The 57,310-nt window shown below is 50.2% G+C and carries 61 protein-coding genes and 1 other RNA gene (1 of these 62 cut by a window edge); 21 read left to right on the plus strand and 41 right to left on the minus strand.

Features of this window, described 5'->3' with window-relative positions:
* The 9 genes from MMIC_RS05565 to folB all read right to left on the minus strand — a co-directional run.
* Positions 1-127, minus strand: a 127-nt coding sequence (locus MMIC_RS05565; protein WP_227819388.1) for a GTP-binding protein, incomplete at its 3' end; no start/stop codon positions are given.
* A 10-nt stretch (positions 128-137) separates the two neighbouring features.
* Positions 138-2,219, minus strand: coding sequence for an elongation factor G (gene fusA / locus MMIC_RS05570; protein ID WP_072659480.1), 2,082 nt, complete (start codon positions 2,217-2,219; stop codon positions 138-140).
* Between the two features lie 123 nt (positions 2,220-2,342).
* Positions 2,343-2,813 carry a 30S ribosomal protein S7 gene (rpsG, locus tag MMIC_RS05575; RefSeq protein WP_072659481.1) on the minus strand — a complete coding sequence of 157 codons (471 nt, stop codon included), beginning with the start codon at positions 2,811-2,813 and terminating at the stop codon, positions 2,343-2,345.
* Between the two features lie 15 nt (positions 2,814-2,828).
* On the minus strand, positions 2,829-3,200 hold the full coding sequence (gene rpsL / locus MMIC_RS05580) for a 30S ribosomal protein S12 (RefSeq protein ID WP_072659482.1): 372 nt from the start codon (positions 3,198-3,200) through the stop codon (positions 2,829-2,831).
* A gap of 290 nt (positions 3,201-3,490) precedes the next feature.
* Positions 3,491-4,894, minus strand: coding sequence for an NAD(P)(+) transhydrogenase (Re/Si-specific) subunit beta (locus MMIC_RS05585; protein ID WP_072659483.1), 1,404 nt, complete (start codon positions 4,892-4,894; stop codon positions 3,491-3,493).
* Between the two features lie 10 nt (positions 4,895-4,904).
* Positions 4,905-5,237, minus strand: coding sequence for a proton-translocating transhydrogenase family protein (locus MMIC_RS05590; protein ID WP_072659484.1), 333 nt, complete (start codon positions 5,235-5,237; stop codon positions 4,905-4,907).
* Positions 5,234-6,370: a Re/Si-specific NAD(P)(+) transhydrogenase subunit alpha gene (locus tag MMIC_RS05595; protein WP_072659485.1), complete on the minus strand. Its 1,137-nt coding sequence runs from the start codon at positions 6,368-6,370 to the stop codon at positions 5,234-5,236. Before MMIC_RS05595 ends, MMIC_RS05590 begins: the two co-directional genes overlap by 4 nt.
* 89 nt (positions 6,371-6,459) lie before the next feature.
* Complete coding sequence (folK, locus tag MMIC_RS05600) at positions 6,460-6,882, minus strand: 2-amino-4-hydroxy-6-hydroxymethyldihydropteridine diphosphokinase (protein WP_072659486.1); 423 nt, start codon at positions 6,880-6,882, stop codon at positions 6,460-6,462.
* Positions 6,882-7,247, minus strand: coding sequence for a dihydroneopterin aldolase (folB, locus tag MMIC_RS05605; protein ID WP_072659487.1), 366 nt, complete (start codon positions 7,245-7,247; stop codon positions 6,882-6,884). Before folB ends, folK begins: the two co-directional genes overlap by 1 nt.
* Positions 7,248-7,347: 100 nt before the next feature.
* Between folB and MMIC_RS05610 the strand changes: the two genes are divergently transcribed.
* Complete coding sequence (locus tag MMIC_RS05610) at positions 7,348-7,530, plus strand: zinc-finger domain-containing protein (protein ID WP_072659488.1); 183 nt, start codon at positions 7,348-7,350, stop codon at positions 7,528-7,530.
* Positions 7,531-7,539: 9 nt separating this feature from the next.
* Here MMIC_RS05610 and rlmB read toward each other — a convergent pair whose 3' ends face one another.
* On the minus strand, positions 7,540-8,289 hold the full coding sequence (rlmB, locus tag MMIC_RS05615) for a 23S rRNA (guanosine(2251)-2'-O)-methyltransferase RlmB (protein ID WP_072659489.1): 750 nt from the start codon (positions 8,287-8,289) through the stop codon (positions 7,540-7,542).
* Entirely contained in the window at positions 8,279-9,238 is a 960-nt protein-coding gene (locus MMIC_RS05620; RefSeq protein WP_072659584.1) for an acetyltransferase, read from the minus strand. Before MMIC_RS05620 ends, rlmB begins: the two co-directional genes overlap by 11 nt.
* A 144-nt stretch (positions 9,239-9,382) precedes the next feature.
* Between MMIC_RS05620 and MMIC_RS05625 the strand changes: the two genes are divergently transcribed.
* Positions 9,383-10,651, plus strand: a complete 1,269-nt coding sequence (locus tag MMIC_RS05625) for an HD domain-containing phosphohydrolase (RefSeq protein ID WP_072659490.1) — start codon at positions 9,383-9,385, stop codon at positions 10,649-10,651.
* Here the strand turns inward: MMIC_RS05625 and radC are convergent.
* The gene (gene radC / locus MMIC_RS05630) at positions 10,648-11,325 is read right to left on the minus strand and encodes a RadC family protein (RefSeq protein WP_083530468.1); all 678 of its coding nucleotides are present in this window, start codon (positions 11,323-11,325) and stop codon (positions 10,648-10,650) included. The genes MMIC_RS05625 and radC overlap by 4 nt on opposite strands.
* Positions 11,326-11,431: 106 nt before the next feature.
* On the opposite strand from radC, the gene MMIC_RS05635 reads away from it, so the two are divergent.
* Positions 11,432-16,000, plus strand: a complete 4,569-nt coding sequence (locus MMIC_RS05635; RefSeq protein WP_072659492.1) for an NAD-glutamate dehydrogenase domain-containing protein — start codon at positions 11,432-11,434, stop codon at positions 15,998-16,000.
* 37 nt (positions 16,001-16,037) lie between these two features.
* Here the strand turns inward: MMIC_RS05635 and MMIC_RS05640 are convergent, their stop codons facing one another.
* The 8 genes from MMIC_RS05640 to MMIC_RS05675 all read right to left on the minus strand — a co-directional run bounded on the left by MMIC_RS05640 (position 16,038) and on the right by MMIC_RS05675 (position 23,524).
* The gene (locus MMIC_RS05640) at positions 16,038-18,059 is read right to left on the minus strand and encodes a PAS domain-containing hybrid sensor histidine kinase/response regulator (RefSeq protein WP_072659493.1); all 2,022 of its coding nucleotides are present in this window, start codon (positions 18,057-18,059) and stop codon (positions 16,038-16,040) included.
* Positions 18,060-18,159: 100 nt separating this feature from the next.
* The gene (locus MMIC_RS05645) at positions 18,160-18,702 is read right to left on the minus strand and encodes a DUF924 family protein (RefSeq protein WP_072659494.1); all 543 of its coding nucleotides are present in this window, start codon (positions 18,700-18,702) and stop codon (positions 18,160-18,162) included.
* On the minus strand, positions 18,699-19,571 hold the full coding sequence (locus MMIC_RS05650; protein WP_072659495.1) for a dihydroorotate dehydrogenase electron transfer subunit: 873 nt from the start codon (positions 19,569-19,571) through the stop codon (positions 18,699-18,701). Before MMIC_RS05650 ends, MMIC_RS05645 begins: the two co-directional genes overlap by 4 nt.
* The gene (locus tag MMIC_RS05655) at positions 19,564-20,853 is read right to left on the minus strand and encodes a dihydroorotase (RefSeq protein WP_072659496.1); all 1,290 of its coding nucleotides are present in this window, start codon (positions 20,851-20,853) and stop codon (positions 19,564-19,566) included. The genes MMIC_RS05650 and MMIC_RS05655 overlap by 8 nt, the downstream gene beginning before the upstream one ends.
* Entirely contained in the window at positions 20,850-21,848 is a 999-nt protein-coding gene (locus MMIC_RS05660) for an aspartate carbamoyltransferase catalytic subunit (protein WP_072659497.1), read from the minus strand. The genes MMIC_RS05655 and MMIC_RS05660 overlap by 4 nt, the downstream gene beginning before the upstream one ends.
* Entirely contained in the window at positions 21,848-22,357 is a 510-nt protein-coding gene (gene pyrR / locus MMIC_RS05665; protein WP_072659498.1) for a bifunctional pyr operon transcriptional regulator/uracil phosphoribosyltransferase PyrR, read from the minus strand. Before pyrR ends, MMIC_RS05660 begins: the two co-directional genes overlap by 1 nt.
* Positions 22,354-22,824, minus strand: coding sequence for a Holliday junction resolvase RuvX (gene ruvX / locus MMIC_RS05670; RefSeq protein WP_227819382.1), 471 nt, complete (start codon positions 22,822-22,824; stop codon positions 22,354-22,356). The genes pyrR and ruvX overlap by 4 nt, the downstream gene beginning before the upstream one ends.
* A 4-nt stretch (positions 22,825-22,828) precedes the next feature.
* Complete coding sequence (locus MMIC_RS05675) at positions 22,829-23,524, minus strand: ferredoxin reductase domain-containing protein (RefSeq protein WP_072659500.1); 696 nt, start codon at positions 23,522-23,524, stop codon at positions 22,829-22,831.
* Between the two features lie 88 nt (positions 23,525-23,612).
* Between MMIC_RS05675 and MMIC_RS05680 the strand changes: the two genes are divergently transcribed.
* The 7 genes from MMIC_RS05680 to MMIC_RS05710 all read left to right on the plus strand — a co-directional run bounded on the left by MMIC_RS05680 (position 23,613) and on the right by MMIC_RS05710 (position 28,298).
* Positions 23,613-24,464: a 50S ribosomal protein L11 methyltransferase gene (locus MMIC_RS05680; RefSeq protein WP_072659501.1), complete on the plus strand. Its 852-nt coding sequence runs from the start codon at positions 23,613-23,615 to the stop codon at positions 24,462-24,464.
* Positions 24,465-24,661: 197 nt separating this feature from the next.
* Positions 24,662-25,228, plus strand: coding sequence for a DUF2799 domain-containing protein (locus tag MMIC_RS05685; RefSeq protein ID WP_171966468.1), 567 nt, complete (start codon positions 24,662-24,664; stop codon positions 25,226-25,228).
* A gap of 164 nt (positions 25,229-25,392) precedes the next feature.
* Positions 25,393-25,770, plus strand: an RNA gene (gene rnpB / locus MMIC_RS05690) — RNase P RNA component class A.
* 57 nt (positions 25,771-25,827) lie between these two features.
* Positions 25,828-26,364 carry a ClpXP protease specificity-enhancing factor SspB gene (locus tag MMIC_RS05695; protein ID WP_072659503.1) on the plus strand — a complete coding sequence of 179 codons (537 nt, stop codon included), beginning with the start codon at positions 25,828-25,830 and terminating at the stop codon, positions 26,362-26,364.
* Positions 26,364-27,017, plus strand: a complete 654-nt coding sequence (locus tag MMIC_RS05700) for a hypothetical protein (RefSeq protein WP_072659504.1) — start codon at positions 26,364-26,366, stop codon at positions 27,015-27,017. The genes MMIC_RS05695 and MMIC_RS05700 overlap by 1 nt, the downstream gene beginning before the upstream one ends.
* 7 nt (positions 27,018-27,024) lie before the next feature.
* Positions 27,025-27,579: a CDP-alcohol phosphatidyltransferase family protein gene (locus MMIC_RS05705; RefSeq protein WP_072659505.1), complete on the plus strand. Its 555-nt coding sequence runs from the start codon at positions 27,025-27,027 to the stop codon at positions 27,577-27,579.
* On the plus strand, positions 27,579-28,298 hold the full coding sequence (locus MMIC_RS05710) for a hypothetical protein (RefSeq protein WP_072659506.1): 720 nt from the start codon (positions 27,579-27,581) through the stop codon (positions 28,296-28,298). The genes MMIC_RS05705 and MMIC_RS05710 overlap by 1 nt, the downstream gene beginning before the upstream one ends.
* Here MMIC_RS05710 and MMIC_RS05715 read toward each other — a convergent pair.
* From MMIC_RS05715 to MMIC_RS05740, 6 genes are all read right to left on the minus strand, one after another.
* A complete protein-coding gene (locus MMIC_RS05715; protein WP_072659507.1) occupies positions 28,278-29,096 on the minus strand; it encodes a hypothetical protein in 819 nt (272 codons plus the stop codon). The two genes, MMIC_RS05710 and MMIC_RS05715, sit on opposite strands and share 21 nt — an antisense overlap.
* Positions 29,081-30,430, minus strand: coding sequence for a methylenetetrahydrofolate--tRNA-(uracil(54)-C(5))-methyltransferase (FADH(2)-oxidizing) TrmFO (trmFO, locus tag MMIC_RS05720; RefSeq protein ID WP_072659508.1), 1,350 nt, complete (start codon positions 30,428-30,430; stop codon positions 29,081-29,083). The genes MMIC_RS05715 and trmFO overlap by 16 nt, the downstream gene beginning before the upstream one ends.
* Positions 30,431-30,440: 10 nt before the next feature.
* Positions 30,441-31,286, minus strand: a complete 846-nt coding sequence (gene nfo, locus MMIC_RS05725) for a deoxyribonuclease IV (protein ID WP_072659509.1) — start codon at positions 31,284-31,286, stop codon at positions 30,441-30,443.
* Between the two features lie 196 nt (positions 31,287-31,482).
* A complete protein-coding gene (locus tag MMIC_RS05730; protein ID WP_072659510.1) occupies positions 31,483-32,364 on the minus strand; it encodes a pyridoxal-phosphate dependent enzyme in 882 nt (293 codons plus the stop codon).
* Positions 32,365-32,862 carry a cupin domain-containing protein gene (locus MMIC_RS05735; RefSeq protein WP_072659511.1) on the minus strand — a complete coding sequence of 166 codons (498 nt, stop codon included), beginning with the start codon at positions 32,860-32,862 and terminating at the stop codon, positions 32,365-32,367.
* Complete coding sequence (locus MMIC_RS05740) at positions 32,862-33,245, minus strand: tautomerase family protein (protein ID WP_072659585.1); 384 nt, start codon at positions 33,243-33,245, stop codon at positions 32,862-32,864. Before MMIC_RS05740 ends, MMIC_RS05735 begins: the two co-directional genes overlap by 1 nt.
* Before the next feature lie 111 nt (positions 33,246-33,356).
* On the opposite strand from MMIC_RS05740, the gene MMIC_RS05745 reads away from it, so the two are divergent.
* Positions 33,357-34,070, plus strand: a complete 714-nt coding sequence (locus tag MMIC_RS05745) for an SIMPL domain-containing protein (RefSeq protein ID WP_072659512.1) — start codon at positions 33,357-33,359, stop codon at positions 34,068-34,070.
* Positions 34,071-34,146: 76 nt separating this feature from the next.
* Positions 34,147-35,490 carry a diguanylate cyclase gene (locus MMIC_RS05750; RefSeq protein WP_072659513.1) on the plus strand — a complete coding sequence of 448 codons (1,344 nt, stop codon included), beginning with the start codon at positions 34,147-34,149 and terminating at the stop codon, positions 35,488-35,490.
* A 98-nt stretch (positions 35,491-35,588) separates the two neighbouring features.
* On the opposite strand, the gene MMIC_RS05755 is transcribed toward MMIC_RS05750, so the two are convergent.
* Together MMIC_RS05755 and MMIC_RS05760 are read right to left on the minus strand one after the other, a co-directional pair.
* The gene (locus MMIC_RS05755; protein WP_072659514.1) at positions 35,589-35,867 is read right to left on the minus strand and encodes a peptidylprolyl isomerase; all 279 of its coding nucleotides are present in this window, start codon (positions 35,865-35,867) and stop codon (positions 35,589-35,591) included.
* Between the two features lie 37 nt (positions 35,868-35,904).
* A complete protein-coding gene (locus MMIC_RS05760; protein WP_072659515.1) occupies positions 35,905-36,333 on the minus strand; it encodes a methylated-DNA--[protein]-cysteine S-methyltransferase in 429 nt (142 codons plus the stop codon).
* Positions 36,334-36,451: 118 nt separating this feature from the next.
* Here MMIC_RS05760 and MMIC_RS05765 point away from each other — a divergent pair, with 118 nt between their 5' ends.
* On the plus strand, positions 36,452-36,862 hold the full coding sequence (locus tag MMIC_RS05765; RefSeq protein WP_072659516.1) for a YqaA family protein: 411 nt from the start codon (positions 36,452-36,454) through the stop codon (positions 36,860-36,862).
* 7 nt (positions 36,863-36,869) lie between these two features.
* Here MMIC_RS05765 and MMIC_RS05770 read toward each other — a convergent pair whose 3' ends face one another.
* From MMIC_RS05770 to MMIC_RS05785, 4 genes are all read right to left on the minus strand, one after another.
* Complete coding sequence (locus MMIC_RS05770; protein ID WP_072659517.1) at positions 36,870-37,310, minus strand: gamma-glutamylcyclotransferase family protein; 441 nt, start codon at positions 37,308-37,310, stop codon at positions 36,870-36,872.
* Between the two features lie 10 nt (positions 37,311-37,320).
* Positions 37,321-38,256, minus strand: coding sequence for an AEC family transporter (locus MMIC_RS05775; RefSeq protein WP_072659518.1), 936 nt, complete (start codon positions 38,254-38,256; stop codon positions 37,321-37,323).
* Positions 38,257-38,333: 77 nt separating this feature from the next.
* The gene (smpB, locus tag MMIC_RS05780) at positions 38,334-38,774 is read right to left on the minus strand and encodes an SsrA-binding protein SmpB (RefSeq protein ID WP_072659519.1); all 441 of its coding nucleotides are present in this window, start codon (positions 38,772-38,774) and stop codon (positions 38,334-38,336) included.
* Positions 38,775-38,859: 85 nt separating this feature from the next.
* Entirely contained in the window at positions 38,860-39,489 is a 630-nt protein-coding gene (locus MMIC_RS05785; RefSeq protein WP_072659520.1) for a TIGR04211 family SH3 domain-containing protein, read from the minus strand.
* Positions 39,490-39,699: 210 nt separating this feature from the next.
* Between MMIC_RS05785 and MMIC_RS05790 the strand changes: the two genes are divergently transcribed.
* From MMIC_RS05790 to MMIC_RS05805, 4 genes are all read left to right on the plus strand, one after another.
* A complete protein-coding gene (locus MMIC_RS05790) occupies positions 39,700-40,353 on the plus strand; it encodes an OmpA family protein (protein ID WP_072659586.1) in 654 nt (217 codons plus the stop codon).
* Positions 40,354-40,426: 73 nt separating this feature from the next.
* Positions 40,427-41,197, plus strand: a complete 771-nt coding sequence (locus MMIC_RS05795; protein ID WP_072659521.1) for a hypothetical protein — start codon at positions 40,427-40,429, stop codon at positions 41,195-41,197.
* A 76-nt stretch (positions 41,198-41,273) separates the two neighbouring features.
* Positions 41,274-41,690, plus strand: coding sequence for a CoA-binding protein (locus MMIC_RS05800; protein ID WP_072659522.1), 417 nt, complete (start codon positions 41,274-41,276; stop codon positions 41,688-41,690).
* 96 nt (positions 41,691-41,786) lie between these two features.
* Positions 41,787-42,515, plus strand: coding sequence for a rubrerythrin family protein (locus tag MMIC_RS05805; protein ID WP_072659523.1), 729 nt, complete (start codon positions 41,787-41,789; stop codon positions 42,513-42,515).
* 68 nt (positions 42,516-42,583) lie between these two features.
* On the opposite strand, the gene MMIC_RS05810 is transcribed toward MMIC_RS05805, so the two are convergent.
* From MMIC_RS05810 to pdhA, 5 genes are all read right to left on the minus strand, one after another.
* Positions 42,584-43,324, minus strand: coding sequence for a hypothetical protein (locus MMIC_RS05810; protein WP_072659524.1), 741 nt, complete (start codon positions 43,322-43,324; stop codon positions 42,584-42,586).
* 161 nt (positions 43,325-43,485) lie between these two features.
* Positions 43,486-45,327 carry a dihydrolipoyl dehydrogenase gene (gene lpdA / locus MMIC_RS05815; protein WP_072659525.1) on the minus strand — a complete coding sequence of 614 codons (1,842 nt, stop codon included), beginning with the start codon at positions 45,325-45,327 and terminating at the stop codon, positions 43,486-43,488.
* Positions 45,328-45,404: 77 nt separating this feature from the next.
* Positions 45,405-46,697: a pyruvate dehydrogenase complex dihydrolipoamide acetyltransferase gene (locus tag MMIC_RS05820; RefSeq protein ID WP_072659526.1), complete on the minus strand. Its 1,293-nt coding sequence runs from the start codon at positions 46,695-46,697 to the stop codon at positions 45,405-45,407.
* 9 nt (positions 46,698-46,706) lie between these two features.
* Positions 46,707-47,687 carry a pyruvate dehydrogenase complex E1 component subunit beta gene (locus MMIC_RS05825; RefSeq protein ID WP_072659527.1) on the minus strand — a complete coding sequence of 327 codons (981 nt, stop codon included), beginning with the start codon at positions 47,685-47,687 and terminating at the stop codon, positions 46,707-46,709.
* A gap of 1 nt (position 47,688) precedes the next feature.
* Positions 47,689-48,738 (minus strand): pyruvate dehydrogenase (acetyl-transferring) E1 component subunit alpha, encoded by a 1,050-nt coding sequence (gene pdhA, locus MMIC_RS05830; protein ID WP_072659528.1) that lies wholly within the window; start codon positions 48,736-48,738, stop codon positions 47,689-47,691.
* A 228-nt stretch (positions 48,739-48,966) separates the two neighbouring features.
* Here pdhA and MMIC_RS05835 point away from each other — a divergent pair, with 228 nt between their 5' ends.
* Entirely contained in the window at positions 48,967-49,338 is a 372-nt protein-coding gene (locus tag MMIC_RS05835; RefSeq protein ID WP_072659529.1) for a translation initiation factor, read from the plus strand.
* A gap of 194 nt (positions 49,339-49,532) precedes the next feature.
* On the opposite strand, the gene hemC is transcribed toward MMIC_RS05835, so the two are convergent.
* From hemC to MMIC_RS05855, 4 genes are all read right to left on the minus strand, one after another.
* Positions 49,533-50,456: a hydroxymethylbilane synthase gene (gene hemC, locus MMIC_RS05840; RefSeq protein ID WP_072659530.1), complete on the minus strand. Its 924-nt coding sequence runs from the start codon at positions 50,454-50,456 to the stop codon at positions 49,533-49,535.
* Between the two features lie 76 nt (positions 50,457-50,532).
* The gene (locus MMIC_RS05845; protein WP_072659531.1) at positions 50,533-51,078 is read right to left on the minus strand and encodes an RsmD family RNA methyltransferase; all 546 of its coding nucleotides are present in this window, start codon (positions 51,076-51,078) and stop codon (positions 50,533-50,535) included.
* Between the two features lie 15 nt (positions 51,079-51,093).
* Positions 51,094-52,401 carry a M16 family metallopeptidase gene (locus MMIC_RS05850; RefSeq protein WP_072659532.1) on the minus strand — a complete coding sequence of 436 codons (1,308 nt, stop codon included), beginning with the start codon at positions 52,399-52,401 and terminating at the stop codon, positions 51,094-51,096.
* Entirely contained in the window at positions 52,398-53,723 is a 1,326-nt protein-coding gene (locus tag MMIC_RS05855) for a M16 family metallopeptidase (RefSeq protein ID WP_072659533.1), read from the minus strand. The genes MMIC_RS05850 and MMIC_RS05855 overlap by 4 nt, the downstream gene beginning before the upstream one ends.
* Positions 53,724-54,726: 1,003 nt before the next feature.
* On the opposite strand from MMIC_RS05855, the gene purH reads away from it, so the two are divergent.
* The 3 genes from purH to dauA form a co-directional block, all read left to right on the plus strand.
* Positions 54,727-56,280: a bifunctional phosphoribosylaminoimidazolecarboxamide formyltransferase/IMP cyclohydrolase gene (gene purH / locus MMIC_RS05860; protein ID WP_072659534.1), complete on the plus strand. Its 1,554-nt coding sequence runs from the start codon at positions 54,727-54,729 to the stop codon at positions 56,278-56,280.
* A gap of 89 nt (positions 56,281-56,369) precedes the next feature.
* Entirely contained in the window at positions 56,370-56,912 is a 543-nt protein-coding gene (locus tag MMIC_RS05865) for a helix-turn-helix domain-containing protein (protein WP_072659535.1), read from the plus strand.
* Between the two features lie 30 nt (positions 56,913-56,942).
* A protein-coding gene (dauA, locus tag MMIC_RS05870) for a C4-dicarboxylic acid transporter DauA (RefSeq protein ID WP_072659536.1) crosses the window boundary here: on the plus strand, positions 56,943-57,310 show its beginning. The gene runs 1,321 nt beyond the window's last position; the window shows 368 of its 1,689 coding nt (coding positions 1-368); the start codon lies at positions 56,943-56,945; its stop codon lies beyond the right edge, outside the window.

Genomic DNA, 57,310 nt, shown 5'->3' on the forward strand with positions numbered 1-57,310 from the left:
CAGCACCACCTGTCTCAGACAGAACTTTGGTGATCGCAGCGGTCAACGTGGTTTTACCATGGTCAACGTGACCAATGGTACCAATGTTTACATGCGGCTTGGTACGTTCAAACTTTTCCTTTGCCATGATTTACTCCTTAACCCTTAACAGCGGCAATGATTTCTTGCGCGATGTTATTTGGAACTTCTTCATAATGTTTAAATGTCATTGTATATGTTGCGCGACCCTGAGACATGGAACGAACGTTGGTTGAGTAACCGAACATTTCAGACAATGGAACTTCAGCCTCAATAACCTTGCCGTTGCCGCGATCTGCCATACCCAATACACGGCCACGACGGCGATTCAGATCGCCTACGATATCACCCATGTAATCTTCAGGCGTTACCACTTCAACATCCATCATCGGCTCGAGGATGACAGGCTTGGCCTGCTCACAACCGTTTCGCATACCCATAGAACCGGCAACCTTGAACGCCATTTCATTCGAATCGACGTCATGGTAAGAACCATCAACAACGGTAACCTTGATATCCACCATCGGATAGCCAGCCAGAACACCATTATCCATAGCTTCTTCAGCACCCTTGCCAACAGCCGGAATATATTCACGCGGAATAGAACCACCCGAGATCTTGTCGATGAATTCAAAGCCAGCGCCGGGTTCATTCGGCTCGATTTCCAACCAGCAGTGACCATACTGACCACGACCACCGGACTGACGAACAAATTTACCTTCAGCCTTGGTAGAAGCACGAATGGTTTCACGGTAGGCCACCTGAGGCTTACCAACATTCGCATCAACACTGAACTCACGCTTCATACGGTCCACGAGAATTTCCAGATGCAGCTCACCCATGCCGGAGATGATGGTCTGGCCAGTCTCCTCATCGGTATGCACACGGAAAGACGGATCTTCTGCAGCCAGACGGCCCAGCGCGATACCCATTTTTTCCTGGTCAGCCTTGGTCTTCGGCTCAATGGCAACGGAGATCACCGGCTCAGGGAACTCCATACGCTCCAGAATGATTGGATCCTCTGCAGTACAAAGTGTATCACCAGTAGTTGTGGACTTCAGACCTACGGCAGCAGCGATATCGCCGGCACGCACTTCCTTGATTTCAGAACGCTCATTGGCATGCATCTGCAGAATACGACCCAGACGCTCTTTCTTCTTACCCTTGGTTGAGTTGATCACATAAGAACCAGCTTCTGCAACACCGGAGTAAACACGGAAGAAGGTTAATGAACCCACGAACGGGTCGGTCATTACTTTAAATGCCAGTGCTGCAAATGGCTCGTCATCAGATGAAGGACGCGTATCTTCAGCCTCGGTATCCGGATGCACACCATTAATCGCAGGCACATCGATAGGAGCAGGCATATACTCAACAACTGCATCCAGCAATGTCTGAACACCTTTATTCTTGAACGCTGTACCAGCCAGCACAGGAATCACAGAGATATCAAGAACAGACTTGCGGATACACTCTTTCAGAGCTTCTTCATCAATCGCTTCACCTTCAAGGTAAGCCATCATCAAATCTTCATCATTAACCAGAACGGCATCCAGCAGCATCTCGCGACGCTCTTCTGCCACTTCCAGCATATCTTCAGGAATATCCTGAACCTCGTACATTGCGCCCATAGCTTCGTTTTTCCAGACGATAGCTTTCATGCTTACCAGATCCACAACACCCTGGAAGTCTTCTTCAGCACCAATCGGGATATTCAGCGCAACAGCGTTATGACCCAGACGCTCACGGATTTCATCAACCACTTCAAAGTAGCGAGCACCGGTGCGATCCATCTTGTTTACAAATGCGATACGCGGAACCGCGTATTTATCGGCCTGACGCCAAACAGTTTCAGACTGCGGCTGAACGCCGCCCACTGCACAGAAAACACCAACAGCGCCATCAAGCACACGCAGAGAACGCTCCACTTCAATAGTGAAATCCACGTGCCCAGGGGTGTCAATAATATTAATCTGATGATCTTTCCACTCACAAGTTGTTGCAGCGGAGGTAATGGTGATGCCGCGCTCCTGCTCCTGCGCCATCCAGTCCATGGTAGCCGCGCCATCATGTACTTCACCAATCTTATGGCTTACGCCAGTATAGAAAAGAATACGTTCAGTCGCAGTTGTTTTGCCGGCGTCAATATGAGCCATGATGCCGATGTTGCGTACACGTTCCAGTGGGGTCTTACGAGCCACGTCGCCACTCCTTTATTACCATCAAATTAAAAGAACAATCGTTCAACTGACCCCGAAGGGCCTTCAATTAATACCTATGCATCCGGAGATGCTGCGGCAGATCAAGCTGCCGCCAACCCACTCTTACCAGCGGAAGTGTGAGAATGCCTTATTTGCTTCAGCCATACGATGCGTTTCATCACGCTTCTTGTATGCACCGCCGCGTTCAGCAACTGAATCAGCCATCTCATTACCCAGACGCTCAGCCATAGTATGCTCTGAACGATTACGGGAATACTCAACCAGCCAACGCACTGCCAGTGAATGCTGACGACGATCAGAAACTTCGATCGGCACCTGATACGTCGCGCCACCAACACGGCGGGACTTCACTTCAACTGCAGGCTTCACAGCTTCAATTGCATTCAGCAGGGAAGCCAGTGGATCGTTACCAGTCTTCTGGGAAGCAATGTCCATTGCTTCATAAACAATAGCTTCAGCGACAGTCTTCTTACCGTCCAGCATTACTTTGTTTACAACGTTGGATACTGTTGTATCGCCAAACTTCGCATCCGGTGTAACCGGGCGACGGGGGGCAGGTCCTTTACGTGGCATATCTCAATTCCTCTCTTACTTAGGACGCTTGGCGCCGTACTTCGAGCGAGCCTGTTTACGGCCTTCAACACCCGTTGTATCCAGTACACCACGCAGAACATGATAACGCACACCAGGCAAATCCTTCACACGGCCGCCGCGAATCAGAACAACTGAATGTTCCTGCAGCTTGTGGCCTTCACCCGGAATGTAAGCGGTAACTTCCATACCGTTGGTCAGACGAACACGTGCCACTTTACGCAAAGCCGAGTTTGGCTTCTTAGGGGTAGTAGTGTAAACACGAGTGCAAACACCACGACGCTGTGGACAAGCCTGCAGAGCAGGGACTTTATTGATCTTGCGTTTGTCTTTTCGCTGTTTGCGAATCAACTGATTAATCGTTGGCATTGTTACCTCTTCTTCAAACTTTCACCTATCCCGAAGCGTGCAATAAAGCACAGCCCCGGCGAAGGGTCGCGAACCATAGTGTCGGCCATAAGTACTGTCAACCGCTTTCGTCACTAAAAAAACATACTGGGCAGATTCAACTTGTATGCCCGGAAATTCAGCCGTCCAAACAACATCGACATTCCGATCAAGAGCATTTAACGGTGAGCTTTTTAATCAAACAATGTGGCCGGGGCCCCACTCGAGGCAGATCTGAAACCTTCAGTGGGCAGAGCGAAACAGATCAGTCATCAATCCAGCGACTGAACTATCGCCTCACACGCTTTTTTGGCGTCTGCAAACAGCATCATGGTCTGATCCATATAGAACAGATCATTATCAAGGCCTGCATAACCAGCAGCCAGCGAGCGCTTCACGACAATCACATGCTCAGCTCTGGCCGCCTCCAGAATCGGCATACCATAAATCGGACTGGCCGGATCGGTTTTCGCTGCCGGATTCACCACATCATTGGCACCAATAACCAGCGCCACATCAGTATCGGCAAATTCTGAATTAACCTCATCCATCTCAAAAACAATATCATACGGCACATCGGCTTCAGCCAGCAGCACATTCATATGCCCCGGCATACGGCCGGCAACCGGATGAATAGCAAACTTCACGTCCACACCTTTCGCCATCAGCACATCAACCATCTCTTTCAATGCATGCTGTGCACGCGCAACTGCCAGACCGTAACCCGGAATAATAACCACGGAACGCGCATTACCGATCATGAATGCCGCATCTTCTGCCGCCCCGCTCTTCACAGGACGTTCTGCAACCGCACCACCTGCCGAAGAAGCTGCGGGTGAATCACCGCCAAAACCACCAAGCAGCACATTAAACAACGAACGATTCATCGCCTTACACATAATATAAGATAGAATTGCACCCGATGAACCCACAAGCGCACCGGCGACAATCAACATATTATTGCCCAGCGTAAAACCGATACCGGCAGCAGCCCATCCGGAGTATGAGTTCAACATTGAAACGATCACCGGCATATCCGCGCCGCCAATCGGCACAATCAGCAATACACCCAACACGAGCGCTACAGCCAGCATAATCAGGAATGGCAGCCATGCCCCGCTGACACAGAACATAATACCTGCGCCAATCATAACAACGCCCAGGATCAGGTTGACCATGTGCTGCCCTGCAAACACCAGCGGCTTACCTGAAAGCAAACCCTGCAGCTTACCAAAAGCGATCAGTGAGGCAGTAAAGGTAATCGCACCAATAAATGTGCCGAGGAACAATTCAATGCGGCTGGCCAGATAAAGACCACCTTCATGATTAGCGATACCATAAGCCACCGGATCATAACAAGCCGACACAGCGATCAACACGGCCGCAAGCCCGACCAGTGAATGCATAAATGCCACAGTCTGCGGCATATGTGTCATTGGCACCTTACGCGCCACCACGCCACCAATCAGACCACCGAACCCGACAGCTGCAATAATCCATGCGTAGTTCTGCACTGCATCAACCTGCAGTGTGACCAGCGCGGCAATGCCCATACCCAACATACCGAAGGTGTTGCCCCGGCGAGCTGATGCAGGACTAGCCAGTCCTTTTAGCGCAAAAATAATCAGTACGGATGCGACGAGATACGCCAGCTCCACCATGTTTGCAGATAACATGTGAGTCCCCTTAGCCCCGCTTCTTGAACATGGCGAGCATACGCTGCGTCACCATGAATCCACCGAAGATATTCACTGAAGCAAGCCCCACCGCAATTAAACCGAGAACAGTCGCCAGATTCATTTCCATGGGACCGGCCGCAAGCAAGGCGCCGACAATGATAATACTGGAAATCGCATTGGTGACACTCATCAATGGCGTATGCAATGCAGGCGTCACATTCCACACCACATGATAACCGACAATAATTGCCAGAACAAAAACGGTGATCGAAAACACCACAGGGTCAGCAGCCGTATCCTGCGCCGCCTGCGCCGTATTCTGAACTACATCTACATTCACGACTTTTCTCCCTGATTCAGCAACTGAGGCTTGAGAAACTGACCGTCCTGACAAAGCAGTGACGATTCAATCACTTCATCTTCCATATTTATATTCAATCCACCACTCTCTTTATCAAGCATGGGGCTGATAAAATTCAACAGGTTTCGTGCATAAAGCGCACTGGCATCTGTCGCCATCAGAGAAGGTACATTGGCAACACCAACCAGTGTCACGCCATGTTTGACCACCACCTGATCAAGCTCCGATAGCGGGCAGTTTCCACCCATCTCAACAGCCAGATCCACAATCACCGAGCCGGGCTTCATGGCTTTCACCATATCTTCCGTAATCAGCACAGGCGCAGGCCTGCCCGGAATAAGTGCCGTGGTAATCACAATGTCGGATTTGGCAGCATGGTTTGCAATTAATTCAGCCTGACGGCGTTTATAATCATCATCCATCTCTTTGGCATAACCACCGGCATCTTCGGCGTCTTCATCTGCTTCCACCTCGACAAATCGAGCACCCAGACTCTCCACCTGCTCTTTCGCCGCAGCGCGCACATCAAACACTTCCACATTCGCACCCATGCGGCGCGCAGTGGCAATCGACTGCAAGCCTGCCACACCTGCACCCATCACCAGCACCTTGGCCGGCTGCACAGTGCCTGCAGCAGTCATCAGCATAGGGAAGAAACGCTGATAATGCTCCATAGCCAGCAACACAGCCTTATAACCGGCGATATTGGCCTGAGAAGAGAGCACATCCATACTCTGGGCGCGCGAAATACGCGGCACCATCTCCATGCAAAAATATGAGATGCCTGCATCAGCATACTGTTGAAGCAGCGGATTACCGAACGGGGCGGCCAGACTGGCGACGGTCGCACCTTGTTTAACGACGCCGATTTCGGCCTCATTCAACGGACGCACTTTCAACACCAGATCTGCATCGGCACAGGTGGCGGCAAAATCATCAGCAAACTTCGCGCCTTTGTCGCCATACATTTCATCCGGATAGCTGGCCGCAAGACCTGCTCCCCTTTCAATCACAACATCACAACCGGCAGTAATAAATTTACCTACCGTTTCAGGTGTCGCTGCAACACGTTTTTCAAGAAGCTGGGTTTCGGCTGGAACCGCGATTAACATTGTTTCTAATCCCCTGTGGCGAAGGCAAGAGGCCGCTCAAAGCGACATAAGCCTGTTAGAATGACGGACTCTAAAACTGGACGGCTCTTTTACAAGCGCAAAGACACTACGGTTACTAAACCCTCTGTGTCCTCGGGCAGGTTTATACTCACCAGTTCGGCTGCGGGAACAAATGCATGCGCATAGCGATACAACTCCTCATCCACGACATCATCATCGTACATCAGCACGTCCAGATCAACGGTGCGCGGCTTCCATGAACCTTCAGATCGATCTCTGCCCTGCAAATCTTCAAGCTGCTTCAGCTTTATTTTCACCTGAGGCAAAGTCAGCCCCGTTGAAATCATGCAGCAGGCATTGAGGAAGTCCCCCCCCTGCATACCGACTGCAGCCGAGCGGTAAACGCTGGAAAACACCACATCTTCAAAGGCCTGACCCAGAGCGACCGCAGCCTGCTGAAGATTTGATTCAGGATAAATATTTGATCCCAGACCAACCAGAACGCTAGCCATCAGTCCCGCAGCCCTCTCTCAATGAGTACAGCAACATTTTCACTGCCACGCACCGCACCGGGTTTAGACATCTTCAGCCGGACCCAGGGCACATTAAACTCATCAAGAACAATATTCGCACAATGTTCTGCCAGCGCCTCAATCAGACCGAAGGTGGACCCTTCAACAAATGAAATCAGACGTTTGGAAACAGATTTATAATCCAGTGTATCTTCAATGTTATCGGAAGCTGCAGCCCTGGACGTATCCCAGGACATCTCCAGATCAATGCGCACGGTTTGGCGAATCTCACGCTCCCAATCGTAAATTCCAATAACAGTACGAACCTCCAATCCCTCAATTAATACAAGGTCTTTTGCGCTCATGACACTCTCCTATTCACTTTTTTGACCCTCCAAAACTTGACATCAGCAAAGCCCACGACACAATTCGCCGCGCTTTTGGCATGCTAAATAGGGGTTTTTCATGGGTAGCAATGTAATTAAATCAACCGAAGAAATCGTTTCCTGTTCTGACAACGGACAGCACCCTCTTGTGTACATCAGTCTTAAACCCGGCTCAGGTCAGTGCCAGTATTGCGGCCAGAAATTTGAACGCACTGCACCCGCAACCGTTAGCCCTCAAGGCGAAACACGCCACGCAGCTTAAAAAAACCTGCTATGTTCGCTGCCTGTTTACTTCAAACAGGGTGATGCCGGTCGCAACCGAAACATTCAGAGATTCAACATGGCCAGGCATAGGGATCTTGATCAGCTGATCACAGGACTCTCTAACCAGCCTGCGCATACCCGAACCTTCAGATCCCATCACAATCGCTGTCGGCCCTGTCAATCTGGCATCATAGATCGAATCATCTGCCTCACCAGCCAGGCCCACCGTCCAGTAACCGGCTTTCTGCAATTTTTCGATCGTCCTACTTAAATTGGTCACACTCAACACAGGCAATCGGGACAGTGCGCCGCAAGCAGATTTTGCCACCACAGGCGAATGAATATCAGCCGCATGATCTTTGGGAATAATCACTGCCGCACAGCCTGCCGCTTCAGCAGTCCGCACACATGCACCGAGATTATGCGGGTCTGTCACCTGATCAAGCAGCAGCACCAGTGGTGACTGTGTCACATCCACGCCTTCAAGCCACTGCTCAAAGCTTTGTTGCGGCACAGACTTGTCTGACTGCAAGCGAGCAACCACACCCTGATGCGGCACACCTTCTGCTAAACGGACAAGAGCGGCTTTCGGCACAAAAGAGACCCTTAACCCTTTCTTTTTCGCCAGATGAATTAATTCATTCAAACGCGGGTGACGCTTATCCTTCTCAATCATCAATTCATCAATCGAACTTCCTGCATCCAGAGCATGTTTAACCGCGTGAATACCTGCCAATACTGAAGAGTCACCTGCCATACATACTCCTGAATGCATCAATAAATCCATCAAACATGTCTGCAGGCATTGCATTAATGCCTGCAGCAGCCTTACGACCACCACCTGTCGGGAACTGCATACATAGCTCATCGGCGCCCGTTTTATTGTTTAACGGTGCCCTGACACTGATCCGATACTGACTATCAGGCAGCACAGTCATCAGTGCATGTGCGCGATCCGGCGCAGAACGCGCCAACTCATTGCCATAGACACCGGAAACACGCCTTGTCCATGCTGCATCCGGAAGCAGAATCACCTTGATTGCATCTTCCTCGATTTCAGATACTAGTTCGCGCGCCTGAGCGATATCCGAGGCATATCCCTCGGCCATCTTCGCATAGACATCCGATTCCGTGATAAATGCAAACGGATCTGCAAATGGTCTGATCGCCCGATACAACTCATCCGGTGTAAAATGCAGGTCATCCAGCGTGACACCATAACCGTTGTAATTCATCAGCGTGCCCAGATACTCCAACTGCGCCAGCTGCATTTCAGACAAAGCAAGCGGCGCTGCGGCTGCGCGAGCTGAATCAAACAGATTATCACCAAAGGCAGCAGTAACCGCCCATGCCAGATGCGCACCGTCCAGGTGATCGTTGACCAGCAGACTGGTACACACATCGGCATCTATATTAATTTGGGTATCGAGCTGTTCTGAATCAGGAATCGCACCGGCAAAGTGGTGATCGAAATACTGTGCTGTCACCCCTGCCTGCAGCAGACGCACAAGGTCGTCGCGATTTTTATCCAGCGAAATATCCAGCACGGTCACGTGATCACCTGCTTTTGCATGAACCTTTTTCAGCAACGAAATATCGCGTTTCACACCGGTAATCAACTCGGATTCTCGCGGGTCAGCCAGGCGCAACTGATGCAGCGCACAGATGCCATCGGCATCGCCATTGAATACGTCAAAATGTCTCATCTGCAAACTCTTCGGAAGTACACGCGCAAATGCAAGCAATAGCGTGAACCCGGCAAACATCCGACACGATTAAAGCACAGGTCAAAATCTGCGATATTCACACAATGGGCCTGGTTTGATTTCAAGCGGCCAGGAGGCTTCATCTTGACCACATTTAATCTCAATCTTCATGAAATGGTTTATTCTCTCTCCGATGCCCTTGATCTGGTGGGTGTTGTGCAGATCCATCACGGTAAACGCGTAGGCTTTATGGCCGCTGAATGCGGCAAACAATTGGGCCTTGAAGCAGCGGATCTGGATAATCTGTTTCAAGCCGCCATCCTCCATGATTGCGGTGTGTCCAACACATCCGTGCATTCCCGTCTCGCCCAGTTTGAGTGGGAACAGGTACATGGTCACTGTGAGATTGGCGCCGCACTGCTACGCATGACCCCTCCACTGGCACACCTGAGTGACGTTATATTACATCACCACACACACTGGACGAAACTCCAAACACTTGACCTGCCAGAGCAGACTGCACTACAGGCGAATCTGATCTTTCTGGTTGATCGTGTAGATGTACTGTCGCTGCATTCGCAGGTCAACAACGCCAACATCCTGCTGGGTATCGACGAGATTATAGCTCGCATCGTTGATAAATCCGGTGACTGGTTCAAACCAGAACTGGTGGATGCCTTTGTTGAAATCGCCAGTTCCGAAGCATTTTGGCTTTCCCTGGAACGCGAACATGTCGATGGTTATGTTGGCGAATGGATCAATCATGAAAGTACGCGAAGCATTGCATTTGAAGATGTGAAAAGTCTGGTGAGAATATTCTCCCATATTGTAGATGCCAAAAGCCCCTTCACTCATGAACACTCTGAAGGCGTAGCAAGCCTGGCCCGTTATCTGGGCGAACAGTTCGATCTCTCACCAAAAAGCTGTGACATGCTCGACCTGGCAGGTCTGCTACACGATATCGGCAAACTTCGAGTGCCGGATGACGTACTTGAAAAACCCGGAAGATTATCCAATCTGGAATTCAAAACCATTCAACGCCACAGCTTTGACACATTCAGCATCCTTAAAAGAGTACAGGGGTTTGATGACATCGCCCGCTGGGCAGGCCAACACCACGAGCGTGTTGACGGCGGCGGTTATCCTTACCGTACAAAAGATAGCAAACTATCTCTGGAAGCCAGAATTATTGCCGTCGCTGACATATTTCAGGCGCTTGCACAGGATCGTCCTTACCGCCCGGCCATGACACCCGAACAGGTTCTCGAAATCCTCGCAGCAGAATCCGCGGCAGGAAAGCTGGATCACTCAGTAGTCTCCATGATTGAGAACAATCTTGGTGCATGCTGGAAAAAAGCCACGCTTAAACAAGCATCCGAAAAGCATGACAGCGTTATCGCAGAACAGGCCTAGTACCAGCCCTTCTCCTTAAAAGAGATCACCTCTGTGCCGGCAATCAAAAAATGATCGAGTATTTTGATATCCAGATGTGCACAGGCTTCCGCCATGCGACGGGTTAAATCCATATCTTCCTGACTGGCCCGGGCAGTGCCTCCGGGGTGATTATGAAACAGAATCAGGCCTTTGGCATCCAGCTCAAGCGCCCGTTTCATCAGATTGCGGGGATACACCGCCGTACGATCCACCGTACCTTCAAACAGAATCTGTGTAGCCAGATGACGGTGCTGTTGATCTGTAAATATTGCGCCGAAACTCTCCATGCCACGGCCTTGCATCTGCATACGCAGATATGCTTTTACCTTTTCAGGCCTGTCATAGACATTTTTACCCGGCAGATCGGAAGCCAGATAGCGAATCTCCACCTGCCGAATCAGCGTCAAAAACACAGCGCCTTTTTCACCCATGCCCTTGATTTGCGACAGTTCAACCACATTGGCATCAAAAACACCGGCCAAAGTCCCGAACTGATTCAGTAAGCTTTTGGCAATGGGCTTCACATCCACGCGAGGGATCGCATAGGTTAGTAATAGTTCCAGCACCTCATAATCGTGGAAGCCTTTAAACCCGTGCGCTGAAAAGCGCTGCCTGAGCCGGTCTCTGTGACCCTTGATGCTTTCATCTGTCATATCTATATGTAAGCGAAAAATATCTATAACGTCAAACCGGCAGTTATTATTTATACTTTACGACTGAGTATCGACAGGCTGACAAAAAAGGAGTTAAACTCTGACCATGCGACAGCTTCGCCATCAGCTCATTGACCTGCTTGATCAGGCTCGACGTCAACATCGAATGGATCCGGTGCAACCACGCCTGATGGCAGCGCTGGTTCAGGATTTCCTCTCCCTGCTACCCAAGGGTAAAACCAAACGTGTGGCCATGCATTCCCGCAGCCTGAGCCACGGTAACCTGTACCGGCATATCTTCACCATCCGCTGCCCCGACCAGGCCTTTTATCTGGATGCAATCAAAGGATATCTACTGCGTCAGGGCATTCAGCCCATCGGTCAGCAAACCATGGTAGCGCGCATGGCCTGTGGCCCGGAAGGCTGTGAACTGGAACTGCGCAATCCGGATATTCACGACGAAGATAATTTCATGTTTATCGCCCTGCATATCTCGGCCACCATGACCCCCGACCCTGAGCCATTAAGACTGGATATCCAGGCCATTCTGCAGGCTGTTGACCTGTCTGTGAGTGATTTCATGGATATGCGCAAAGCTGTTGCCCAATGCATTGCCCGACTGATGCCGGAAAAATCAGATGCTGCCGCGCTGCTCGACTGGATGAATGACAATCACTTTCTCTACTTCGGTGTCCGCCATAGTAACAAACGTCTGGGCCTATTGAAAAACAAACGGGTGATCAACCGGGTAGTTCCGGGACTTTCGGAAGAAATTGAATCTGCTGGACGCCCCCGTGAACCGGGTGTCGCATGGACAAACCTCACTGCAAGTCAACACTACCTCTACAGCGCGGCCAGCATTGAAGTTGTGCACGTCTGCTGGACCGGACCGGATAATCAAATGGATTATGCCACCATTGTCGGGCACTTTTCACGCAGCGCCCGATTCGCCAATGCCAGTTACCTGCCCATTCTGGCATCAGGTTGGCGTGAACTCTCATCCGACCCACTGCTACAGCATTCTGCTTTCTACCGCCGTGAAATTCGCACACTGTTTGATCGCATTCCCAAGCGTATTCTACTCGCCACCAGGGCATCCGACTGGCTGGAGCCGCTGAAAGCCATCATCGATCTCGCAGACCCCCTGCAATTGGTTGCCGAAATTATCCCGTCACTGCGGGGGAATCTCGATACCCTGTTGATTGCCATCACTGCAAATCGCTTTGGCCCCGTAGTCATGCAGCGTATTATTGAATCTCTGGATGGGGCCGGCATCAAACAACATGGATACGAATCTTTCGGTATCGGCCCGCATCGTATCGTTCTGGTTTCGGTCGAGCATGAGAAAACGAATCTCAGTAGAAAAAAACTCAACGAGCTGATCCGCCACAGCATCATCTTCTGGAAAGATATTGCCAAAGCCGAAGTGCTGCGTCATGCCAACCTCTTCGATATTCCGGAAACCCTGCAGGAACTGGCCAGCATCCCATCGCTATATCAGGACCTGTTTCCGCCTGCGCAATTTATCCGGGACGTACAGATGCGCCGGCGTGTACTGGCTAATGGCAGAACTTGTGTCCATGTTACATCCAGGGCAAACACTGAAAATGATATCGAACTGCACATCTACTCGGTGAAACAACCATCGCTGGGTAATCTGGTTGATATTATCCGCTCCTTCGGCCTGGACCCTATTCAGGAGTCGCTGGTCCCCTTTGGCCGGGACCCGGAATGCATCAAGGCTCCCGAACAGGGCTGCGGCTGCATTCATATCTCCTCGCTGACCTGCCATGCGCCACTGCAGCTGAACAGCGATGATGCAACCCGTCTCAGACGCGGACTGGCCCAGGTACTGAATGGCGAGGCCGATCACGATCCGATCAATGCTCTGCTTGTTCTGGCCCGCATGACTATTGATGAAGTTGCCATCCTGATCACGCTACGCAATCACCTGATCCAACTATTACCGGATGCCGCCAAATTACCGCTATCGGATATGATGCTGCGCCACGCCAATGTATCTGCATATCTGCAACAGCTGTTTGCCGCCCGCCACATCACGGCCATGTCAGAATCATTTCTGGCCGAATCGCGTAAAGCATTCCATGAAGCCATGCTCGATGTTGCCTCACTATCGGATGATCGCTGGTTCCGGGCTCTCGCCGAACTGGTGGAATCATCCCTGCGCACCAATGCCTACATTCGCGAAACAGGAACACCGATCGGAATTAAGATTGCTCCTCGCAAGCTAAGCTTTGCACCACAACCAAAACCCTTCCGTGAACTGTTTGTGCATGGAGTACATGTTGAAGGCGTGCATTTGCGGGCAGGCCCCATTGCGCGCGGCGGGCTGCGCTATTCTGACCGGCCTTCAGATTTTCGTACCGAAGTGCTGGAGCTCATGAGCACCCAGGTGGTCAAAAACGGGCAGATCGTTCCAACCGGATCCAAAGGTGGCTTTGTCATACGCGGTGGCAAAGGGCCTGAGTTCGTGCTGGCCCAGTACCGGGCATTTATTCGCACCATGCTTGCGCTGACTGACAATCTGGTGGCTGGAGAAAGTGTGCCGCCTGCAGGTATGGTCATCGCGGAAGAGGATCGCAATGATCCCTATTTCGTTGTTGCTGCTGACAAGGGTACAGCCCGTTATTCCGATGATGCCAATGATGAATCGCAGGCTGCCGGCTTCTGGCTGGATGATGCTTTCGCCAGCGGTGGCCGCCACGGTTATGATCATAAAGTGGTCGGCATTACGGCTCGCGGTGCCTGGGTATGCGCCGCTCACCTGTTCGAAAAACTCGGCGTTGATGCCTACCGGGACCCTGTTTCCTGTGTCTCTATCGGTGATATGGGGGGAGATGTGTTCGGCAACGGCATGCTGCTCAATCCCGAATTAAAACTGATCGCAGCTTTCAATCACCAGCACATTTTTCTCGATCCGAATCCGGATTCGGTAAAAGCATTTGCAGAGCGCAAGCGACTGTTCGCTACTGCTGGTGGATGGGATAAGCACGAGACTAAGCTGATCAGCAAGGGCGGTGGCATCTTTGAGCGCAGCTCCAAACAAATCACTCTCGCCCCGGCTGTACGCCAAGCGCTGGGAATCGAAGAAGATGCGCTATCCGGAGAAGCACTGATCCGGGCAATACTCTCAGCCCCAGTGGATCTATTATATAACGGTGGCATTGGCACCTATGTCAAAGCAAGCAGCGAAACCCATCCCGAGGTTCGCGACCCTGTCAATAATGCCGTGCGGGTCAATGCCTCTGATCTGCGCTGCCGAGTCGTCTGTGAAGGCGGCAACCTCGGTTTCACTCAGAAATCGAGAATTGAATATGCAGTTGCCGGTGGCCTGATCAATACCGATGCCACGGACAATTCAGCCGGTGTGGATATGTCAGATCACGAAGTGAATCTGAAAATTCTGCTTTCATCCATTCCGGATTCCCCGCTGCAGGGCAAACGCCGTAATAAACTGCTGGAAAGCCTGACAGAAGCCGTGACTGAGCAATGCCTGAACGACAACCTGATGCAATCACGCTGCCTGACCCTTTCCGAATACGACACACTCCGCTACCCGCCTCGCCTGCAACGACTGCGTGACGGTTTGATTAACCAGGGCTGGCTGGATGAGAACACTGCCCCCGGCATCAACAACAACGACCTGATTCATTTAAGACCACTGTTATCCATTTTCCTGGGGCAGGAAAAGAACCGCATTCATGCCCACCTGTCACAGGGCGATTTTCATCGCATCAGTTGCTTTGCCCCTCGACTACTACAGAACTATTTTCCAGCCGCTTTGCACCGGAAGTTTGGCTCTCTGTATATCAATCACCCACTGGCTGCCGACATCATTCAGACTCAGGCTGCCAATCATGTGGTGAACCATATCGGCCTGTGTGCCGTCCACCATCTGGAGACCATGGTCAATGCTTCAACCAGTGAAATTGTCGAAGCCCTGCTGATTGCCGAAACGGTGCTGGATTTGGCAAGCCTGCGCGAAGCTATCTGGCAACAGGTGACTGATGTGGAATTGGCGACTTGCCTGCAACATGAACTTCAACAGCAATTGATGCTGTTTTCCGAGAATCTCTTGCGCCTCTGTTCAGTGGAAAAGCTGGACTTGAAATGGGCAGAACGTCAGAAAAAAGGACTGTGCAAGTTCCGCGACAAACTGGCAGTGCCCGAATTGGATTCGGAAACACTCCGTTCAGCTGCCAGTGCCGGACTGGACGAAAAACACCTGCACCATCTGAGCCTGATGCCGCAACTTGCACAATCGGCCTGCGCCGTACATCTGGCCTCTTCGCTTGATTTATCACTATCACGTTGCCTGGAGGCCAGCCGTATCTGTCTTGAAATCCTGCCGATTGATGAAATGGAGCAACCCTTACGTTCTCCTGAATGGGCTGATGACGATGCGCATAAACTGCGCAGGGAGTGGTTGCACCGGCTTACACTATTACAAAACCGGGCTATTGCTCAGTTACTGGAAAAGCCGGGCCGTCACTTTGAACAAGCCGGTGAAAACCTGTGGAAACACCACCGCCACTGGCCGGATATCGAGCTATTTAAACAAGCACACGGACCAGACAAATCCCCTCCGGAAATCCGGCGCATGCGTCTGCTGCTTGCCCTGACTCGCCTGGAATCGATTGTAGAGAAAAGCTAAGGTACTCTATAAGCCTGTGCCCCTTATTCGGAGAGGCCTAACTGGCGTTAAGCAGTGTCTGCATTTTCCATGAGAACACCTTGAGCTTGAATGGCTTCTCACAAACGAACATTTTGTTAAACATCTCAACCTCTCGAATGGCACTACTGGCATCGTGACCTGTTGTAAAAATTATGGGAAGTTCAGGCTTGATCTCACGAACCCTGCGCGCAAGTTCACGTCCACTCATGCGTGGCATCACCATATCCAGCAGTACCATATCAAAGGAATCCGGCTGCTCTTCAAACAAGGCAAGCGCCTGCTCCCCATCTGCGGCCTGAACGGTGCGATAATTCAGTGATTCCAATGCATCAACCACGCCCATTCTTACGGCATCATTATCGTCGGCCACCAGAATCAACTCACCAGAACCTTCGTATAACCCCCCGCGGTCCTCTTCCTGCACAACCGCTACTGCCGGCTCCTGAGCAATGGGCAGGTAGATATGAAAAATTGCCCCCTCATCAGGCTTAGACTCCACCTCAAGCACACCATGATGCTTTTCAATGCAGCCATAGACCATGGCAAGGCCAAGCCCTGTACCGTGCCCCACCTCTTTGGTTGTGAAAAACGGTTCGAAAATCCTTGCGAGATCCTCTTCGGCAATACCACAGCCATTATCCCTGACGATAATTTCAGCCAGTTCCCCATCCCCTATACCGGGATGCCTTGCCGTAAATGACGGCTCTGGCACGCAGTGTTGCAGCGTAACGGTGATGCGGCCTTCGCTACTGCTCTGTAAAGCATCCCTGCTATTATTCAGAAGGTTCATAAGCATCTGCTGCAGTTGTGTGATATCCCCCATCACTGATATTTTCTCATCGCAGATATCCAGTTTTAGTGCCACATGATCAGGAATGGAAATTCGCAGAAGCTGGAAACTGTCTGTCAGTACGGCATTCAAATCCAGCGACTGATGCTCTTCACTTTCCTGGCGCGAAAAAATTAACAGGTTTTTGAGCATATCAGATGCCTGATACCCCATCTGTTCAACCTTGTTCAACTTATCCAGTGCTTTGTCGGTATTGGCAATATCACGCTTGGCGAGAAACAGATGCATCAGCATACCGGCAAGCATATTATTGAAATCGTGCGCAATGCCACCGGCCAGAGTTCCGATCGCATCCATTTTCTGAGCCTGCTGAAACTGCGCTTCCAGCTTTTCGTACTCGCTCATGTCCTGCTGAATCGCCGCATAAAAATCAATCTCACCATCATGCTTGATCGGCACAATCGTCATCAAAGCCGGATATTCACTACCATCCTTACGACGGTTAATGATCGTGCCTTCCCAGGTTTCTCCCTGGCGCAGCGATGTCCACAGACCATGGAAAAAGTCCGCATCATGTTTGCCACTGTTAAGCACGGAGAGCGTCGTACCGATCACTTCATCAGAGCTGTAACCATTAATCTTCTCAAATGCAGGATTAACGTATTCGACCAGACCTGAACAGTCAGCAATGATAAAACCTTCAGCAGCCTGCTCAATGGCTTGTGAAAACTTCAACAGTTGCAGATTTTTGGCCTCTAGCTCAGCAGTTCGTTCTGCCACACGCAACTCAAGCTCTTCGTTCAGGGTTTTTAATTCACGTTCGAGTTCAACCCGATCGGTAATATCACGTAACATGCCCTCAACACCGAGCAGCTGCCCTTTATCATCAAACATCATATGAGCATTAGCTGAAACCTGAACTTCATATCCCTTTTTATGCACCAGCTCCAATTCATAGTCCGTCACATAACCCTGATGCTGCAAAACAGAAAGAAACTTTTCGCGATCTTCCGGATGTTTATAAAATGCTGTCACAGGGGTGCCGACAATTTCTGAACAATCGTACCCGGCAACAGTGCCGATAGAGGGGCTTATTTCGGTGACGTTGCCCTCGATATCAGCGCTGTAATAGACTTCATGTATAGCATTGAGCAGACGATAGTATTTTGCCTGATTGTCTTTAATTTTTTGTGTTTCAGCCGCAAGCAGGTCAACCTGCTCACACCCCTCCTTCAACATCTCCTCCATGGAATACCCCCTCCATATTAGTCATATCAGTATAGGACAGTTTTAAAAAAGACCCAAATTGAAGGAAAACAGTGGCATGGAAAGCCATGCTGAATCATTACTAAAAGGAAGAATCAGGGGTGGTGAGAAACTGTAATTCCTCAGGCGTAGACTCGCGCCCGAGTATGCTGTTGCGATGAGGATAACGGCCAAAGCGATCAATAATGGCCTTATGCTTGAGTTCGAATTCAAGATTGAATTCCACACCAGGCTGATCAAACAATTTTACAGCCTGTGTATGAATGGCCATGGACTCACTGTGCATATAGGGCATGTAAAAGAATGCTTTTTCCGGCGCATCGAATTCCTGATCAGCACCCATGCGTACCGCTTCCTGCGCCAGTACCAGGGCCATTCCATCCCAGGCAAACGCCTCAGGTCTGTCTCTGTATATATTACGGGAAAACTGATCAAGGATAATGATCTCGGCCAAACGGCCGACTGCATCCTCTCGCCACTGATAGAGTTTACCGGCAATCGCATCACTATGCAGTTCACCAAAACGTTGTTCTATCTCGCGATCCAGAACCTCATCCTTGACCCACCACTGGCGCGGCTCCAGTTCGGCAAACCAGAACTCAACTACATCCAGCACACCACTCATGCAAATTCAGGCAGCAAGTCAGCCTGGAATACCGGTCCGTCAACACAGACACGGCGATATTTCTCAACACCATCTTCAATCGTCTTCACCACACAGCCTGCACATCCACCAAGACCGCAAGCCATATGTTCTTCAAGACTGAGATACGTCGGTAGATCAAACTCTCGACCCACTCTGGCTACAGCATGTAACATCGGATGCGGGCCGCAGGAGAGCAACACACAGCGACTTCGTTCCTGGTCACTTAATGCTGCCAGATAGTCGCGCGCAAGATTCGGCACATGTCCTTCATAGCAGCCATACAGACCCGCATTGGATGCTAAACGGGATGCAATGCCGCGCTCTTCCAGAGATGAGATCGCCAGAATGGCATTACCATTAATGCCGGGCAGCAGCGTGGTGGAAGGTTTCAGTGCAAACGGAAATTCCACCTCGGAGCCGGCAAATACCACACAATCCGCTCGGCCGTTCAAATCATCTGCTGCAAAAATCATCGGCGGAATTCCAACCCCGCCGCCGATCAGTACATAACGTTTCGATTCATCCGAAAGATCAAAAGGTTCGCCAATCGGGCCAAGCATGGGAACCACATCACCGACTTTTCTTTCCGACAACAGATGTGTGCCCTCGCCAATCGCCTTGTACAGCAGATCCACCGTACCACGTTCAGGATCGGTGAGCATAATGGAGATCGGACGACGCAGCGCACGTTCATCAGATACACGCAGATGCACAAACTGCCCGGGTTTTGCTTTGGCCGCTGTTTTAGGAGCACGCACCCGCATAACGAACTGATCACCCGGATGTGTGATGTGAGCCAGAACTTCGGCCTTCTCTTCAAACAGTGTATTTCGATGTTCGTTAGCCACGCACTTCCCCTTCAGCGAAAACAATACGACCCGCCTTCAACGTATGCGTCACCTGACCGGTCATCTGCTTGCCGTGCCACGGTGTATTTTTACCCTTGGAGACCATGGCTTCACGATCCACGGTCCATGTTGCATCGGGATCAAAGATCGTAACATCTGCCTCGGCCCCCTCGCTCAACACTCCGGCATGCAAATCCAGAAGCTGCGCTGGATTACAGGTCATTTTGGCAATCAAATCGGACATACTCAACACACCGGCACGAACCAGATCCAGAGATACAGGCAACATGGTTTCAAGTCCGACAATACCAAAGGCAGCACAAGAGAGGCCGCAGCGTTTGTCGTCTTCATGATGTGGAGCATGGTCAGTGGCGATCACATCAATGGTGCCATCGCGCAAACCTTCGATAACAGCCAGACGATCTTCTTCTGTTCGCAGTGGCGGGCTCATTTTGGCATCAACATTATATCCCAGCACCTCTTCTTCGGTCAGGGCAAAATGATGCGGGGCTGCTTCTGTTGTAACTTTCAAACCTTCAGCACGCGCTTTGCGCACCATATCCACGCCGCCTTTCGATGAAATATGGGCCACGTGATATCGCGCATCAGCACGGCGGGTCAGCATGATATCGCGTGCAATCATCGAGTCCTCACCCTCAACCGGCATGCCTGACACGCCCAGTTGGGTGGAAATCCAGCCTTCATTAATCGCGCCACCAGCGGTCAGCTCTTTCTCCTCGGCATGCTGAATCACCAGAAAATCAAAGCTGGAAGCATATTCGAGCGCCTTGCGCATCACACCTGCATGCCAGATCGGCATACCATCATCCGAAAATGCCACACAACCTGATCGTGATAATTCGCGCATCTCGGTCAGCTCTTTGCCATCGAGATTTTTTGTTACCGCACCAATCGGGTGCACATTGCAGAGGTTCACCTGTCTGGCGCGAGCAATGATTTGCAGCGCAATGCCTGCATGGTCGATATGCGGCCCGGTATTGGGCATACAGCAGATCGAAGTCACTCCACCGGCCACCGCGGCGCGGGAACCTGATTCAATATCCTCTTTCCACTCCTGACCGGGTTCGCGCAGATGCACATGCATATCAATCAGGCCCGGACAAACGATTTTGCCACTCGCATCAATTTCTTCATCAGCCGTGCCATTATAGTTACCTACAGCAGCAACTTTGCCATCTCTAATCCATAAGTCGGCTGTTGCATCGATACCATTGGCGGGATCGATCAGGTGTCCGTTTTTTATCAGCAGTGTGCCGCTCATAACAGTGTCCTCTGTGCCTGCATCGCTTCATCAGACAACTGTTTTCGGCTGCCTGCCTTCTTTTTCTCTTCCGTCTGGCCTCCGCACAGTGCCGCCAGCACTGCCATACGCACGGCTACACCGTGCTCTACCTGCTGCAACACATGACTCTTCACCGAATCAGCAACATCCGTAGAGATTTCCACACCGCGATTCATGGGGCCGGGATGCATGACTATACAATCGGGACCCGCTGCGTTCAGACGTTTTCCATTCAAGCCGTAGGTTTCATGATATTCGCGAATGGAGGGGAAAGCACAGTTATCGGTCAATCGCTCAGTCTGCACACGCAACATATAAACTGCATCGCTGCCCGGAAGTGCCTCATCAAAATTATGGTAAACCTCACAGCCGTATCGTTCGATCTGAGCAGGAAGCAGCGTTTTCGGTGCGACTACGCGCATTTTATAACCCAGAATCTTTGCTGCCAGCAGATGCGAGCGTGCAACGCGTGAATGGGCGATATCACCAACGATGGTAATGACTTTGCCTTCAGGGGTTCCCCAATGCTGTTTTAATGTCAGCAGATCGGTAAGGACCTGGGTAGGGTGTTCATGGGCCCCATCGCCGGCATTGACCAGTGAGGTGTCGGGCAGATAGTCAGCCAGAAATTCACAAGTGCCTGCCAGTGAATGGCGAATAACCAGCACATGCGGCTGCATGGCAGCCAGTGTCTGACCTGTATCAAGCAGGGTCTCACCTTTTTTAGTAGCACTGGTTGATGCAGAGATATTGATAACATCGGCCGATAGCCTTTTACCGGCCAACTCGAAGCTGGTACGTGTGCGTGTCGAATTTTCAAAAAAGAGGTTGATGATGGTTTTACCGCGCAAAGTCGGGGCCTTTTTCAGAGGACGGCGGTTAATCTCAATAAAAGAGTCGCCAAGATTCACTAGATATTCTATCTGTTCCCTGTCGAGATCGGCTATGCCGAACAGATGTTTCAGTGGTCGCATTATTTCACCTGCCTCTGCTCTATTATCCATGCCCCTTCTGTCACCAGTTCCACCGTACAGTTTTTCGGAGCCTGATGGCTCAGCCCTGCACACTGTGCGGCAATCGGCAGTTGCCGGCCACCACGATCCACCAGAACAGCCAGCCGAATGGAGGCCGGGCGCCCATAATCGAAAATCTCATCCATGGCTGCACGTATCGTCCTGCCGGTGTAGAGCACATCATCCACCAGCCAGACATCTTTGCCGGCAACATCAAACGGCAACTCACTCGGGCGCACTTCGGGATTAGGACCGATGGTATCCAGATCATCACGATAGAAACTGATATCAAGGTTGCCACGGCAGACTGAACTGCCATTTTGCTCCAGACGCTGCTCAATTGCATCTGCTACTTTGGCACCACCGCTGTGAATACCAACCAGATGGACCTCGTCAGCAAGCATGGCGTCTGCCATCCGGTTTAGTGCAGCTTCTACTGTCTGCTGATCGAACAGAATACTATCTGTCATGCCTTTAACTCCGGGTGGGCGAAAAGAAAGTCTTCCAGAATCACCGCCGCAGCAGTCTGATCGAGTTTCTCTTTCACCTTTTTCTCATTCAACCCCTGTTCATACAGACGCTCTTTCGCGGTCCAGGTCGACAGGCGTTCATCCTGAAACAGAACCGGAAGTTTGCAGAATCGTTCAAGCTCTTTCACTGCAGCACGCGCATCGGCAGCCTGTACACCTTCACTGCCATCCATATTCATTGGCAATCCCGCAACAATTCCTTTGGAGCCGTACTCGCGAACCAGTTTAATGAACTGCTGTGGCCAGCCCTGATCTTTACGATGCAGACAGGTCACTCCACGGCAGGAAAAAGCCATGCGATCACAGACTGCCACACCGATACGTTTCATACCGATATCGAGTGCAATCAGAGGAAGTGAAAAGTTTTCAGGAATAGAATGGAGTTTATCTGCTCGGGACTCGAGCACTGGATCAGTGGTTGAGCAGAATGCGGTCGTCATTAAATCCGAGATTCTGCAGCGTTTCTGTACATGCGTCCACCATTGCACTCATTCCTGCCAGACAGGCCACCGCATTGGTGCCATCCGGCGCATCGGCCTCCAGCGCATGTTGCACATATCCGATCGGCCCATCCCAGCTCTCGTGGCCTATCTCCAGCGTCACTGAAACTTCAATATCGTGTCTGGACAATTCTTCCAGTTCATCGGTGAGTAGCTGGTGCATGGAAGTCAGAAAACCGGCATAAATCGTGACTTTGCCGTAATCCTCACGATGATGAATAATATCCTGCCAAACTGTACGCAATGGCGCGATGCCGGTACCCACACCTACAAGATAAACATCGCTCCCCTTAAAGGCAGAAAGATCGAAACCTTTTCCCATCGGGCCTTCTATTTCCAACTCGGTGCCTTCATTGATATCACACAGATATGCTGAAAGCGGCCCTGCATTTTTGACGAAGAATTCGTACGAATCAGGGCGTTCAGGGCATGATGCGATGGCAAAATAACCCGGAGCCGGCTCATTCAGCTTAGGTATACCGATGCGTACAAACTGACCCGGCATAAATGGCTGCAGTGTTTCACCATATACCGGCTCAAGCGCAAGCAGATTTACCGTATCGGCACAATCCGGGGCGGTCACGCGGATATTTTTCTTTACCCGCATGCGATATGTAGAAGAGTGCTGCACTGGAAACGGACCTCCGGATCCTTGTTCGAGAAAGGGTCTGTATTGGACAGAATAGGAGCCAAAGATGCAAGCATCAAAATGTCTGGAATTGCGGATTGCTGCAAGTCTGGTTGAACATGAAGCCTTTGAGGCCCTGGCTGAATCGCTGGATTCACTTGGAATTGCTGAAGAAACTGATATTGATTCAAAGCAGACCGTTCAGATTGCCTGGTTTGATTGTGGAGAAGATGAAGCAGCCACCAGACAAAATATTTTTCATGCGGTAACAGAAACCGGTGTAAAAGAGTCTTCGATCACCCTGAATACACTGGAGCAGCAGAATTGGGAAACGGCATGGCAAAAAGACTGGCACGGCATGCCAATCGGAAAAAACCTGTGGGTACGCCCGTCATTCTGCGAGAAGTCAACAGAGGGCCATACAGATATCGTACTAGACCCGGGCATGGCATTCGGCACGGGTACACACCCAACAACTCAGCTCTGCCTGGAAGCCGTGGAGCGTATCTGTAGCAAATCTGCACCGGAAAACCTGCTCGATATGGGGGCTGGCTCCGGCATTCTGGCTATTGCAGCGCTGAAACTGGGTTCAGGGCCTGCGCTGGCCATCGATATGGAAGAGGAGTCGGTCGAGGCATGCCTGACCAATGCCGCCATCAATGGTGTGATACTGGAAGCAAAACTGGATGATACTCCACCGACAGAACAGTTTGATCTGGTGGTCGCCAATATTTTAGCCGCCCCGCTGGTATGGATGGCCAAAGAGTTAGCAGCATGTGTGAAAAACCGCCTGATTCTATCCGGCCTGCTCGTCGAACAGGTCGATGATGTAGCTGCGGCCTACATTGCAGAGGGACTCAGCGAAATTCGCCGCGATGCACAAGGCGACTGGGCTTCTGTCGAATTCATAAGCAAATAGATTTGCCGGACAACTGATTTCGACGCTCTCATGCGAATACAGCCATTTAGAACATATTGGCGTTGATGGCTTCAGAGTTAATCCAAAGATCGAATTTATTGCGATGAAGGGCGCAAAGATCCCATCGCTGAAGTGATAGCAACAAATACCTTTCTGAGCATAATGAAACGATCAGGAAGGGGTAATCAGGAGCGATGATGAAAAGAATTCTATTATTGTCTATGTGCATCGTGCCATTCGTACTTATGGGCTGCGCATCACTCGATAAAGAACAATGTATGCAAGGTGACTGGTATCATATAGGCCATCAGGATGGCAGCAGCGGAAAGCAGACCTCGCGCATCAACAATCACAACAGTGCATGTGAAGAATACGGGATAGCAGTGAATCAAATCGAATATATGCAAGGCTGGAAGCATGGCATTCGCAACTATTGCACTGCGGCATCAGGTTTCTCGCTGGGCAGACGCGGCACTGAATACAATCGGGTATGCCCTGCTGAACTTGAAATCGATTTTGTTGCCGGCTACAGAGAGGGGCTGGAAACCCTGCTGGATGAAACACAATGGGAATACGATACAAACGAAAGAGAACTCAACCGGTATTCAAGACAGCTTTCCAGAGCGACATCCGAGAGTGACCGTGCAGAACTAAAAAAAGAGGTCAAAGAGCACGATAATGAACATGATCGGCTTGAGAAGAGAATCCATCAACTGATGAAACGCCTCTCCATGGCTCGTCAACGAGAACTATACCTCAGGTAATACGATTACGCCGGAAACGCTCTTACTGCGCGACCGAATCCGAACAGGAGTCGAATGCCAGCAAAAGCGTTCGCTGACATTCAAAGCTAATTTCTGGAACTCGTGCCCAATCGGGCATCCCTGCTTCGTGACTATATTCGCGTCAGGACTACACTACGCGGCGCGGAGTGGTCCGGATGGTCGCGTCAGATGTATTTCTGCCGAGGAAAGTCCGGGCTGCAACAGGACAAGACGCCGGTTAACGGCCGGCAGGGGCGACCCTGGGAAAGTGCCACAGAGAATAACCGCCAGCCGTTTCTTAGTAAGCCGCTGGTAAGGGTGAAAAGGTGTGGTAAGAGCGCACCGCCCGGACTGGTAACAGGCCGGGGCATAGGTAAACCCCGTCTGCAGCAAGGCCAAATAGGGAAGCGCCAAGCGTGGTCCACGTTTGCTTCCGGGTAGGCTGCTCGAGCCTGTCAGCAATGGCAGGCCTAGATGAATGACCATTACCCGGATCGGTAACGATCCGGAGACAAAACCCGGCTTACAGGGCCACTCCGTATTTTATCTTTGTTCGATTACCGTTAGGCTCGCCAAACGATGAAGATCGAGGAACAGATATGAGTTTAAGCTTCTCTGATGCAGCCAAAGCAAAACAGCTGCGCGAATATTTCAATAAACATGGACGCATCTACATTGTCGTTGATGCGACCAACGATGATGTACAACTGCCTGATCACCTCAAAGGTGATCCCGCTTTGCGTCTCGTACTCAACGTACGCATGCCGCAGATGATACACATCAATGATGACCGTATTGATTCCGACTTCTCATTTTCAGGACAGGTATACGCCTGTCAGATTCCCATGCACACAATCTGGGCTGCTTATCTGCCTGAGGGAGATCTTGAGCAGGGCATCATCTGGGATGACTCTGTGCCGGAAATGATCAGGGCTATTGTTCAGGCTGTTCGCAGTAATATGTCAGAAGAAAGCATTGAGGAGTTGCATCAGGCAAAAGCAGCACACGCAGAGGAAACACCCGAAAGTGATGGTGCTGTAACATCCACGATCACGGTGATTGATGGCGGCGCTAAAGCAAGCGATGACGATGAACCGAAAGGGCGTAAAACCAACCACCTGAGAGTGGTAAAATAATGTCATATTTTCTACGTATTACCCTGATACTCACACTATTACTGGCCAGTTTCACAGCCCATGCAGATACAGACCCGCGCATGGTGTTTAAAGTGCTGCCGGATGAAAACAGAGGCATTACCGTACAAGACCTGCATCGTGATGTGCGTGCGGCAGCCGATATGGCACTGCCAAAACTCTGGTTCCGCATCGTCCCTGATTACGCGCAGAATCAGATCCCAAAAAAGGTGAAAGCGGTACGCTTCCTGAAACGAGCCACCCCCACACCAGAGGGTGTAACCATCACTTTCAATGCCAAGCGCGTTTTCGCCTGGTTGAAATCCAATAATATTCCATCATTTGACGATCCGGCAGAGCCTGTAGCTCAAATGCAGACAGAAACGACAATGTCAGAACCGATAGCAGCTGTTGCTAAGGGTGCATATCTTATTCTGATGGTTCATCGCCATGCATCACTGCCTGAACAGGTTCTGTTTGAAGAAGATCTGAAGCGTGAGCCTCGCATCGCTGACCTCTCACTCAGACAGGTGAACCGTGACGGCCAGCAGTATCGTCTGCGCCTGAACGGGTCCGATGACCAGTGGCTGACACTGTGGTTCAAGCGTCGTGGACTTACTTTATCCCCGACCATTGAAGGCTGGGTCGCGCGTTAAAGCCAAAATGAATGATCGCATTTTAAACATCCCCAATATGCTGACGCTGGCGCGTATCTTTATCACGCCGTTCATCGTTTACGCCATTATTGAGGGTGAGGCCATTTTGGCGCTGATTTTGATGGGGGTTGCAGGGCTGACTGATCTTCTCGATGGCGCCATTGCACGTTATTTCAATCAACGCAGCAATGTTGGTGCATTCATGGACCCCCTGGCTGATAAATTGATGCTGATCAGCACTATCGTGACACTCTATTTTATTGAACAGATCCCTGCATACGTGTTTCTGGCTGTGATCTTCCGCGACCTGGTCATTATGGTCGGCGCTCTGGCCTATGAACTGGTCACACACAATCTGGAAATGACACCTACGATTGCCTCTAAAATCACCACCTTCCTGCAGATCATGCTGGTACTAGTCGTACTTGCCGATATGGCCTGGGGCATCCCGGCCCTGCTGCTGCAATCGACCTTATGGGCAACATTTGCCTTCACTTGTATCTCCGGCGCCCAGTATATGATTGTCTGGATGCGCAAAGCCGTCACAGCCGAAGATAATTAATGACTACAAAAAGTCAGTTAAGACTGCAGCTGGACCTGCCTGCCAACTACGAATATGGAACATGGGTACGACATGCCGGTGTTGAATCTGCCTGTAATCGCCTGGCCCTGTGGTCTGTGCATGGCGGCAATATCTGGTTGAGCTCCGATTTGGCCGCAGGAAAAACGCATCTGCTACGTAGCTTCGCTGCCGAGCAGAACACCATTGCCCTGCTCGATGTACAGCACAGGGAAGAGTCGACGTCATGGCAGATGGTACAGCAGTGGATGCAGACACTGGAAAGCCATGCCATGTGGATGCTGGATGTTTCTGCCGGAGCCATGCCGGTTGCCGTTGCACATGCGTTATTCCACACGCTTGAGCGTGCCCGTGACCTGCAACGCCCGGTCATCATCGCCTGGCGCGGTGACATCGAAACATTGCCGCCTGAACTCTCATCACGACTGCGTGCCATGGACCAGCTCATGATGCATACACCGGCAAGAGATGATGAGTTATTGATGATCCTGCGTAGTGGTGTCAGCACACTGCAATGGGATATTCGCGAACAGGTTTTACAGGCTATGCTGACCTATCTGCCAAGGCAGCTGGATATACTGATGCCCGCTCTCAAGGAGCTGGAACAGCTCTCATTTGAACAAAAACACAAACCGGGTCCTGCCTGGGTCAAACAGCAGCTGATACGCATCGCCGCAGAGTTACAGCCCAGACTTATTTAATAAGATCCGACTCTCTTTTTCATAAGTTGCAAGGCGTTTGCGCCAACCGGGAAGCCAGCGGGCTTCGTGACGAGCCGGCGGCGACAGTGAAACGCGGCGGGTGAGCATCTGATCTGCAGATTGCGCAAATGCTTTAATTGCATCCAGCCCCGGCTGCTCACCGGACATGTTACCCAGCACCTGCAGTAATCCCCAGCCCATACCCTGATAGCGCTCATTCAAAGCTATGCCTTCACCTTTGAAGTTCACATAATCCATCAGCACATACATACCCATCGGGGATTCTGCCACTCTCTCGAACTGGGCGCTTATATGTGCACGTGCAGCCTCTCCCAGTCCATGCAACAGTTTGGGCAGGCTGGCTGATAAACGCTGCTGCATAAATTCAGCCTGCAGTGGCTTTGTATCCCTCAGAAACTGACGCAGAACTTTCATATCCTGAGCATCAGATGCGGATAAAAACTGTGCGCGACTCTGCCACGGGTTAGGCTGCAAGGGATTCATACTCAACCAGTCAGGTAAGTCCTCTCCCCGCAGAACCATAAACTGCATCAATGCAGGAAAGCTTTCCTGAAAGGATTTCTCTACCCCTGCCGGATACCAGATAAAATGGCCGATACCCAGAGAGGCAAACTCCTCACCTCTGTTCCACGAGGTCAGGCAGCTCTCTTTCGCCGCACACTCATTCTGGAAAACCAGCTCTGCGATCTGTTGCAGTTCGGCTTGAGAAATTTCTCGCGCCTGCGTCGACACTGCTGAGATCAGCAGTGCCAGAATCAGGATTAGATGTTTAACCATTCATCCAGTGCTTCAAGGGCACGGTCGGAAACGGAACGTCTGCGTTCAGCTCTTGAGAAGCGACGTTTACCTTCGCGTTTCTTACCCGGTGGTAGCAGCCCGAAATTGATATTCATCGGCTGAAAATCTGATGTTCGGCTCTGCGAAATATGAGCCAGAAGTGCACCATGAGCTGTATTCTCCGGTGGAGCTTCCGGTGTCTCGCCTTTCGCCATCGCGGCAAGGAAACGTCCTGCCATCAGTCCCATGGAAGCCGATTCAACATAACCTTCCACACCGGTAATCTGGCCGGCAAATAAAACTCGCGGGTCTGACTTCAATCTTAGTGTTCCATCAAGCAGATCAGGAGATTTGATAAAGGTGTTCCGATGCAGGGAACCGAGCCGGAAGAATTCGGCATTCTCCAGACCGGGAATCATGCTGAATACACGCTTCTGCTCACCATACGTCATTTTGGTCTGGAATCCGACCATATTCAGCAATGAGCCCATGCGATTATCACGACGCATCTGCACCACAGCATAAGCTTTCTCTCCAGTCTCCGGATGATCCAGACCGACAGGTTTCATCGGCCCGAAACGTGGCGTATCTTCACCACGCTCAGCCATCTCCTCAATCGGCATACAACCTTCGAAAAAGGGAATATCTTCAAACTCCTTGAATGCGACCTTCTCAGCATCCACCAGCTCTTTAATAAAAGCCTTATACTGCCCGGCATCCATAGGGCAGTTGAGATAATCACCGGCCTCACCCTCTTCTACATTTTTATCATAGCGGTTTTTCCAGTAACAGATATCCATATTGATCGTTTCGGCATCAAGCACCGGCGCAATGGCATCGAAAAAGCAGAGGCGGTCTTCACCTGTCAGCTCCTGGATCTGTTCATACAGGGCATCCGAAGTGAGTGGCCCCGAAGCAATCAGCACCAGTCCCTCGGTCGGAATTTCAGTAACTTCGCCTTCAATAAATTCTATCAGAGGTTCAGCCTTCAGTGCCGCCGTCACCATGCTGGAAAACTGCTCACGATCTACGGCTAAAGCAGTGCCTGCAGGAATACGCGCCTGATCACCGCAGTTCATAATCAGCGAATCCATGCGACGCATCTCTTCATGTAGCAATCCCACTGCATTTTCCAGATGATCGGCACGAAAAGTATTGGAGCAGACCAGTTCGGCACAATTGCCCGTATTATGCGCTGGAGTCATTTTAACCGGCCGCATTTCATGCAAGCGCACAGGCACACCGCGTTTGGCCAGTTGCCATGCTGCTTCGGAACCGGCCAGCCCAGCACCGATAATAGTAACTGTTTGAGTTGTGGAAGAGGTATCATTCATGTCAGCGAATCTATGCTTCAATCAGGGAATAAAGAAGCTGGATCTCTTCCGGCCAGATCGTTTCATCTATCGTCTCCAGCACCATCGGAATATCATTGAAAGCATCATGATTCATAATAAAACGGAATACATCCAAACCCAACTCTCCCTGAGTTAATGAGTGGTGCCTGTCCACTCGCGATGCAAATGTTGCCTTCGAGCCGTTCAGATGCATGCCGCGCAAATATTCAAAACCGACCAGCGCATCGAACGCACCAAATGTCCTCTCACAATCTTCCATCGTGCGAAGATCGTAACCGGCAGTAAAGGTATGGCAGGTATCAATACATACACCAACGCGTGACTTGTCTTCGACACCTTCAATGATCGCAGCCAGGTGCTCAAAGCGGAAACCCAGATTACTGCCCTGACCACTGGTATTCTCAATCACTGCCGTGACACCTTCAGTCTGATCCAGTGTCCAGTTAATCGATTCTGCAACGCGTTTCAAACAATCGGCCTCATCTATCTTTTTCAGATGCGAGCCCGGATGAAAGTTCAACAGAGGCAGCCCCAATTGCTCACAGCGCTGCATCTCATCAAGAAATGCATGACGTGATTTGGTCAGAGGCTCTTCTTCAGGGTGACCCAGATTGATCAGATAGCTGTCATGCGGCAACACATGCTCCGGTTTGATATCCGCCTTATTCAGATTAGTCTTGAATGCAGAGATACTCTCCGCTGACAGTGGTCTCGCATTCCACTGACGTTGATTTTTGGTGAACAGTGCAAATGCCCGCGCCCCGATTTCCATAGCCCGTAGCGGTGCATTTTCAACGCCGCCTGCCGCACTGGTATGTGCTCCTACATATTTCAATGTAATACTCCCTGACTCGAACTCTGGCGAATCATAAGGAGCTGCTGATTTATTGCATCCTGCAATAAATCAGAACGCAAAGAATAAATCGTCGTTTTTCCTTTGCTTACAAAATCAACGGCACACCATTAATTTTGGTGGCCGTCCATAACCACACGGAATCGCCGCGAGGCGTTTCCCTAACGAAGCGGACGATTTAGCACAGACCCTTGTGATGGTAGCGATCAAGCATCGTTTCATTACCGATCAGTCCACCGCTGTGAACATATAACAAGGTACCTTCGATGCTTTCAACATGCTGCAGAAGGGTATGCCACATATGCGTTGCGTAGATCAGATCAAATTCAATGCCAGCATGTTTCAGTTCACGGTATATCTCGAAGAACTCTGCATAAGGTTTGGCAAAGTGATGTTTCTTTTCGTTCTGCAAAATACGCAGATTTACAGGCTTGGCTCCCAGAACCTCCATCTGTTGAATGAGATAAGCCTTATCACCAACTGAATGTGTAGTCAGCACAGCCACATCCGGCAGGGCTGCCGCGAGATAATAGGCTGTTGTGCCAGTGCCAGATGGTGTAACCACATTAAGTTTCTCGATCCTGTTTTTCAGCTGCCACTGGTGAATCTCTTTTGCCAGCTGATCAATGCCAGTCTGTGCCAATGCATCAGCGCCGCCCTGCGGTACAAACAGCGATGAATCTCCCGCCTTCGACTTCAGTAGCCCGACCTCTTTTTCATAATCGTCAGCTGTCACTTCATGCAACTGCATGCCCATCTCCAGTGCCATTTTCAGATTACCTGTCGGCTTTTTCTTAAGATATTGCGGAATCGGTTTAGACGTATAATGAAATTCCCATTCTTTTTTCTGACACAGTGCTGCAATGGAGAGCATGGCATTGGACTGTGTGCCACCGTAAGAAACGATTCTGTGATATGTTTCTGCAGGCGTCTGAATCAGGCTATACAGCTTGCGATATTTATTGCCGGAAAGAAGAGGGTCAATCAGATCATCGCGTTTGACATAATAGTGCCTGTCACGAAAAACAAAGCGGTCCACACGAGAACTTCCTTTTTTCACTTAACGTGTCAGCCGTTTAATAATATTACTGTGCTGTGGATACAAGGCCTGTAACGCATCTCTTGAAGGCATTTCAAAGTCTGCAAAATCAAATCCGGGTGCAACTGTACAACCGACCAGAGCATAACCTCCGGATGGCACGCTGGCTGCAAACCAGTCACCGGCCTCTACCACCTGCTGAAATGTTTCGCCTTGCTCCGAATTCCTTCCCAGCTTTTTCTCACAATAGTTACCGGCCCTGTCGATCACATGAACAGTCAAGCGGTCACCATCATGGAAGTGCCACAGTTCATCCTGTTTGATACGATGAAAGGCAGAGAAATCCTCACCGCTAAGCAGAAAATAGATACTTGTACAGAAAGCCCGCTCACCATCAAATCGCTCGGGCAAGCCGATCAAGGGAATACTTTCGTCAGAACGATAAACCTCTCTGTACCAGCCGCCTTCCGGATGTTCCTGCAATGCCAGCGATTGAATTAAATCCTCAACTCTGTCCATCAGACTTCAACCTTGTAGTTCAGTTTCGCCTCATCACCGGTGATGCCACGAAAGCCCCAGCAATGCGGAGGCTGCTCATGAATTGTAATTTCAATATCAACAGGAGAAATATCCAACTGCCTTTCGATCTCGCCGAAAAGTGACTTGATCAGCGCCTTCTGAGTTTCCTTCTTTCGTCCCTGCATCATATTGATCTCTATCACCGTATAAGCATCGCTTCGACCATCCGGATAATAGAAGTTCTCCTGATCAAGGGGCATAAACCGCTGCGCTCGCTTATCTTCAGGCAGGCCCAGAACATCCTGCATGCAGCCGTGAATAACATCCGACAATCTGACTTTGATCGGGTTCAGTTTTTCTTTGATGCCATACACTACAATCATGACGACTCCCATCTTTATCAGCTGATTACAGGCTTTGTTGAGCGGATACTTGAACAGCAATCGTAATATTTCCAGCTTGCCGATCGGGCAATCCTGTTTCATAGTCTCATCATGCGATATTTAATTGTTCTATCCCTGCTCTTTCTTAGCCCGTCAATAACGCAGGCTGAAACCAATCAGCCAACAGGTACGCGCATCAACCTCTCGGCCACAGCTGAGCAGTCTGTTAGCAATGATGAGATGATTGTTTATTACCGCGTTGAAGAAAAAGGAAGTTCTGCAAAACAGCTTCGCCAGAAAGTTAATCAGATCACCGCCAGACTGGAGGCACGCCTGAAATCAGAAAAGGTACAGCACAAAACCACTGGCCGCAGCTTTCGTCCACACTGGGAAAAAGGTGTATTCAATTTCCAGCGCTGGAATGCCTCCCAGAGTGGCCAAATCGTAACGCAGGATCTGGACAACATCTCCAGTTGGCTGGGTGATATCGAAGCAATGGGTGTGAAACTGAATAATCTGAGCTTCCGTGTCAGCAGCAATAAAATGAGAGCCGTACAGAATGAATTAAGGCTGCAAGCATTGAAGAAATTCCGTACTAAAGCAGCCTCGCTGAGTAAAGGCATTATGGCTAAAAGCTTTCGTATTATTCGTGTTCAAACTTCCGGTGCTTCACAGCCACGTTATGAGCGTGGGCCTGTCATGATGGCAGATATGGCAATGGCTAAAAGTGCTGCTGCTCCCGTGGTTACAGCCGGTGAGAGCCGATCCAAGGTCACCGTATCCGGAGAGATTGAAGTTCCATTTACCAATTTTCCCGTCCAATAACTATGGTATAACTGTATCTGGCAAACAGACCATGACCGGTTAAAGTAAGTTCCAGTTACATCTTACAGGAGCGGATTTGGCGCAACACAACATACTCATTGTTGAAGATGAAAAAATGCTCAGAGAGATATATGGTCAGCTCCTGGAACTGGAAGGACACACGGTTCATTCAGCTGAAGACTACGACCATGCTCTTGCACTCATTGATTCATCGATCGACCTTGCGCTACTGGATATTCAACTCAGCGGCAGGTCCGGGCTTGATATACTAACTCATATTCGAACTCATTTTCCTGACTGTCCTGTCATTATGATGTCCGGATATGCCGATAAAGCGACCGCCCTTCAAGCGCTGAGACAAGGAGCGGTCGAATACCTGGAAAAACCCGTCGCAGTCAGTGATCTGGTCAAAGCGATCAGACATTGGCTGAATTTTCGCACTGTTCAAAAGGAACATCATCGGCTACAGGACTTTGAAGCCATGTACAAACGGCTCAAACAACGTGAAGTCGAACTCCGTCTGACCAATGAACGATTAAGCTTTCTTCTGAAATCAACTGCTGCAGTGATCTACGCTTCTACTGTTTCCAATCAAGGCTCAACAACGTTCATTAGCGATAACATCGAGCACTTATGTGGCCATGACTCGTCAGCATTTACAACAAGCCCGACATTCCGCCTGGACTGCGTTCACCCTGAAGATATTGGATATGTCAGAGATGAACTTCAACGCACCCTCCAGCTTGGTAGCAATCGCTTTGAATACCGGTTCAAACATAAAAATGGCCACTATTTCTGGGTTGTAGAAGCCGTCCGGGTAGAGAAAAGTGATGATGAGGAAGTTGAACTTCTGGGCTTCATCGTTGATATCACCGAACGCAAAGATAAAGAAGAAGAGATGAGACAACTTGCATACTCAGATCAACTTACAGGGCTTCCAAATCGCAGTCTGTTTTATGATCGACTAAAGCAAGCTGTTTCACACTGCCAAAGAAGCGAGAAAACCATGGCCGTGTTATTCATGGACCTGGACTTTTTTAAGCCCATCAATGATCAACTGGGCCATGAATGGGGGGATAGAGCACTCAAAGAAGTCAGCAAGAGACTGCAGAGTTGTGTCCGTGAAACCGACACAACAGCTCGCGTCGGAGGTGATGAATTCAGCATCATTCTGGTTGATATTTCCTGTGAACAGGAGGCTTGTCATATTGCCAATGTCATTATTAAGCGTATTCAACAACCTTTGATACTTAACAACAGCAGTCATGTACTTGGTATCAGCATCGGTATATGCATGGAATCAGATAAAGCTCGTGATGCTGACACATTTTTGCGACTGGCTGACAATGCAATGTATCAGGCGAAACAGTCAGGGAGAAACCGGTACTGCGTTTATCGCAGCCCCAACGACGGGGGCTGATAATCAGATGCGACGTGAGAGCATTCTACCTGATTGGGTTTATAAGGGTTACATGGATGCTCTAACCATTTCAGCGTATCCATGTAACCCTTGCTGATTTATGAGCGGCTTGTAACTTCCAGAAGGTGATAACCGAACTGGGTCTGAACCGGTCCCTGTACGGTTCCGACTTCAGCAGAAAATACGACTTTATCGAATTCAGGAACCATCATGCCAGGACCGAACTCACCGAGTTCACCACCATTCTGACCGGATGGGCAGCTGGAGTTATTGCGTGCGACTTCTGCGAAATCTTCACCGCCCTCGATGGCTGCTTTCAGTTCGTTACATTTTTCTTCACTATCCACCAGAATGTGGCGTGCTGTTGCTAGAGTCATAGGACACCTCGTTAATAATTTCGCGCACACTAGCAGTTTAAAAACCGCGTTCAAACTTGAGCAGTTTCTTTTTCCATTCCAGCCCGCAGGCAAAACCACCCAGACCGTCAGCTGCAATCACACGATGACAGGGAATCAGGATTGGCAACGGATTAGCACCAAGCGCCTGACCCATAGCTCTTGGCGAAGTATACAGCTCTTTGGCTATATCACCATAAGTGCGCACCTCGCCGGCGGGGATATTGACCAGTCCCTCTCGCATCTTTGCCTGAAAACCGGTGGCGGGCTTGGCCAGAGCAGGTAGTTCACGGCTCTCCGCATTAAAATAGGCATCCAGCCATAGCGAAACCGGATTCTCATTTTCGCCTACTGCAGCCGCATGTTTATCCAGCCATACATGCAGGCATATTGCACCATCCCACTCATACGAGATCGAACCAAGCGGGGAATCATAGAAATAGATCATGGCCGCGAATCTACCACACTAATTGCTGTTTTATGCTATCTCATTCAGGGCCTGATCACAGGACATACGTCAAACGCCACATATATATTTTATGTGAACATACCCTAGTCTGAGCCCCATGGATTGGGCGCTCTTTTTCTCAGCATTAATCTCTTCCACCCTGTTTCCGGGTGGTTCTGAAGCACTGCTTCTCTTACGTTTGAATGACGGCGGAGATGTTGTAACGCTTGTGTTGGTTGCAACAGCAGGAAACGTAACAGGCAGCCTGATAACTTACGCTATGGGTCGACTCGGCAATGAAGCCTTACACAAAAAGTGGCTGAGAATATCCGAACAACAGACTGAAAAAGCAGAGCGCTGGTTTGAAAAATACGGCAAAGCATCACTGCTGCTCGCATGGTTACCTGTCGTCGGTGATCCTATCTGCCTTGCCGCAGGCCTGATGCGCTGCGAACTGATCACATTTCTGATTCTGGTAACAATCGGCAAATTGCTTCGTTACTCCATACTCGCTGTACCATTTATCTGACAGTGGATTAAATGCCGGCCTCACGACGAATTTCACGAACGTATGCCTCAGGAAATCGATGCTCAATCAAGCCGTCGATAATAAAACTTACGTAGGATTCTGTTGGTGGATGGTTGGTAATCAGTTCGGACTGATAGGTAAAAGCACTCTTTTTCTCACCGTCAAAATCAAGCTCGACCTCAATGCGCCGATAGCCATTTTCAATCTGATCCAGCGGCTTGCAATGTTTGGCTTTGATAGAAAACAGTACGCCATAAACCGCTGCTGCATCCTGTCGCATAATATTTGCCTTGGCCGTTCCATCACGCCCCAGCTTGTTACAACACCAGATGTAATCATCCAGCCTGGCAGTACCAAGCACTTTTGCTGAAGAGATGCGCTCAATCAATCGTTTGCTCGACATGTTCGAGCCATAGGCAAAATAGAATTCTCGTTTGGATAAAAACATCAGTATCGGCTCAAGAAACTGCCTGTAACCAAAGCGGCAGAGAAATCAGGGATAGTGCTGTCGTAAGGGTCACCGCCTCAGCATATAGGGCAACATCAAGCTTGAATCGATCACAGATCACCAGCCCCAGAACCATCGTGGGCATGGCTCCTTCAATCACCACCGGTGCAAGATAATCGGCTGGCATACCAACGCCAATCGAAGCAGCCCAGGCAATCAATGGCATCAGCAGCAGCTGAATCATTATCACCGGCAACAGAACAGGAATTCGCGCCATCCAGCCGGACTGCCAGCGCAGCGCCATACCGACTGACAGCAGCATCAGCGGCACAACCGCGGCTCCCAGCGTTGCCAGTGTTTCATCCAGCCATACCGGCATCGATACAGCCATAGCACTGAGTATCAAACCTGCAATGGCCGCCCAAATTGCAGGCACTCGAAACAGGCTGACCAGTGGATGCATACCTTCACCTGAAGTCCCGTAATAACGCGCCAGAATAATACCGACGGTGAACAACAATGGCGTAGAGGCCAACAGATCGAAGTGAATCGCCACGACCTGGGCCCATGCACCAAAGGTCTGGCTTAATACCGGAAGCCCCAGATAGGAGAAGTTACCAAAAGCCGATGCCAGCAATAGTGCGCCGACTGCTTTATTCGACTTTCCGGGTAAAAATGCACGTACCAGTTTTCCATTCCCATAGAGAAGGAATGCAGCCAGAAGTGCTAATGACACACTCAATACCGCCACGACAGGAATGCGCACAGTGTTCAGGCCAACCGGGAACTGCCACAACACATGCAATACCAGTGCCGGCAGGAATATATGGTAAACAGACTGGGCCAGATGGCTGCGAATAGTTTCAGCCGACTTTTGCCCAAGCACTGATTTCCAGCCTATGCCAACCACAATAATCACGGCCATGCCCAGTAATACATTAAACATAGGCAAACTCTACCTGTTCAGTGTGAATAGCACTAAGCATTGCGACCATGCATGTCAGTTATTTCTGCAAACCTGCTTTAGACTTTGTACTGGCGCTGAAGATCACGTTTGATATCGCGCTCTTTCACATCGGCGCGTTTGTCGTGCATCTTTTTACCTCTGCACAGACCGATTTCAAGCTTGGCAAAATTGCGCTCATTAAAATAGAGCTTGAGTGGAACCAGCGTCAAACCCTTCTCCTTGAGTTTACCAACGAGCTTCAAGATTTCCTTTTTGTGCAATAGCAGTTGGCGTGAACGCGCAGGTTCGTGTGGATTATTCATAGCAGCCGGTTTATAGGGGCTGATATGACATCCGATAAGTAATACACGCTCATTTTTGAGAATTACATGCGCCTCGGCCAGGTTCGCCTGTCCGTTTCTGATCGACTTCACTTCCGGGCCGGTCAGAATCATACCTGCATCGTAGGTTTCAAGAATGTGATATTCGTGACGGGCACGACGATTGAGGATTGCCATGCGCCGGATGCTAACTCGAATTACATCCCATGCCAGCTAAACCGCGAGAGCCGCAGGGGCTTTTCACAGCAAATCTGGGCGAAGCCTAGTAACCACCCCAACGGCGTTTCCTGCGTGCTCCCATATATGGCAGCAATAATCCAAGAATGACACCAGCCACAATCGCACCACCACCCATGAGGAACCAGCGCTGCTGGGCACCACTACGAATATCTACAGTCTGCTGCTCGAGATCAAACAGCGCCTGTTTGGCAGCAGCTGCCTCTTCTTTCAGAGCCAGGTTTTGTTCAGCCACTTCAACCGCATTGGCTGCTGTTTTACGGATGTGCTGAATCTCTTTTTTCAGATTCTCATTTTCCGCCTGCAAACGACGATTCTCTTTGTCAGCCGCTGCATTTTTCTGTTTCAGATGCGACAACTGGCTGAGTTCTTTCTCAAAGGCCTGCAGACGATCCCGTGCTGCAGGGGTTTTCATCAGATAGCGGCTTAATATCCAGCCCTCTTTTCCATCTCTCGCACGCACACGTGAATAGCCGGTTTGTGACTGTTCCAACACTTCAACAGCCATACCACTGGGCAACATCTTGATAATTTTAAAGCCGGTTCCCTCACCTGAACGCATCGGCAGCTTTGCCTGATCGACAATGTAACGTGTTTCAGCCTGCGCAAGACAGGTGAAACTCAGTATAGCAATAATAGCAAACAACAGTCTCATAATTATTCCTCGAACGCCGCAGGTTAAACCTGTTTTAGCTGCAGGAAAAGGCATCAAACTTACAGACCACATTAAACAACTTCGCAAAAGTCTGTATCAGGCATCAAATTGCATATTTACTCATAAACAATGCAGTTCGTGCATGAAACACTTGCCGACAAAAAAATGCCTGTCTACACTCCTGCAGCAGTTGGGAAAAGGGAGCTTTCTATGGTTAAACCACGCTATTTACTGCTGGTCATGCTGCTGACACTGTCATCTTGCAGCACCATTGAGGCCATCTTTGGTATATCAGATGAACCTGCCGTTCAGGATGACAGTCGCCTGGCTGCAGAAAATCAACAGCTGGGCACCGAGATTGCAGACCTGCGCCAGGAATTATCAGTGCTTGAAGGTGACATCGCCGATCAGAAATCTCAGGAAGTCGCCCGTTTGGAAGCTGAAGAAAAAGCACGCCTACAGGCTGAGCAGGCCATCCCCAAAGACAGGCTCTGGGTTACTGTTTCATTCCGCTCCGGTTATATGGAGCTTACAAAGGCATCTCGTCGGGCATTAAAACGTCTGGCTGAAAAGTTTGTTTCCAAGCCAAGAACCCAGACACTGGATGTGCGTGGATACACAGATGATGAACCCATCGGTGGTTATGCCCATAGCCGTCATACACCACGTCACCCATACAAAACCAACCTGGCTCTGAGTAAAGCCCGTGCAGACAGTGTTGCCGCAACCATGATTAGTGCGGGCGTGCCACATAATATTGTGCATGCCGAAGGTTTTGGTGCTACGCATTTTGTGGCCGATAACAAGACAGCCTCAGGACGGGAAAGAAACCGTCGCGCAGAAGTTCATCTTGTAAATAAATAAACGTAATTCGCTATATTCCTGATGGCCCGGCATCATAAGCCGGCTTTTTATCCGTAGCTTTATGAGGTCCTGAATGTCGAATTCAAATGCAAAAAACGAACTTTATTTCCCCCTGATTATTGCCATCACTGCACTGGTTTTATCCATCATTTCAGGGGTCGTTAACTATCGTCAGAACAATCTGGCCAGCCTGGAGAGTAGCCTTCGGGATACTCGTGACCAGTTACAGCTGGCAAAAAGCGATATAGCAAACATTAAAATGACAACGGTTCAAAAACTAGTTGATGCAGAAATAGCATTTAAAAATCAGGAACGTCTTGAGGATGAAAAAAACGAACTTCGCATGGACCTGTCTGATGCTCACGAACGTATTGCCGAGCTGGAAACCCAGATCAGAAGAATGGACCAGGCATTGGAAAATAAGAAACGTTCAGCTACAAAGTTGAAAAATAATCCCGAAAAAAACAAAAAGGCAAGTAAAGCCAAAGCGGGAAAATCCAAAGTCGTTGCGACAGCCAGCAGCAATAACAAAGCTGCAAATACATCTGCAAAACCTGAATCAGCAGATCTCGACATCTACATTGTCAGCACAACAGAAGGCCTTCAGCAACAGATCAATGACAGGCTCAGCAAACACGGGTTTGCCGCCAAATTCCCTGACAAGCGCGAATCCATGAATATGGCCAACACCACAACCGTGTTCTATTACCACAACAGCTATAAACAGGTAGCCCGACAACTGGTCAAAGACCTGAATGATATAACGACTAACAAGGTCATCCTCAGAAAAGGGGCCAGTCCTTTCAGTAACAACAAAATCGTTGCGCATGTCATTGAGAAATAGCCTGTTCCAAAAACTGTCTGTGTAAGCCTGATAGCCTGAAACTGACTACTGATCAGCCACAACAAGGAGGCATGATATGGTCTGGAGTAACCCGAGTGATGAACAGCTGGCTTCGCTGCTTGGCGGTGCCAAAACTATCGCAGTGTATGGCTGCTCTCCAAAACCCGAACGTACCAGCCATCAGATTACGCAATTCCTCATAGAAAAGGGCTACAGGGTGTACCCGGTACATCCAAAAGCAGATATGATACTGGGGCAAAAGGTCTACCCTGATCTGGCCTCGATCCCCGAACATGTGGATATTGTTAATGTGTTCCGGCGTGCTGAATTCACACCGGGGATTGCCCGCCAATCTGTTGCTATAAGAGCAGGTGCACTCTGGCTTCAACAGGGCATCATCAGCGAAGAGAGCTGGAATATCGCCAATAGTGCTGGACTACAGTGTATTATGGATCGTTGTATCGCTGTTATGCACCGGATGCTGCTGCGATAAAAAATCACTGCGACATCAAGACTGAGATGTATCTGTAATACCTCAATATCATAGAGGGCTGCTCAAAATGTAAAATCGGTGTATCATAGGCCTACTATGAATAGCAAAGTGTGGGAATCTTCTGCTTGTCTATGGCTCTTTGCAGCCTTGTTCGGCCTGTTTGGCCATATCGCTCCACTGCAAGCTGAAGAAGCGGAAACTGAAAAGCTGCAGAGCGCAGAGCTACAACCTGAAGAGTCTAAAAAGCCACAATACCCTGAAACTATCGCAGTACTGCAAATGCTTTATGGCGGTGAAGTTCGGGCACGTTATCGATACCTGGAGTTTGCCAAAGTCGCCAAAGCGGACGGACATGAAAACATTGCTTATCTATTCAAGGCAATCGCCCATTCTGAAGCAGTGCATGAGAAAAATTTCAGCCGTATCCTTGAAAGCCTCGGCACCAAAGCTGCAACTGTTGACCTGTCCTCGATCAAAATTGAAACCACAAAAGAAAACCTGAAATACGCTACGGAAGTTGAACTCTCGGAAATTGATACCGAGTATCCGCGTTACATTCATCGCGTCAGCCCTGAAAAACATCTGGTGGCACTGGAATACATCAACTATGCATGGGAAGCGGAGCGTCAGCACCGTGAACTGATCAAGGAAATCCAGAGTGGCACCGGTATGTTTTTCAGCATGTTGCTCGAGCACTTCCGTAAAAATGACAGCACCTATTACGTCAACCAGAACTGCGGTGCAACTGTCACAGAACTACCTTTGGATAGATGCCCTATCTGCCATAAACCTCTGGACACATACATCGTTGTTCCTGCTCCATGATTTTTAGCAAAAGTCCGACCTAAATCCTAACCTTCAACACTATTGTGCACCCAAAACTTACTTTCCGGTCACTTCAGGTTTGCTTGCTCATTCTCTGGCTTATCCTTGCTACCATTTGAACGCCACCATAACTGAGCACGCTCGCGATTAAATGGAGGTAAAATATTCACATCAATAGTAGTTGTTTTGAGGGCTGGAAAAATACCCTGATACGAAGACAGGTCCTCTGCACTCTTATCGGTGATGGTTACATCAAATGTACTACCAGCAAAGCCAGTGACATTCTGGTCCACCAATGGAATCACCGGCCCAGCACGAAACTCATCACTCTGGCGTTCACGCATCACACCTGAAGCACGGCCAATATATGTGACACTGTCAGCCTTTACTTCAATATCTCCATGTACTGGCATCATACATTGAGCCATCAAAAAAATGCTTCGATACATACAAGAGGCACCACGAACAACATAATGCCCCGGAGTCAGCTCCATCCTCAGTAAATAACGCGTACCGTTAGCACTTGAGACGGTACCATCCATATCTGTTTTGAAGTTATGTCTATCTGCCCTTTCTTTTGCGTCTGGAGTCTCAACATGTGCCACAAGTATCTGTGGCTGGTAATCTGTCTTATACTGGTTAGACACTTCCATAGACATTAGAACTAAACCTTTACCATTTAGTTCAAGTGTTTTTGTTTCCTTGGTCAGGCCCATGTCATGAACAGTTGCACAGCCTGAGAAAAACAAGAGGCCTACTAACATCGTCGATGAATATAGAGCACTTTGTTTAAAATTATTGATCCCCATTCCCCTGAAATCCCCCCCTCATATTGTGAATTAACCACAACCGCAAAGCATACACAAATATATTTCAAGCGCTGTCCCCCAAATAGGGGACAAGAGGTGATAATTTGTGACGAAAAAGAAAAGGCTCCCGTAGGAGCCTTTGTTAAGCTAAATCAGTATGCTCAGATGTGAATGGCACGATCATCTGCATCGAGCACTGATTCGTGAATCATCTCGGATAACGTCGGGTGCGGGAACATATGATGCGCCAGCTCCGCTTCAGTGGTTTCCAGTGTTTTGGCCACACCGAGAGATACAATCATTTCAGTTGCTTCAGCACCCACGATATGAGAACCGAGCAGTTCACCTGTTTCAGCATGGAAGATCGTTTTCACCATACCTTCAGTCTCAGCCAGCCCCATCGCCTTACCGTTGGTGCCGTAACCCATACGACCTACTTTGTACGGAATACCCTCTTCCTTGCACTGGTTTTCGGTTTTACCACATGAACCCACCTGTGGCTGGCAGTAAGTACAACCAGGAACATTACCGTAATCGACAGGGTGCGGATGTTTTTCGGCAATCGCCTCGACACAGACTATGCCTTCATGACTTGCCACATGGGCGAGGGCCGGAGCACCAACCACATCACCGATTGCATAAACACCCGCATGATCGGTGCGATACCAGTCATCGACTTCAATGGTATTACGCTCAACCTTCATCGATGTGTTTTCCGCACCAATGGCATCTGTATTACCAATGACGCCAACCGCAACCAGACACACATCACCTTCGATGCTCTCCTGCTTGCCTTTGGCCTCATATTCAACCACGGCCTTGCCATCGATATTTTTAGCAGATGACACCATTGCACCGGTAATAATTTTGATCTTCTGCTTCTTGAATGAGCGCGCTACAACCCTGGAAATCTCATGATCTTCCAAAGGCAGAATCTGATCAGCAGCTTCAATGACTGTAACATCAGAACCCATCGCCTTATAAAAGTAGGCAAATTCCATTCCGATAGCGCCCGAACCAATCACTACAAGTTTCTTAGGCAAGCTTGTTGGCGCCAGCGCCTGTTTGTAGGTGATGACCACATCATTATCCACATCCATGCCAGGGAAGGCGCGTGCGCGTGCTCCTGTTGCTACGATCACATGTTTGGCCGTAACCTGTTTCTCATTACCCTCAGCATCCTTCACCATCAACTTATTATCAGCTTCGAATGTCGCGTAGCCTTCGATGTGTTCAACCTTGTTCTTCTTGAACAGAAAGCCGATACCATTATTCAATTTGGCAGAAATAGCGCGTGAGCGGGCAACCGCCTTCTCGAGGTCCGGATTGACCTCAGTCACACCCAGGCCCAGTGCATCACCACTGTGTTGAATGATATTGATCACTTCGGCTGTACGCAGTAGCGCCTTGGTCGGAATACAACCCCAGTTCAGGCAGATACCTCCCAGATGGGTCGACTCGATACAGGCAACCTTCAGGCCCAGTTGAGCTGCACGAATCGCAGCCACATAACCGCCTGGACCGGCACCAATGACTACGACATCGTATTCACCATCGGCATTGAACAGGCCTGCAGGTTTCAGATTCAGCTCTTCAGTTTCTTCTGCATCATGCGCGGCGTGTGCTGCAACGGATGCGGGATGCATATCAGGTGCGGATTCAGCACCCAATGCTGCGGCCTCTTCTGAAGAGACATCTTCATTAATTTCAACAGGGTTTTCCATACCGGATCCCGAAGGCATATAGTCGTCTGCAACCTCTTCATCATCTTCACGAATCACGGCGATCGGTGCACCAACAGTTACAATAGAGCCTTCCGGTGAAAGTATCTTATGCAGAACGCCCTCATCAACGACTTCCATCTCCATCGTTGCTTTGTCGGTTTCCACCTCAGCCAGTACTTCACCGGAAACCAGTTCGTCACCTTCGGCCTTCAACCAGCGGGCAATACGCCCTTCGGTCATAGTCGGTGATAACTGGGTCATAAAAACATCAATCGGCATCTCGAATCCTCAATAATAATGAATCACGAACAGGTAGGGCAAAATGGAATGCCGGACCCTGCTTTCTCGCAATCGGGTTAAATCAGTACGCTGGCAGGTTTTTCAATATGCGTCTTCAGTGCAGCCAGGAACTCTGCCCCAACCGCACCATCCACCACGCGGTGGTCACATGAAAGCGTGAGTGTCATCATCTTCTTAACAACAACCTCGCCGTTCTCAATGACAGGACGCTCATCTGTACCACCAACAGCCAGAATTGCACCTTCAGGCGGATTCACAATGGCAGCGAACTGTTTTACACCATACATGCCAAGGTTGGATATAGAGAAGGTACCACCGGAATACTCTTCCGGCTGCAATTCACCGGCACGAGCCCGTACAGCCAGCTCTTTCACTTCACCAGAGATATCGGTAATGCCCTTCTGCTCGGCAAACCTGATCACAGGTGTAATCAGACCGCCATCAATCGCCACGGCCACAGAAATATGTGCATGTTTATGTACCAGTGTATCGCTTTCCGTCCAGCTCGCATTGGCTGCAGGCACGTCCACCAGAGCCTTGGCTACCGCTTTGATCACAAAATCGTTTACGCTAAGTTTAAATGCACCATCCGCTGCTTCATTAAGCTGAGCCCTGAGATCCATCAAGCGATCCATGGCAACATCCACACTGAGGTAGAAGTGCGGAACCTGCTGTTTGGATTCCGTCAAACGGCGGGCAATGGCCTTACGCATCATCGAGTTCTCTACACGTTCAAACTCATCTTCATGGTAAGGTAGCGGCCCGGTTGGCATCGGACGCGGTGGCGGTGCCACCACGGCAGCAGTTGCTCCACCCAGATTAATACCGACCCGGACTGCCTTTTCGACATCTGAGCGGGTAATACGTCCATGCGGACCTGTACCTGTAATAGCGGCCAGATTGATACCCTTCTGTTTGGCTATCCTGCGTGCCAGAGGGCTTGCCTTGATGCGACCCTTTCTAATCACAGGGGCTGAAGGCTGTGCAACAGGGACAGTGGCTTTTGCTTCTGCAGCCTGCGCCGCTGCCGGCTGCTCCGCGACCACTTCTTCAATCACTGCAGGTTCTCCTGCATTGTCTGCAGGTTTATAATCATCAGGGACCGTTTCATCATCTTCAGCAATCACTGCAATAGCTGTACCAACCGCAACGATTGAACCTTCAGGTGAAAGGATTTTATGCAGAATACCCTCATCAATGACTTCCATTTCCATGGTCGCCTTATCAGTTTCCACCTCGGCCAGAATTTCTCCTGATTCCAGTGTATCGCCTTCCTTCTTTAACCAGCGGGCAATTTTGCCTTCGGTCATCGTTGGCGAAAGCTGCGTCATAAACAGATCAATCGGCATTGTTACCCCTTAAGCCCTTCCGCACGCCACACGTGCAGCCTCAACAATTTCAAGCACACTCGGTAGCGCCATGGCTTCCAAATTGGCCGCATATGGCATCGGTACATCCTTACCAGTCACACGAATGACCGGTGAATCAAGATCATCAAAACCGCGCTCCATAATGCGGGCAGATATCTCAGCACCGATACCGGCAAATCGCCAACCCTCTTCCACAACTACAGCACAGTTGGTCTTCGCTACTGATTTTAGAATGGTGTTCTCATCCAATGGTCGAATCGTACGCGGATCAATCACTTCGGCTTCGATGCCCTGCTCAGCCAGAACTTTCGCCGCTTCCAGTGCAAAGCCGGTCATACGCGAATGTGCCACGATTGTAACATCTGTGCCCACACGTTTCACATCTGCAACGCCAAGCGGGATGATATATTCATCATCCGGAACTTCGCCAACATCACCATAGTTGATCTCATTTTCGATAAATACAACCGTATCATTGTCACGAATGGAAGCCTTCAATAGCCCCTTTGCATCAGCCGGATTCGATGGCATCACCACTTTAAGACCGGGCACATTCGCCAGCCAGTTTTCCAGACTCTGTGAATGCTGTGCGCCCACACGTGCAGCCGAGCCGCCAGCACCACGGAACACCATAGGTACATCGTACTGGCCGCCTGACATATACTTCATCTTGGCCGCAGCATTAACAATCTGATCCAGTGCCAGAATAGCAAAGTTCCAGGTCATAAATTCAATCACCGGACGCAGGCCAGCCATAGCAGCGCCTACACCAAGACCGGCAAAACCGAGTTCAGTAATTGGCGTATCAATCACACGTTTGGGGCCGAACTTCTCCAGCATGCCCTGTGATACTTTATAAGCACCATTGTATTCAGCGACTTCTTCGCCCATGAGGAAAACGCGATCATCACGTTTCATCTCTTCAACCATCGCCTGGTTCAGTGCTTCACGATAGGTAATTTTACTCATCTCAGCTCACCTTGCCCGGATACGGATATGCATGTTCAATCGGATCATTATAGATGTCAGTCCACAACTCGGATGCATCCGGTTCAGGCTGTGCTTCTGCTGCCTTACCGATAGCTGCAACCTCTTTTTTGATATCTTTATCTTTTTGTTTGAAATGCTCTTCAGTAGCAAGGCCAGCCTTAATCATCTGAGCCTGTAGACGCGCAATCGGATCGCGGCCACTTCTCCATTCATCTACCTCGGCGCGCGTACGATAAGTTGCCGGATCTGACATGGAGTGCCCGCGATAACGATAAGTCATCGCCTCAACCAGCATCGGCCCTTTACCTGAACGCGCATGTTCCATGGCCTCGCGCATCTTCTTGTCGAATTCAAGTACATCCATGCCGTCGATCTTCATGCCCGGAATTTTGAATGAAATACCACGTTTAAATAACTGTGTTTCTGCCGATGCACGATCCAGTGAAGTACCCATGGCGTACTGGTTGTTTTCTACCACAAACACGATAGGCAACTTCCAAAGTGCGGCCATATTGAATGATTCGTACACAGCACCCTGATTAATGCCGCCATCACCCATAATACAGATGGTCACACGGCCGTCGTCCTTATACCAGCTGGAAAAACCGAAACCGAGACCGATGGGTACCTGCTCACCAACAATGCCATTACCGCCGGCAAAGTTTTTCTCGGCGTCAAACATGTGCATAGAGCCGCCCTTACCTTTAACAACGCCACCAGCTTTACCCAGCAATTCAGCCATCACAGCCGTAGGATCAGTACCACGCGCCAGAATATGGCCATGGTCGCGGTAGCTGGTCATCATATAATCAGCAGGTTCAGACGCCTGATGCAGGCCTACGCAAACAGCCTCCTGCCCGTTACACAGATGGCAAAAACCACCGATCTTTTTCAGACCATAAAGCTGGCCCGCCTTCTCTTCAAAACGGCGAATAAACAGCATTTGGTCATGCATCTCATGCAGCTTCTCTTCTGCATAAAAGAAGCCGTCATGTGTAATGCCAGCTTCCTGTTTCTGCTTTGCAGGCATAGTGCCCCCATAATTTTATTTTGGCCGAATGATGCCCAAGCGCACGCATACCAGCAACCTGCACCCTTATGTGGTCTTTTTCACACCTGTTTATTCACGTCTGAATCCATTGATAAATATACAGAATTCCCTAAATCAAAGAAGGGAACCTCACCTTCTTTTCAACAGCTTGCGAAGCCGGGGCAAAAGAGGTTGCATTGGCAGAAAGGATGACAACAGGAGCTGCTGATGAGTGAGAATCGCAGACTGGTTTACAGTACCGAGCAGGGATCGCTGGATAAACCGATGCAGAAAAACAGATCTGCAAGTAAGAAAAGACGTAAAAATGCATCTGCTTCCCCTGCAATCAAGAACCCGAACAAACAGGGCGTACGTATACGCAGGGAATCCAAGGGGCGTGGCGGTAAAACTGTCTGCATTGTGGATGGACTGGCTCTGAACGATGAATGCTTGAAAAAACTACTCAAAACTCTGAAAGCCCAACTGGGCACGGGTGGCGCCATAAAAGGCGAGCTACTTGAAATACAGGGTGATCATCGAGATAAACTACTTTTGCTGCTGGAAAAACAAGGCATTCAGGCCAAACTGGCCGGAGGCTGAAAAAAGAAAAGGCGGAGTTTGCACGCTCCGCCTTTCAAGATATCTAGTTATAGGATTCATCGTAAAATGATTGTTACTGCTGCTGACAGTGTGGCTAGTATGTATCAATTTTGTGTCACTTCAGTGACATGCCTCACAATACGAATAAAAGATGAATGAAATATGAAATGCACATGCCATGCATTCACTCAGTATCAGTTCTCTGCGTACAACGCCGCCAGAATAGGCCCTGCGCCGGCATCCAGCACCTCCTGAGCGAGAGCACTTCCAATGGACTCAGCATCAGCACGCAAACCCGTTGCTTCACGCTTAATCACTATCGTACCGTCAACTGAACCCACCAGCCCTTTCAAATGCAGTGAATCACCATCAAGCGTGGCATAGGCTGCAATCGGCACCTGACAGCCACCTTCAAGCGTAGCCAAAAATGCGCGTTCAGCTTTGGTACGGGCCACGGTATCCGCATCATTTAGCTGATCCACCAGAGCATTGATGACATCGTCCGCATCACGGGTCTGAATACCCAGCGTACCCTGCGCCACAGCAGGTAACAGCTCTTCTGTATCAATAAAGTCGTGCATCAAGTCCTGCATACCCATACGCTTGATACCGGCTGCAGCCAGAATCACCGCATCGACTTCCTCGCCCAGCTTGGAAAGACGTGTCTGTATATTGCCGCGAATTGAAGTAAACTCGAATGATGGATATTTAGCCCTGATCTGAGCGACACGACGCAGACTGGAAGTGCCGATAGTGGCCCCTTCAGGCAGACTGTCCAGACCACCCTTGGTAATAGTCGCAATGGCATCACGCGGATCTTCCCGTTTGGGATGGGCGCGAATACTGGTACCTTCCGGCAATACAGTCGGCACATCCTTCATGGAGTGCACTGCGATATCAGCACGCCCATCAAGCAACGCCTCATCGATCTCTTTGGTAAACAGACCCTTACCACCCACCTGTGCCAGAGGCACATCCAGGATTTTGTCACCCTTGGTAACAATTTTTACCAGCTCTGTCGTCACGGACGGGTCCAGACGCTGCAGTTCAGCGGATACATGTTCAGCCTGCCACAGGGCAAGCGGGGAACGACGGGTAGCAATACGGATGTGAGACATGGAACCTCCAGAAGTAGAGCGAACCGTAGCGACAGAGGCCGGTTTACTCAAAAGAAATCAGCAGAAGTCTGGAAACTCAGACATCAGGCTTCATTTTCTGCAGAAAATGCAGACAGGTGTCACCATAAGGGCGAGACTGAACACATGACCAGCCATCAGGCCACACAGGTTTCACTTTTGTGGATTCCTCGACAATCAGGCGGTCACAGCTGATTTCACACTTGTCCAGCCAGGCAGGTATCTGCTCGCTAAAGCCCTGCTGATATGGCGGGTCAGCAAAAACAAGCTCAAAATGCTCGCCAGCCAGCGAAGCCAGTCCCTTCTCCACACCGATGGTTTTAATTTGCCAACGATCAGACAAAGCCCATGAGTCTCGTATACTCCCCATTTCACGAGTCAACCTGCGATTCAATTCAATCGATACAGCAGAAGAGGCCCCGCGAGAAATCGCCTCCAGCGCCATGACACCGGAACCAGAAAACAGATCGAGCAGTCTCATATCATCCAGAGGGCCGAGAATATTAAACAGAGCCTGACGCACCTTGGCTGGCGTCGGACGCAGGCCCGCAACATCAGGCACCCTGATCACTCGTCCCCGCAAACTTCCTGCAGTAATTCTCATGGTTAACGAAAAACCTTAATCCAGCTTAGAACCGACACGCACACGACTCCAGCTTTCCGGCTTCAGAAAACGCGATGCCTGTGTCCTCACTGCATCCAACGTCACTGCAGCAACCCGTTCCGTCCATACACTCAGGTAATCCAATGGCAACCCATAGATACCTATCATGGAGATCAGCCCCACACGCTCCCTGTTTGAATCCATACGCTGTGCAAAACTGCCAACCAGATTCTCTTTACTTGCCTTTAACTGTGCTGAAGTAATTTTACCCGCTGCCAATTCAGCAAGCACTGAGCGCACCACGGTTTCTGCCTGTTCGGCCTGATCAGCACGCGTCTGCAGGCTGATGACGAAGGGACCAGGCACAGCAAGGGGTGAAAAATAGGAATAAACACCATACACAAGACCACGCTTTTCACGAACCTCTTCCATCAATCTGGAACCAAACCCTCCGCCACCAAGCATATGGTTCAACACAAATACAGGAAAAAACCCGGCATCGCTGCGTGCAACTCCGAGACGTGTCATATGCACCATGGTCTGACTGGTAGGCATCTGTACATCCACACTTTTAGCAGCCGTCACTTCAGGCTGCGCAATACCTGCCAATGTTTGCGCTGGTTTTCCCTGCCAACCATCAAGCTTTGCCTCAAGCAAGGGTAGCAATTCAGCCAGCGTGATGTCACCGCTGACAGCTAACACTGCGCCCTGTGGTTTTATCTGCCTGCCGAACAAGTCTTTCACATCATTCAGAGTAAGCCCTGCCAGCGACTGCATAGTACCCGCGGGTCTATGTCCATATGGGTGGTCACCGAACAATGTTTCAGCAGCAGCTTGTGCAGCCTGCACACCCGGCTCTTCCTTTTCTTTCTGCGCAGCGGCCAGCGTATCCTGCTTCATGATGGTGAATCGTTGTTGATTCCAGCCCGGCTGCTTTAGCACCTCGCTAAAGGCATCCAGCCCGGGGTTTAGGGCATCTTTTAATACCGTTAAGGAGAGGGTCAATGTGTCGTAACTGGCGCTGGCTGCCAACTGAATGGCGTCCTGATCGAGCATATCTGCCCAGGCGATATTATCATGCATGGCGGTATGATCTGTCAGCATGCCAGCCAGCATGGTCGCAGTGCCTTCCTTCCCCTTCGCATCAAAAGCACTGCCGGCAGGCAAGACCAGCGACATCGACAGCATCGGCACATTATGTGCCTCCATCAGCAATACAGTACTCCCATTGGAAAGCGTGGCCTTCTGGATCGGCGGCACAGCCAATGCCGCAGGCGTGGCCATAAACAGTGAAATAAACAGCACAATCAGACGCAAGCTCATGATTTGACCTCCGGTTTCAGTAAGCCTGTGGTGGAACGATCCCGTTTCAACCAGCGTTTGACCGCCGCCTGAATATCAGAGGGCTCTACCTTTTCAATCTCATCCAGCCAGTTATCACGATTTTCCGCGCCTATTCCCACCACCTCCATGCGACCGATTTCTTTGGCACGCAAATAAAGTGAATCCTGAGCAAACACCTGTGCTGCAATGATATTTCGCTTGGCTGCACGCAGTCGTTTCACATCCACAGGTTTCCTTTCCATATCATCGATCAGAGCCCACAAGGCGCCCTCAAATGCTTCCGGACTCTGACCCGGCCCTAACATGCCGTAGGCATACCAGAGATCCAGCCCCATGGACGAGGCGTCATAACCAGCGCCTGCAGCAAAAGCCTTACGCTGTTGATCGACAATTTCACGTGATAAACGTGCTGAACGACCTCCGGCCATAATGTGGGTAGCCAGCGTCAGAGCTGCAACTTCACGATCATTTTCTCCCGGCTTCCAAACCGGAGTTGGAATCGTAATGGCCAGCATGGGCAATTGTGCCGGCACTTCAACATTGATGCGCTTGGGGCCGAACGGTTCCGGCTCAACCGGATTAAAGCGGGCAGCAACAGGACGTGATTTCAATCGCCCGAAACTCTTTGCCACCACCTTTTTCATTTCGGTAAAATCAACATCGCCAACCACGACGACGATGGCGTTATTGGGTACATAATGTTTCTTATAAAAGGCCTTCACATCCTCAATGGTCAATTTCTCCAGATCCTGCATCCAGCCGATGACCGGATTACGGTAGGGGTGCAATCGCAGGGATGCAGCAGATAGTTCTTCGAACATGCGGCTGTTCGGATCATCTTCGGTACGCATACGGCGCTCTTCCATGATCACTTTGATCTCTTTTTGAAAATCCTCGTCACGCAACTTCAGATTGGCAAAGCGCTCCGCTTCCATATTGAGCACTTTCGCCACTTGGCTTGAAGGTACCGTCTCAAAATAGGCGGTGTAATCAGTGCTGGTAAAAGCATTGTCATTGCCACCCATGGCTGAAATGCGCCTGCTGAATTCACCCGGCCCCAATTCTTTCGAACCCTTGAACATCATATGTTCGAACACATGCGCCAAACCTGTTTTGCCGGGCAACTCATCACGCCCACCAACCTTCAGCCAGACCTGAACCATGGCAACAGGGGCGGAGTGATCCTCTTCGACAATCAATTTTACACCGTTCTTAAACTCAGCCTGCTGCAATTGTGCCGCTTGAGCGGACGCAATGGACAGAACGGTCAAGATCAGCAAGGTAGTCAATCGAAATAACATGTACTCTCCGGATAATCGAAATTCAGACCGGCGATGATAGGGGGAAACATCGTTGTGACGCAAACACCATCATCCTCTGCTTTCAACTGGCTGCTCACCACTGCCCCGCATTCTGAAACCCTGAAGTAAATGGCATCGTGAAGCGCCTCACCCGCAAGGCTACAAGCATCAGTTGCGGGGACAGAAGCCTCCCCACGACAGTGACAGCAAGGTTTTTCCCTATGAAAATTAGAACTTTATCCCCTGTTTGGGGGACAGACGACCTGTTTTTACACTGTTAGGATTGCCAACCTTGTACGGGCAGCATTTCAACCTCCCGAACAGGAGAACTCCGCAGGTGGGCTGCGTGCCACGGGAAGTGGGTAGATCACTCGACTGAATTTGATAAAACAAACTGCGGGGAGTACACAAATCCTTCATTCTGCGAATTATCCTGTTTGCCCCGGCTCGCTGGAAAGCTGCCCGGACACTCCCCACTTTTTTTCGGCCAGATACTATGATGGTGGTACCATGTCGAAACCGACGATTAACAAGTCCGGTCCTACTACTCATGTCAGTGTTTCTATCTCGTGAGTACAGGCAAAATCGCGATAAAACGTACTGTGATCATTTCGCAATAACGAAATGATTATTAAATAACTGGAATTGAATCCAAGTTCTGTGGGGATGATGAATAATACAACCCACACATGAATAGTTTTTTAGATTCTTTTCAGAAAATTATTTCCATTAAGATCATCGTTAATATGATAAAAGCAACCCCGGAGGCAATTGTAAATGATTGTATGGTACGCCCTTTCATTGTGCTATCTCCCTTCTTCTGAATTCTTAATGTCTTCATTATAGCACAATATCCCCCAAGTGCGCTGCGACCCATCCACCCCCCCGAATTGAACACAACGTTGAGATATATTCATCCGGATGGTTCTGGTTGCTAACAGTCGGCCAATGCGTAGCCTGCCGTCCCCTTATTAATCACTAACCAATCCGGAGCAGCTATCTCATGGCCTCTATTAAACAAGCGCTTATCAGCGTTTCAGACAAAACAGGTGTGGAAGGCTTTGCCAAAGCACTGAGCGAGCGTGGTGTGAAGATTCTTTCCACCGGCGGTACAGCGAAGCTACTGCGTGAAGCAGGCATTGAGTGCCGTGATGTGTCGGACTACACAGGCTTTCCGGAAATGATGGACGGGCGTGTAAAAACACTGAACCCGAAAGTACATGGTGGCATTCTTGCCCGTCGCGATAACGATGGCGACCTCGCCTCAATGGCCGAGCACGGCATTGAGCAGATCGATCTGGTCTGCGTAAACCTCTACCCGTTCCGCGAAGCGGTTGCCAAAGATGGCTGCACGATTGATGACGCAATTGAAAACATCGACATTGGCGGACCGTGCATGGTCCGCGCTTCGGCCAAAAACCATAAGTTTGTCACCATTGTTGTTGACCCGTCCGATTACGGCATGGTGATCAATGCGATCGACCAGAATGAACTGAACGATCAGATCCGTCGTGCACTCGCCACCAAGGCGTTCGCACATACGGCTGCATATGACGGTGCGATAGCCAACCACTTCTCGGCCCTGAACAGCGACGGCTCCAAACGCAAGTTCCCGGACATCTTCACCCGCCAGTTTGTGAAAACTGCGGACGAGTTGCGTTATGGTGAAAACCCGCATCAGAACGGTGCATTTTACGCCGATATCGAAGATCAGGGTTTGAGCCTGGCCGATTGCGAAGTGCTGCAGGGTAAAGCGCTCTCTTATAATAATATTGCCGATGCCGATGCGGCATTTGCCTGCGTTCGTGATTTCACTGATAACGCCGCTGTCATCGTCAAACATGCCAACCCGTGCGGTGTCGCTGTGGGCGGTGCCCAGGAAGTCATTTATGAGCGTGCCCGCGCTGCTGATTCAACATCAGCCTTCGGTGGCATTGCTGCATTCAACCGTCCGCTGGAAGGCGCAACAGCCAAACTGATTGCCGAAACCTTTATGGAAGTGGTCATCGCACCGGGCTTCTCTGATGAAGCGCGTGAAGCACTGGCAGGTAAGAAAAACCTGCGCCTGCTGCTGGCGCCATCGGCTGATGCTGTTGCCGGCGGTCTGGAATTTAAGCGCGTGAATGGTGGTCTGCTGGTTCAGGAGCGCGACGCGCACATTCTGGATCGTGATGCCTGCAAGGTGGTGACAGATCGCGCACCGACTGAAGAAGAGTGGAACGATATGTTGTTTGCATGGTCTGTGGCCAAACATGTGAAATCCAATGCGATTGTGTTTGCGAAGAGCGGCGTAACACTGGGTGTCGGTGCCGGCCAGATGAACCGTGTGAACTCTACCCGCATTGCCGCCCATCATGGTGGTGAAGCGATCAAGGGTTCAGCAGTGGCATCCGATGCATTTTTCCCGTTCCGCGATGGCGTGGATGCGCTGGCCGAAGCCGGAGCCAAAGCCGTGATTCAGCCGGGTGGTTCGGTGCGTGATGAAGAGGTGATCGCCGCGGCCAATGAACATGGCCTTGCCATGATCTTCACCGGTATCCGTCACTTCCGCCACTAAGAAAATCAATGTACGGCAGGGGAAATCAGCCTCTGCCTGTGCGCATTATTATTTACATGCGTCCATTATTATGAACAATGCGCCTCCTTATGCATGCAATTTCTGGAAAAATTCGTTTTCTGCGCGAGCAGCAGGGGCTCTCCGTGCGCGGGCTGGCGGAAGCCGCCGGCATCAGTGCGGCCGCACTCTCGCAACTGGAGGCGGGCAACAGCTCTCCTTCGGTGGCGACACTGGAGAAGCTCGCAGACGGGCTCGGTATAGCCGTAGCAGCCTTTTTTCTTGAGCAAGGGACTGAACAGGATGTAGAAATATTCGATCTGGATGATCGACCCAGCGTCAATCTGGGCCACGGTGGGCGATTCGTACCGCTGACCGCGCTGCATCAACCGGCCGGATTTGAACCGATGCTGGTACATCTGGAACCGGGCGGCTCGTTTGAAGAACAGAGCTACGGCATCCGCAGCGCTCACGCCTTTGTCTGGATCAGACGTGGAACGGCCATGCTGGAGTATGTGGATCGTGAATTTACGCTCTGCGAAACCCAGTCCACCTACTACGATGCACGCAAACCCCATAACTGGCACAACCGTTCGGATGAGATCTGTGAAATGCTGATGGTGCGCTCCCGATGATCTGCGATTCTAAGGTGAGTATTTAAACTGATGCACAGAGCTTCTGAAGCAGGGTCCATGCGTGCCAACCTGATGGCCGGCCTCACCGTTGGTATTGTTGCCTTGCCTCTTTCGATGGCGCTGGCCATTGCCAGTGGTGTGCCGCCACAACACGGCCTCTATACAGCTATTGTTGCCGGAATCGTGATTGCCCTGACCGGTAGCAGTCGCCTTAATATATCGGGTCCAACGGCTGCATTTGTGGTCATACTGCTTCCGATCGTGCACCAGTTCGGGCTTGGCGGGTTATTGCTGAGCGGATTTATCGCGGGTGTGATTCTGGTTGTCATGGGTTTACTCAGACTAGGGACACTGATTGAACTGGTGCCCTATCCGGTGACCGTAGGGTTCACCTCCGG

Source organism: Mariprofundus micogutta, from assembly GCF_001895085.1.
Taxonomy (GTDB): domain Bacteria; phylum Pseudomonadota; class Zetaproteobacteria; order Mariprofundales; family Mariprofundaceae; genus Mariprofundus; species Mariprofundus micogutta.

What these genes read in the sequence shown, in the direction of transcription:
- rpsG (WP_072659481.1), bottom strand. Translation starts at nt 2,813, where the DNA reads ATGCCACGTAAAGGACCTGCCCCCCGTCGCCCGGTTACACCGGATGCG.
- rpsL (WP_072659482.1), bottom strand. Translation starts at nt 3,200, where the DNA reads ATGCCAACGATTAATCAGTTGATTCGCAAACAGCGAAAAGACAAACGC.
- MMIC_RS05585 (WP_072659483.1), bottom strand. Translation starts at nt 4,894, where the DNA reads ATGTTATCTGCAAACATGGTGGAGCTGGCGTATCTCGTCGCATCCGTA.
- MMIC_RS05595 (WP_072659485.1), bottom strand. Translation starts at nt 6,370, where the DNA reads ATGTTAATCGCGGTTCCAGCCGAAACCCAGCTTCTTGAAAAACGTGTT.
- folK (WP_072659486.1), bottom strand. Translation starts at nt 6,882, where the DNA reads ATGGCTAGCGTTCTGGTTGGTCTGGGATCAAATATTTATCCTGAATCA.
- folB (WP_072659487.1), bottom strand. Translation starts at nt 7,247, where the DNA reads ATGAGCGCAAAAGACCTTGTATTAATTGAGGGATTGGAGGTTCGTACT.
- MMIC_RS05610 (WP_072659488.1), top strand. Translation starts at nt 7,348, where the DNA reads ATGGGTAGCAATGTAATTAAATCAACCGAAGAAATCGTTTCCTGTTCT.
- rlmB (WP_072659489.1), bottom strand. Translation starts at nt 8,289, where the DNA reads ATGGCAGGTGACTCTTCAGTATTGGCAGGTATTCACGCGGTTAAACAT.
- MMIC_RS05620 (WP_072659584.1), bottom strand. Translation starts at nt 9,238, where the DNA reads ATGAGACATTTTGACGTATTCAATGGCGATGCCGATGGCATCTGTGCG.
- radC (WP_083530468.1), bottom strand. Translation starts at nt 11,325, where the DNA reads ATGACAGATGAAAGCATCAAGGGTCACAGAGACCGGCTCAGGCAGCGC.
- MMIC_RS05635 (WP_072659492.1), top strand. Translation starts at nt 11,432, where the DNA reads ATGCGACAGCTTCGCCATCAGCTCATTGACCTGCTTGATCAGGCTCGA.
- MMIC_RS05640 (WP_072659493.1), bottom strand. Translation starts at nt 18,059, where the DNA reads ATGGAGGAGATGTTGAAGGAGGGGTGTGAGCAGGTTGACCTGCTTGCG.
- MMIC_RS05645 (WP_072659494.1), bottom strand. Translation starts at nt 18,702, where the DNA reads ATGAGTGGTGTGCTGGATGTAGTTGAGTTCTGGTTTGCCGAACTGGAG.
- MMIC_RS05655 (WP_072659496.1), bottom strand. Translation starts at nt 20,853, where the DNA reads ATGAGCGGCACACTGCTGATAAAAAACGGACACCTGATCGATCCCGCC.
- MMIC_RS05660 (WP_072659497.1), bottom strand. Translation starts at nt 21,848, where the DNA reads ATGCGACCACTGAAACATCTGTTCGGCATAGCCGATCTCGACAGGGAA.
- pyrR (WP_072659498.1), bottom strand. Translation starts at nt 22,357, where the DNA reads ATGACAGATAGTATTCTGTTCGATCAGCAGACAGTAGAAGCTGCACTA.
- MMIC_RS05675 (WP_072659500.1), bottom strand. Translation starts at nt 23,524, where the DNA reads ATGCGGGTAAAGAAAAATATCCGCGTGACCGCCCCGGATTGTGCCGAT.
- MMIC_RS05680 (WP_072659501.1), top strand. Translation starts at nt 23,613, where the DNA reads ATGCAAGCATCAAAATGTCTGGAATTGCGGATTGCTGCAAGTCTGGTT.
- MMIC_RS05685 (WP_171966468.1), top strand. Translation starts at nt 24,662, where the DNA reads ATGAAAAGAATTCTATTATTGTCTATGTGCATCGTGCCATTCGTACTT.
- MMIC_RS05695 (WP_072659503.1), top strand. Translation starts at nt 25,828, where the DNA reads ATGAGTTTAAGCTTCTCTGATGCAGCCAAAGCAAAACAGCTGCGCGAA.
- MMIC_RS05700 (WP_072659504.1), top strand. Translation starts at nt 26,364, where the DNA reads ATGTCATATTTTCTACGTATTACCCTGATACTCACACTATTACTGGCC.
- MMIC_RS05705 (WP_072659505.1), top strand. Translation starts at nt 27,025, where the DNA reads ATGAATGATCGCATTTTAAACATCCCCAATATGCTGACGCTGGCGCGT.
- MMIC_RS05710 (WP_072659506.1), top strand. Translation starts at nt 27,579, where the DNA reads ATGACTACAAAAAGTCAGTTAAGACTGCAGCTGGACCTGCCTGCCAAC.
- MMIC_RS05715 (WP_072659507.1), bottom strand. Translation starts at nt 29,096, where the DNA reads ATGGTTAAACATCTAATCCTGATTCTGGCACTGCTGATCTCAGCAGTG.
- trmFO (WP_072659508.1), bottom strand. Translation starts at nt 30,430, where the DNA reads ATGAATGATACCTCTTCCACAACTCAAACAGTTACTATTATCGGTGCT.
- MMIC_RS05735 (WP_072659511.1), bottom strand. Translation starts at nt 32,862, where the DNA reads ATGGACAGAGTTGAGGATTTAATTCAATCGCTGGCATTGCAGGAACAT.
- MMIC_RS05740 (WP_072659585.1), bottom strand. Translation starts at nt 33,245, where the DNA reads ATGATTGTAGTGTATGGCATCAAAGAAAAACTGAACCCGATCAAAGTC.
- MMIC_RS05745 (WP_072659512.1), top strand. Translation starts at nt 33,357, where the DNA reads ATGCGATATTTAATTGTTCTATCCCTGCTCTTTCTTAGCCCGTCAATA.
- MMIC_RS05755 (WP_072659514.1), bottom strand. Translation starts at nt 35,867, where the DNA reads ATGACTCTAGCAACAGCACGCCACATTCTGGTGGATAGTGAAGAAAAA.
- MMIC_RS05760 (WP_072659515.1), bottom strand. Translation starts at nt 36,333, where the DNA reads ATGATCTATTTCTATGATTCCCCGCTTGGTTCGATCTCGTATGAGTGG.
- MMIC_RS05765 (WP_072659516.1), top strand. Translation starts at nt 36,452, where the DNA reads ATGGATTGGGCGCTCTTTTTCTCAGCATTAATCTCTTCCACCCTGTTT.
- MMIC_RS05770 (WP_072659517.1), bottom strand. Translation starts at nt 37,310, where the DNA reads ATGTTTTTATCCAAACGAGAATTCTATTTTGCCTATGGCTCGAACATG.
- MMIC_RS05775 (WP_072659518.1), bottom strand. Translation starts at nt 38,256, where the DNA reads ATGTTTAATGTATTACTGGGCATGGCCGTGATTATTGTGGTTGGCATA.
- smpB (WP_072659519.1), bottom strand. Translation starts at nt 38,774, where the DNA reads ATGGCAATCCTCAATCGTCGTGCCCGTCACGAATATCACATTCTTGAA.
- MMIC_RS05785 (WP_072659520.1), bottom strand. Translation starts at nt 39,489, where the DNA reads ATGAGACTGTTGTTTGCTATTATTGCTATACTGAGTTTCACCTGTCTT.
- MMIC_RS05790 (WP_072659586.1), top strand. Translation starts at nt 39,700, where the DNA reads ATGGTTAAACCACGCTATTTACTGCTGGTCATGCTGCTGACACTGTCA.
- MMIC_RS05795 (WP_072659521.1), top strand. Translation starts at nt 40,427, where the DNA reads ATGTCGAATTCAAATGCAAAAAACGAACTTTATTTCCCCCTGATTATT.
- MMIC_RS05800 (WP_072659522.1), top strand. Translation starts at nt 41,274, where the DNA reads ATGGTCTGGAGTAACCCGAGTGATGAACAGCTGGCTTCGCTGCTTGGC.
- MMIC_RS05805 (WP_072659523.1), top strand. Translation starts at nt 41,787, where the DNA reads ATGAATAGCAAAGTGTGGGAATCTTCTGCTTGTCTATGGCTCTTTGCA.
- MMIC_RS05810 (WP_072659524.1), bottom strand. Translation starts at nt 43,324, where the DNA reads ATGGGGATCAATAATTTTAAACAAAGTGCTCTATATTCATCGACGATG.
- lpdA (WP_072659525.1), bottom strand. Translation starts at nt 45,327, where the DNA reads ATGCCGATTGATGTTTTTATGACCCAGTTATCACCGACTATGACCGAA.
- MMIC_RS05820 (WP_072659526.1), bottom strand. Translation starts at nt 46,697, where the DNA reads ATGCCGATTGATCTGTTTATGACGCAGCTTTCGCCAACGATGACCGAA.
- MMIC_RS05825 (WP_072659527.1), bottom strand. Translation starts at nt 47,687, where the DNA reads ATGAGTAAAATTACCTATCGTGAAGCACTGAACCAGGCGATGGTTGAA.
- pdhA (WP_072659528.1), bottom strand. Translation starts at nt 48,738, where the DNA reads ATGCCTGCAAAGCAGAAACAGGAAGCTGGCATTACACATGACGGCTTC.
- MMIC_RS05835 (WP_072659529.1), top strand. Translation starts at nt 48,967, where the DNA reads ATGAGTGAGAATCGCAGACTGGTTTACAGTACCGAGCAGGGATCGCTG.
- hemC (WP_072659530.1), bottom strand. Translation starts at nt 50,456, where the DNA reads ATGTCTCACATCCGTATTGCTACCCGTCGTTCCCCGCTTGCCCTGTGG.
- MMIC_RS05845 (WP_072659531.1), bottom strand. Translation starts at nt 51,078, where the DNA reads ATGAGAATTACTGCAGGAAGTTTGCGGGGACGAGTGATCAGGGTGCCT.
- MMIC_RS05850 (WP_072659532.1), bottom strand. Translation starts at nt 52,401, where the DNA reads ATGAGCTTGCGTCTGATTGTGCTGTTTATTTCACTGTTTATGGCCACG.
- MMIC_RS05855 (WP_072659533.1), bottom strand. Translation starts at nt 53,723, where the DNA reads ATGTTATTTCGATTGACTACCTTGCTGATCTTGACCGTTCTGTCCATT.
- purH (WP_072659534.1), top strand. Translation starts at nt 54,727, where the DNA reads ATGGCCTCTATTAAACAAGCGCTTATCAGCGTTTCAGACAAAACAGGT.
- MMIC_RS05865 (WP_072659535.1), top strand. Translation starts at nt 56,370, where the DNA reads ATGCATGCAATTTCTGGAAAAATTCGTTTTCTGCGCGAGCAGCAGGGG.